The sequence below is a fragment of the Cupriavidus sp. CuC1 genome, assembly GCF_044627735.1.
Taxonomy (GTDB): domain Bacteria; phylum Pseudomonadota; class Gammaproteobacteria; order Burkholderiales; family Burkholderiaceae; genus Cupriavidus; species Cupriavidus ulmosensis.
In genome coordinates, this window is the sequence record NZ_JBIUHC010000069.1 from 1 (window position 1) to 52,825 (window position 52,825).

Annotated in this window: 47 protein-coding genes and 1 pseudogene; 20 read left to right on the top strand and 28 right to left on the bottom strand. The window is 67.3% G+C overall.

All coding sequences use genetic code 11. The features are described from left to right. Window positions 1-147: 147 nt before the first annotated feature. The 8 genes from hpaI to ACGLHR_RS26860 form a co-directional block, all read right to left on the bottom strand. Window positions 148-951, bottom strand: coding sequence for a 4-hydroxy-2-oxoheptanedioate aldolase (gene hpaI / locus ACGLHR_RS26825; RefSeq protein ID WP_400097173.1), 804 nt, complete (start codon window positions 949-951; stop codon window positions 148-150). 24 nt (window positions 952-975) lie between these two features. Next, window positions 976-1,779 (bottom strand): 2-oxo-hept-4-ene-1,7-dioate hydratase, encoded by an 804-nt coding sequence (hpaH, locus tag ACGLHR_RS26830; protein WP_318236721.1) that lies wholly within the window; start codon window positions 1,777-1,779, stop codon window positions 976-978. A gap of 67 nt (window positions 1,780-1,846) precedes the next feature. Beyond that, window positions 1,847-2,236: a 5-carboxymethyl-2-hydroxymuconate Delta-isomerase gene (locus ACGLHR_RS26835; RefSeq protein ID WP_400097175.1), complete on the bottom strand. Its 390-nt coding sequence runs from the start codon at window positions 2,234-2,236 to the stop codon at window positions 1,847-1,849. Window positions 2,237-2,272: 36 nt separating this feature from the next. Beyond that, entirely contained in the window at window positions 2,273-3,121 is an 849-nt protein-coding gene (gene hpaD, locus ACGLHR_RS26840; RefSeq protein WP_400097177.1) for a 3,4-dihydroxyphenylacetate 2,3-dioxygenase, read from the bottom strand. Window positions 3,122-3,200: 79 nt separating this feature from the next. Then, window positions 3,201-4,661 (bottom strand): 5-carboxymethyl-2-hydroxymuconate semialdehyde dehydrogenase, encoded by a 1,461-nt coding sequence (gene hpaE / locus ACGLHR_RS26845; RefSeq protein WP_318236724.1) that lies wholly within the window; start codon window positions 4,659-4,661, stop codon window positions 3,201-3,203. Between the two features lie 35 nt (window positions 4,662-4,696). Further along, window positions 4,697-5,461, bottom strand: coding sequence for a fumarylacetoacetate hydrolase family protein (locus ACGLHR_RS26850; protein ID WP_318236725.1), 765 nt, complete (start codon window positions 5,459-5,461; stop codon window positions 4,697-4,699). Next, window positions 5,458-6,123 (bottom strand): fumarylacetoacetate hydrolase family protein, encoded by a 666-nt coding sequence (locus ACGLHR_RS26855; protein WP_400097239.1) that lies wholly within the window; start codon window positions 6,121-6,123, stop codon window positions 5,458-5,460. The genes ACGLHR_RS26850 and ACGLHR_RS26855 overlap by 4 nt, the downstream gene beginning before the upstream one ends. A 243-nt stretch (window positions 6,124-6,366) precedes the next feature. Continuing rightward, window positions 6,367-6,600 (bottom strand): hypothetical protein, encoded by a 234-nt coding sequence (locus ACGLHR_RS26860; protein ID WP_400097179.1) that lies wholly within the window; start codon window positions 6,598-6,600, stop codon window positions 6,367-6,369. Between the two features lie 41 nt (window positions 6,601-6,641). On the opposite strand from ACGLHR_RS26860, the gene ACGLHR_RS26865 reads away from it, so the two are divergent. The 10 genes from ACGLHR_RS26865 to ACGLHR_RS26910 all read left to right on the top strand — a co-directional run bounded on the left by ACGLHR_RS26865 (window position 6,642) and on the right by ACGLHR_RS26910 (window position 18,052). Further along, window positions 6,642-7,742 carry a substrate-binding domain-containing protein gene (locus tag ACGLHR_RS26865; protein WP_400097181.1) on the top strand — a complete coding sequence of 367 codons (1,101 nt, stop codon included), beginning with the start codon at window positions 6,642-6,644 and terminating at the stop codon, window positions 7,740-7,742. A gap of 70 nt (window positions 7,743-7,812) precedes the next feature. Then, on the top strand, window positions 7,813-8,844 hold the full coding sequence (locus tag ACGLHR_RS26870; protein WP_400097183.1) for an ABC transporter substrate-binding protein: 1,032 nt from the start codon (window positions 7,813-7,815) through the stop codon (window positions 8,842-8,844). 152 nt (window positions 8,845-8,996) lie between these two features. After that, complete coding sequence (locus ACGLHR_RS26875; RefSeq protein WP_400097185.1) at window positions 8,997-9,815, top strand: ABC transporter permease; 819 nt, start codon at window positions 8,997-8,999, stop codon at window positions 9,813-9,815. Window positions 9,816-9,826: 11 nt separating this feature from the next. Beyond that, complete coding sequence (locus ACGLHR_RS26880; protein ID WP_400097241.1) at window positions 9,827-10,708, top strand: ABC transporter permease; 882 nt, start codon at window positions 9,827-9,829, stop codon at window positions 10,706-10,708. Further along, entirely contained in the window at window positions 10,701-11,774 is a 1,074-nt protein-coding gene (locus ACGLHR_RS26885; RefSeq protein ID WP_400097187.1) for an ABC transporter ATP-binding protein, read from the top strand. The genes ACGLHR_RS26880 and ACGLHR_RS26885 overlap by 8 nt, the downstream gene beginning before the upstream one ends. Continuing rightward, window positions 11,771-12,634 carry a phosphodiesterase gene (locus ACGLHR_RS26890; RefSeq protein WP_400097189.1) on the top strand — a complete coding sequence of 288 codons (864 nt, stop codon included), beginning with the start codon at window positions 11,771-11,773 and terminating at the stop codon, window positions 12,632-12,634. The genes ACGLHR_RS26885 and ACGLHR_RS26890 overlap by 4 nt, the downstream gene beginning before the upstream one ends. Before the next feature lie 515 nt (window positions 12,635-13,149). After that, a complete protein-coding gene (locus tag ACGLHR_RS26895; protein WP_400097191.1) occupies window positions 13,150-13,812 on the top strand; it encodes a response regulator in 663 nt (220 codons plus the stop codon). Window positions 13,813-13,815: 3 nt separating this feature from the next. Further along, window positions 13,816-15,627 carry a hybrid sensor histidine kinase/response regulator gene (locus ACGLHR_RS26900; RefSeq protein ID WP_400097193.1) on the top strand — a complete coding sequence of 604 codons (1,812 nt, stop codon included), beginning with the start codon at window positions 13,816-13,818 and terminating at the stop codon, window positions 15,625-15,627. Between the two features lie 197 nt (window positions 15,628-15,824). After that, window positions 15,825-17,276 (top strand): aldehyde dehydrogenase family protein, encoded by a 1,452-nt coding sequence (locus ACGLHR_RS26905; RefSeq protein ID WP_400097195.1) that lies wholly within the window; start codon window positions 15,825-15,827, stop codon window positions 17,274-17,276. A 146-nt stretch (window positions 17,277-17,422) separates the two neighbouring features. Next, window positions 17,423-18,052 carry a phospholipase domain-containing protein gene (locus ACGLHR_RS26910; RefSeq protein WP_400097243.1) on the top strand — a complete coding sequence of 210 codons (630 nt, stop codon included), beginning with the start codon at window positions 17,423-17,425 and terminating at the stop codon, window positions 18,050-18,052. A 35-nt stretch (window positions 18,053-18,087) separates the two neighbouring features. Here the strand turns inward: ACGLHR_RS26910 and ACGLHR_RS26915 are convergent, their stop codons facing one another. The 3 genes from ACGLHR_RS26915 to ACGLHR_RS26925 all read right to left on the bottom strand — a co-directional run bounded on the left by ACGLHR_RS26915 (window position 18,088) and on the right by ACGLHR_RS26925 (window position 20,874). After that, a complete protein-coding gene (locus tag ACGLHR_RS26915) occupies window positions 18,088-18,720 on the bottom strand; it encodes a CDP-alcohol phosphatidyltransferase family protein (protein ID WP_400097197.1) in 633 nt (210 codons plus the stop codon). Between the two features lie 118 nt (window positions 18,721-18,838). After that, window positions 18,839-20,143, bottom strand: a complete 1,305-nt coding sequence (locus tag ACGLHR_RS26920; RefSeq protein ID WP_400097199.1) for an RNA-guided endonuclease InsQ/TnpB family protein — start codon at window positions 20,141-20,143, stop codon at window positions 18,839-18,841. 107 nt (window positions 20,144-20,250) lie between these two features. Next, window positions 20,251-20,874, bottom strand: coding sequence for an HAD family hydrolase (locus tag ACGLHR_RS26925; RefSeq protein ID WP_400097201.1), 624 nt, complete (start codon window positions 20,872-20,874; stop codon window positions 20,251-20,253). A gap of 163 nt (window positions 20,875-21,037) precedes the next feature. On the opposite strand from ACGLHR_RS26925, the gene ACGLHR_RS26930 reads away from it, so the two are divergent. From ACGLHR_RS26930 to rrtA, 3 genes are all read left to right on the top strand, one after another. Then, window positions 21,038-23,098 (top strand): ExeM/NucH family extracellular endonuclease, encoded by a 2,061-nt coding sequence (locus ACGLHR_RS26930; protein WP_400097203.1) that lies wholly within the window; start codon window positions 21,038-21,040, stop codon window positions 23,096-23,098. Window positions 23,099-23,221: 123 nt separating this feature from the next. Further along, complete coding sequence (locus tag ACGLHR_RS26935) at window positions 23,222-25,705, top strand: ExeM/NucH family extracellular endonuclease (protein WP_400097205.1); 2,484 nt, start codon at window positions 23,222-23,224, stop codon at window positions 25,703-25,705. Between the two features lies 1 nt (window position 25,706). Beyond that, window positions 25,707-26,294, top strand: a complete 588-nt coding sequence (rrtA, locus tag ACGLHR_RS26940; RefSeq protein ID WP_400097207.1) for a rhombosortase — start codon at window positions 25,707-25,709, stop codon at window positions 26,292-26,294. Here rrtA and ACGLHR_RS26945 read toward each other — a convergent pair. Further along, on the bottom strand, window positions 26,269-26,733 hold the full coding sequence (locus ACGLHR_RS26945) for a DUF2127 domain-containing protein (protein WP_318236741.1): 465 nt from the start codon (window positions 26,731-26,733) through the stop codon (window positions 26,269-26,271). The genes rrtA and ACGLHR_RS26945 overlap by 26 nt on opposite strands. A 127-nt stretch (window positions 26,734-26,860) precedes the next feature. On the opposite strand from ACGLHR_RS26945, the gene ACGLHR_RS26950 reads away from it, so the two are divergent. Continuing rightward, window positions 26,861-27,088 carry a DUF3820 family protein gene (locus tag ACGLHR_RS26950; RefSeq protein WP_174428098.1) on the top strand — a complete coding sequence of 76 codons (228 nt, stop codon included), beginning with the start codon at window positions 26,861-26,863 and terminating at the stop codon, window positions 27,086-27,088. Between the two features lie 21 nt (window positions 27,089-27,109). Here the strand turns inward: ACGLHR_RS26950 and ACGLHR_RS26955 are convergent, their stop codons facing one another. From ACGLHR_RS26955 to ACGLHR_RS26970, 4 genes and pseudogenes are all read right to left on the bottom strand, one after another. Further along, window positions 27,110-28,603: a fumarate hydratase gene (locus ACGLHR_RS26955; protein ID WP_400097209.1), complete on the bottom strand. Its 1,494-nt coding sequence runs from the start codon at window positions 28,601-28,603 to the stop codon at window positions 27,110-27,112. 130 nt (window positions 28,604-28,733) lie between these two features. Further along, the gene (locus ACGLHR_RS26960; RefSeq protein ID WP_400097211.1) at window positions 28,734-29,462 is read right to left on the bottom strand and encodes a GntR family transcriptional regulator; all 729 of its coding nucleotides are present in this window, start codon (window positions 29,460-29,462) and stop codon (window positions 28,734-28,736) included. A 145-nt stretch (window positions 29,463-29,607) separates the two neighbouring features. Continuing rightward, complete coding sequence (locus ACGLHR_RS26965) at window positions 29,608-30,366, bottom strand: filamentous hemagglutinin N-terminal domain-containing protein (protein ID WP_400097213.1); 759 nt, start codon at window positions 30,364-30,366, stop codon at window positions 29,608-29,610. Window positions 30,367-30,420: 54 nt separating this feature from the next. Then, a pseudogene (locus ACGLHR_RS26970) lies at window positions 30,421-31,074 on the bottom strand (ShlB/FhaC/HecB family hemolysin secretion/activation protein); the annotation flags it as partial. A 574-nt stretch (window positions 31,075-31,648) separates the two neighbouring features. Between ACGLHR_RS26970 and ACGLHR_RS26975 the strand changes: the two are divergent. Further along, on the top strand, window positions 31,649-32,359 hold the full coding sequence (locus ACGLHR_RS26975) for a GntR family transcriptional regulator (protein ID WP_400097244.1): 711 nt from the start codon (window positions 31,649-31,651) through the stop codon (window positions 32,357-32,359). A gap of 4 nt (window positions 32,360-32,363) precedes the next feature. Here the strand turns inward: ACGLHR_RS26975 and ACGLHR_RS26980 are convergent, their stop codons facing one another. The 3 genes from ACGLHR_RS26980 to ACGLHR_RS26990 form a co-directional block, all read right to left on the bottom strand. After that, window positions 32,364-33,704 (bottom strand): MFS transporter, encoded by a 1,341-nt coding sequence (locus tag ACGLHR_RS26980; protein ID WP_400097215.1) that lies wholly within the window; start codon window positions 33,702-33,704, stop codon window positions 32,364-32,366. Beyond that, complete coding sequence (locus tag ACGLHR_RS26985; protein WP_400097217.1) at window positions 33,704-34,402, bottom strand: hypothetical protein; 699 nt, start codon at window positions 34,400-34,402, stop codon at window positions 33,704-33,706. Before ACGLHR_RS26985 ends, ACGLHR_RS26980 begins: the two co-directional genes overlap by 1 nt. 152 nt (window positions 34,403-34,554) lie before the next feature. Further along, window positions 34,555-35,466 (bottom strand): LysR family transcriptional regulator, encoded by a 912-nt coding sequence (locus tag ACGLHR_RS26990; RefSeq protein WP_400097246.1) that lies wholly within the window; start codon window positions 35,464-35,466, stop codon window positions 34,555-34,557. Window positions 35,467-35,919: 453 nt separating this feature from the next. Here ACGLHR_RS26990 and ACGLHR_RS26995 point away from each other — a divergent pair, with 453 nt between their 5' ends. Further along, entirely contained in the window at window positions 35,920-37,419 is a 1,500-nt protein-coding gene (locus tag ACGLHR_RS26995; protein ID WP_400097219.1) for a hypothetical protein, read from the top strand. 6 nt (window positions 37,420-37,425) lie between these two features. Here ACGLHR_RS26995 and ACGLHR_RS27000 read toward each other — a convergent pair whose 3' ends face one another. The 3 genes from ACGLHR_RS27000 to ACGLHR_RS27010 all read right to left on the bottom strand — a co-directional run bounded on the left by ACGLHR_RS27000 (window position 37,426) and on the right by ACGLHR_RS27010 (window position 39,506). Then, window positions 37,426-38,265, bottom strand: coding sequence for an NAD-dependent protein deacetylase (locus ACGLHR_RS27000; protein ID WP_400097248.1), 840 nt, complete (start codon window positions 38,263-38,265; stop codon window positions 37,426-37,428). 82 nt (window positions 38,266-38,347) lie between these two features. Further along, on the bottom strand, window positions 38,348-38,617 hold the full coding sequence (locus tag ACGLHR_RS27005) for an oxidoreductase-like domain-containing protein (protein WP_400097221.1): 270 nt from the start codon (window positions 38,615-38,617) through the stop codon (window positions 38,348-38,350). 22 nt (window positions 38,618-38,639) lie between these two features. Beyond that, window positions 38,640-39,506, bottom strand: coding sequence for a helix-turn-helix transcriptional regulator (locus ACGLHR_RS27010; RefSeq protein ID WP_400097222.1), 867 nt, complete (start codon window positions 39,504-39,506; stop codon window positions 38,640-38,642). Between the two features lie 100 nt (window positions 39,507-39,606). On the opposite strand from ACGLHR_RS27010, the gene ACGLHR_RS27015 reads away from it, so the two are divergent. Beyond that, a complete protein-coding gene (locus ACGLHR_RS27015; protein ID WP_400097224.1) occupies window positions 39,607-41,043 on the top strand; it encodes an MFS transporter in 1,437 nt (478 codons plus the stop codon). On the opposite strand, the gene ACGLHR_RS27020 is transcribed toward ACGLHR_RS27015, so the two are convergent. From ACGLHR_RS27020 to ACGLHR_RS27040, 5 genes are all read right to left on the bottom strand, one after another. Then, window positions 41,044-41,571 carry an SRPBCC family protein gene (locus tag ACGLHR_RS27020; RefSeq protein WP_400097250.1) on the bottom strand — a complete coding sequence of 176 codons (528 nt, stop codon included), beginning with the start codon at window positions 41,569-41,571 and terminating at the stop codon, window positions 41,044-41,046. A gap of 245 nt (window positions 41,572-41,816) precedes the next feature. Beyond that, window positions 41,817-43,364, bottom strand: a complete 1,548-nt coding sequence (locus tag ACGLHR_RS27025) for an efflux transporter outer membrane subunit (RefSeq protein ID WP_400097226.1) — start codon at window positions 43,362-43,364, stop codon at window positions 41,817-41,819. Between the two features lie 11 nt (window positions 43,365-43,375). After that, complete coding sequence (locus ACGLHR_RS27030) at window positions 43,376-46,567, bottom strand: efflux RND transporter permease subunit (protein ID WP_400097228.1); 3,192 nt, start codon at window positions 46,565-46,567, stop codon at window positions 43,376-43,378. 205 nt (window positions 46,568-46,772) lie between these two features. Then, window positions 46,773-48,044: an efflux RND transporter periplasmic adaptor subunit gene (locus tag ACGLHR_RS27035; RefSeq protein WP_400097229.1), complete on the bottom strand. Its 1,272-nt coding sequence runs from the start codon at window positions 48,042-48,044 to the stop codon at window positions 46,773-46,775. Window positions 48,045-48,190: 146 nt separating this feature from the next. Next, entirely contained in the window at window positions 48,191-49,114 is a 924-nt protein-coding gene (locus ACGLHR_RS27040) for an alpha/beta hydrolase (RefSeq protein ID WP_318238152.1), read from the bottom strand. Between the two features lie 295 nt (window positions 49,115-49,409). On the opposite strand from ACGLHR_RS27040, the gene ACGLHR_RS27045 reads away from it, so the two are divergent. Then, window positions 49,410-50,366 (top strand): LysR family transcriptional regulator, encoded by a 957-nt coding sequence (locus ACGLHR_RS27045; protein ID WP_400097231.1) that lies wholly within the window; start codon window positions 49,410-49,412, stop codon window positions 50,364-50,366. 33 nt (window positions 50,367-50,399) lie between these two features. On the opposite strand, the gene ACGLHR_RS27050 is transcribed toward ACGLHR_RS27045, so the two are convergent. Beyond that, window positions 50,400-50,855, bottom strand: coding sequence for a RidA family protein (locus tag ACGLHR_RS27050; RefSeq protein WP_400097233.1), 456 nt, complete (start codon window positions 50,853-50,855; stop codon window positions 50,400-50,402). A 128-nt stretch (window positions 50,856-50,983) separates the two neighbouring features. On the opposite strand from ACGLHR_RS27050, the gene ACGLHR_RS27055 reads away from it, so the two are divergent. Both ACGLHR_RS27055 and ACGLHR_RS27060 read left to right on the top strand, forming a co-directional pair. Continuing rightward, a complete protein-coding gene (locus ACGLHR_RS27055) occupies window positions 50,984-51,643 on the top strand; it encodes a helix-turn-helix transcriptional regulator (protein WP_400097235.1) in 660 nt (219 codons plus the stop codon). Between the two features lie 121 nt (window positions 51,644-51,764). Then, window positions 51,765-52,583, top strand: a complete 819-nt coding sequence (locus ACGLHR_RS27060) for an alpha/beta hydrolase (RefSeq protein WP_400097237.1) — start codon at window positions 51,765-51,767, stop codon at window positions 52,581-52,583. The last annotated feature ends 242 nt before the right edge of the window (window positions 52,584-52,825 follow it).

Genomic DNA, 52,825 nt, shown 5'->3' on the forward strand with positions numbered 1-52,825 from the left:
GCCCTCTTTGCCCCAGGGGAGTCATATTGACTAAGCCACCCCTCTCCCCGGCCCTCTCCCCCTGAGGGGAGAGGGAGCGACAGCCGTCGTCGTAGCGCATGGCCTTGGCTCGTTCGGCGGCTTCGTCCAGCGCTCCTGGTGCTGCGGCTAGTATGTCTTGTCCCCGCCGCCCACCGCGCCGCCCTGCCCCTTGAACTGCGCGGCGAGGCTCTCTGCCGCGCGAGCCAGCATCGTGGCATCCACGCCAACCGCGGTGAACGTGGTGCCCAGCGCCATGTACTGCCGCGACTGCGCCACATCGGCGCTGAGAATGCCCGCGCCCTTGCCGGCCTGGCGAATGCGCGCGATGGCGTCGGCGATGGCGCTTTGCACGTCCGGGTGGCCCGGGTTGCCGAGATGGCCCATGTCGGCGGCAAGATCCGCCGGGCCGATAAACACCCCATCCACGCCTTGGGTGGCGGCGATCGCGTCGAGGTGCGCGAGCCCCGCGCGCGTTTCCACCTGCACCAGCACGCACATCTCGCGGTTGGCTTGGGCCAGGTAGCCGTCGACACGGTTCCAGCGCGAGGCTCGGGCCATCGCGCTGCCCACGCCACGCACGCCTTGCGGCGGGTAACGCGTGGCGGCGACCGCGGCGGCGGCCTCGGCGGCGCTTTGCACCATCGGCACCAACAGGGTCTGCACGCCCAGGTCGAGCAGCTGCTTGATCTGCACGGTGTCGTTCCACGAGGCACGCACCACCGGCCGCACCGGATAGGCGGCCAGCGCCTGCAACTGCGCCAGGATCGACGGCACGGTGTTGGGTGCGTGCTCGCCGTCGATCAGCAGCCAGTCGAAGCCGGCGTCGGCCAGCACTTCGGCGGTGTAGGGACTGGCCAGGCCGAGCCACAGGCCAATCTGCTGCTCGTTCGCGGCGAGCGCGCGCTTGAAGGTATTGAGGGGGATTTCCATGATGGCGGTATCGGGACGTTGGCGTCAGGCGAAGTGGCATGCCACGGCGCCCAGCGCGCCGTAGTCTACATGGAATGTATCACCCGGGCTGGCCGCAACCGGCCGGGTGAAGGAGCCGCCGAGGATCACCTCGCCGGCTTCCAGGCCCACGCCAAACGGATGCAGCTTGTTGGCCAGCCATGCCACGCCGTTGGCGGGATGGTTGAGCACGCCGGCGGCCACGCCGGTCTCCTCGATCACGCCGTTGCGCGACATGATGGCCGAGACCCAGCGCAGGTCCACATCGAACGGCCGCACCGGGCGCCCGCCCATCACCACGCCGGCATTGGCGGCGTTGTCGGCGATGGTGTCGAACACCTTGCGCGGGCGCTTGCTGTCAGGATCGATCCCATGGCTGCGCGCATCGATGATCTCCAGCGCGGGAATCACGTAGGCCGTGGCGTCATACACGTCGAACAGCGTGCAGTTCGGCCCCTTGAGCGGCTTGTCCAGCACGAAGGCCAGCTCCACTTCCACGCGCGGCACGATAAAGCGGCCCGGGGGGATCGTCGCGCCGTCCTGGAAGAACATGTCGTCGAGCAAGGTGCCGTAGTCCGGCTCGTCGATCTGCGAGGACAACTGCATGGCGCGCGAGGTCAGGCCGATCTTGTGGCCCTTGATGGTGCGGCCTTCAGCCAGCTTGTGGGCCAGCCATTCGCGCTGGATGGCGTAGGCATCTTCAATCGTGATGTCAGGATGGTCCAGCGAGATTTGCCGGATCTGCTTGCGCGATTGCTCGGCGTCGTGCAGGCGATGGGCGATCTGGCGGATCAGCTCTGGGCTGAGCATGGGGTCTCCGTGGGATGCGTTGAACGTTGAACGTTGAGCGTTGGGGGCCGGCCGACGGTGGAACCGGTCAGGCCTTCTTGAAGCGGGCGTGCACGTTGTTGTGCTTGTAGCTGCCGCCCTCGTTGAACTCGACCAGCTCCATCGACAGCGCCAGGTAGCGCCGCGCATACAGCTCGGCGAAGTGCGCCTTGACAGCCTCGAACAGCGCATCGCAGGCCGTCTTCTTGGCCGCCTCGGGGCGCCCGGCGCCGATCTTCAGCGTGATGTGGACGAAGGCGTAGTCTTCCTCGCCGTCGGCCATGCGGTAGTCGGTCAGCGCCAGCGCGCGCGAGCGGATGCCGCCGATGGGAAACACGCCGTCCTGGGCGATCAGCACGTCGTTGATGGTCTTGAGCAGGGCCGGCACGCGCGCGTCGGCGCGGATATTGTCGGTGTACTCGACGATGATGTGGGGCATTGGCGGCCTCTCCAATAAGGCGTGAATCGTGATCCGTCAGCGCACCGGGAAGATCGCATTGATCTGGCCGGTGCCAGAGCTGGTGAAGTAGTCGGTGACGATCTCCACCGGCCGGTCGTACTTGTCCCAGCCCAGCAAGCCGAGCAGCATGGCGGTGTCGTGCATGCCGCCCTCGCCGATGCAGTGCTCGTTGTACTCCGGCAGCATGCGGCAGAAGGTGGCCCAGTCGCCTTGCTTCCAGAGTTCCACAACGCGCAAGTCCACCTGCTTGAAGAACTCGCGGCTGATCTGGTGGATGCTCTCCTCGGGGCTGTTGTTGTCGTTGAAGCGGTGCGACAGCGAGCCGCTGGCGAGAAACGCCACATTGGCATCGCTGGCCTCGATGGACGCGCGCAGCGCCTCGCCAAAGCGGCGGCTTTCGTCAAGCTGGTGCCAGGCGCACCAGGCCGCGATCGATACCACCTTGAAATGGCGGTCGGCGTTCATGTAGCGCATCGGCACCAGGGTGCCGTATTCCAGCTCCAGGCTGGCGATCTCGTGGGCGCGGGTCATCACGCCTTGCTCGGTGGCGGTGCTGGCGATCAGGCGGCCCAGTTCGGGGTTGCCGTCATAGGCGTAGGCCATGTCCTTGATGAAGTGCGGCAGCTCGTTGCTGGTGTAGATGCCCTCGAAATGCCCATTGCAGTTGACGTGATAGCCGGCATTGACCAGCCAGTGCACATCGGCCACCACGATGGTGTCCACCCCAAGCTCGCGGCAGCGCCGGCCGATCTCGCGGTGGCCGGCGATTGCCGCCTCGCGGCAGCCGTAGTGCTTGCCGGGCAATTCCGATAGGTACATCGACGGCACGTGCGTGATCTTTGCCGCGAGTGATAGTCTGCCCATTGCGGTGTCTCCTGTCTTGTCATGGCGCCAGTGCCGGGTCGAAGCCACTCACTTCGGGCGCTGGCAAAGGCGATCGTTCTCAAACGCCCCAGCGCGGAATATGATGCCCGCCCATCGAGATGCACACGTTCTTCACCTCCGCAAACACCTCGAAGCTGAACTCCCCGCCCTCGCGCCCGGTGCCGGATGCCTTGGTGCCGCCAAACGGCTGGCGCAGGTCGCGCACGTTCTGGCTGTTGACGAACACCATGCCGGCCTCGATGCCGCGCGCCAGCCGGTGCACCTTGCCAACGTCCTGCGTCCAGATGTACGAGGCCAGGCCGTAGGCGGTGTCGTTGGCCATGGCCAGGCCATCGTCCTCGCCCTTGAAGGGGATCAGGCAGGCCACCGGGCCAAAGATTTCTTCCTGCGCCACGCGCATGTGGTTCTCCACATTGGCGAGCACCGTGGGCTGCACGAAGTTGCCGTTGCGCAGGTGCGCAGGCAGGTCGGCCGGGCGCTCGGCGCCGCCGGCCAGGATGGTGGCGCCTTCCTGCTCGCCCAGGCGGATATAGCCAGTCACCTTCTCCCAGTGCTGCTGCGTGATCATGGCGCCCACGTGGGTCTGCTCGCTGGTCGGGTCGCCCACGCGCAGCTTCCTGGCGCGTTCGGCAAACTTGCCGACGAAATCGTCGTAGACCGTGTCCTGCACGAAAATCCGCGAGCCGGCGGTGCAGCGCTCGCCGTTGATCGAGAAGATGGTGAACAGCGCGGCGTCCAGCGCGCGCTCCAGGTCGGCGTCGTCAAACACCAGCACCGGGGACTTGCCGCCCAGTTCCATCGAGAACTTCTTCAGGCCGGCGCGTTCGATGATGCGCTTGCCGGTGGCGGTGCCACCGGTGAACGAAACCGCGCGCACGTCCGGGTGGCGCACCAGCGCATCGCCCGCGCTGGCGCCGTAGCCCTGCACCACGTTGAGCACGCCGGCCGGCACCCCGGCTTCCAGCGCCAGCATGCCGAGCTGGTCGGCGGTGAGCGGCGACAGCTCTGACATCTTCAGCACCGCGGTGTTGCCCAGCGCCAGGCACGGCGCGACCTTCCAGGTGGCGGTCATGAAGGGCACGTTCCACGGCGAGATCAGCGCGCACACGCCCACCGGCTGGTAGAGCGTGTAGTTGAGCATCTGGTCATCGACCGGGTAAGTGCGGCCGTTCATCTGCACGCACACCTCGGCGAAGAAATTGAAGTTCTCGGCGGCGCGCGGGATCAGCTGCTTGCCGGTCTGCGCGATCGGCAGGCCGGTGTCCTGCGTTTCCAGCGCGGCAAGATGCGGCACGTGCTCGGTGATCAGGTCGGCCAGGCGGCGCATGATGCGGGCGCGCTCCTTGGCCGGCGTATTGGCCCATTTGGGAAAGGCGGCCTTGGCGGCTGCCACGGCGGCGTTGACTTCCGCCTCGCCGCCCGCTGCCACCGTGGCGATCTCCTCGCCGGTGGCCGGGTTCCAGGTGGTGAATGTGTCCTTGCTGTCAACCTGCTTGCCGTCGATCCAATGCTTGATCATGTCTTCCTCCTTGTTGGCGCGTGGCGCGTGGCGCTTCAGCGCACGCTGCCATATTCGGTAGCCGAGGCAATGGTGTTGACCAGCCGCCCCACCCCTTCGATCTCAGTGACGATCTCATCGCCCGGCTGTGTATCGGCCAGCCCTTCCGGCGTGCCGGTGAGGATCACATCGCCCGCTTCCAGCGTCATGAAGCTGCTGAGGTATTCGATCAGCCACGGGATGCCGAAGATCATGTCGCGGGTGCTGCCCTGCTGGGTCAGCTTGCCGTTGACGGTGGTGGTCAGCGCGAGGTTCATCGGATCCGGCACGTCGTCGCGGTCCACCAGCCACGGCCCCAGCGGCGTGCAGGTATCGCGGTTCTTCACCCGCAGGTTGGGGCGATAGTAGTTTTCCAGGTAGTCGCGGATGGCGTAATCGTTGGCGACCGTGTAGCCGCGCACGTGGTCGTAGGCCTGCGCGGCCTTGACGCCGCGCGCCGTGCTGCCGATCACCACCGCCAGCTCGCACTCGTAGTGCATGTACTTCACGCCCTCGGGCCGGATGGTGTGGGCCCGGTGGCCGATGAACGCGCCCGGCCCCTTGAGGAAGACCAGCGGTTCTTCCGGCGCCTTGAAGGCCAGTTCGCGCGCATGATCGGCATAGTTCAGGCCGAGCGCAAAGGTGGTGCGCGGCGCCACGGGCGGCAGCCACGTCACGGCGTCTTCGCTGACCACGCGGCCATCGTCCAGGCGCAATGCGCCTTCGCCAGCGGGCTGCGCGGTGTGGACCAGGCCATCGAAGGCTACACGTGCGGTTCTCATGCTGCCTCCCCGGGCGCTGCCTTGATGCCGTGCCGCAAGCGTCCTACGTGTTCGATCTCGATCTCCACCGTGTCGCCGGCACGCGCCAGCGGCGCGCCTTCGGGCACGCCCGCCAGCAGCACGTCGCCGGCTTCGAGCGACATGAAGGCGGTGACATCGGCCAACAACCGCGCCACCGGGCGCAGCAGGTTGCCCGTGTGGTTGCGCTGGCGCTCTTCGCCGTTGATGCGCACCACCATGGCGAGCGCGTCGGCGTTGGCTACCTGCTCGCGGGCCATCACCCACGGGCCGATCGGGCAATAGCCGTCGCGGCACTTGTGGCGCACCGCCGGGCGGTAATAGCTGGCATGCGGCACGCTCACATCCGACACCACCGTGTACCCGGCGATATAGTCCACGGCCTGCGCCGGGTCGATGCGGGTTGCGCGCCGGCCGATCACGATGCCCAGCGCGGCGCCGATTTCCAGGGTCTCCTGGCCCGGTGGCAGCTCGACAAGGCTGCCATGGGCGGCCAGCGTATTGGCCGGCTTGATGTAGAGGATAGGGCCCGCCGGCGGCGCCTGGTAAGGGGCCGCATTGACGCTGTCGCCAAGGGCCGCAAGCGCGCCCTTGAAGTTCAGCAGCGTGCCGTACACCGTGCCGGTGATGGCGGGCTGCCACATGAATTCGCCCTCGCGCAGGGCGCGCCCGCCGTCCAGCGGCAGCAAGGTGGCACCGTCCACCGGCACTGCCCGCACTGGCCGGCCGCCGGCGGCGATTCTGGCTTGTCGCATCGTGCTCCTCTCTGGTTGCGTCCGCGCTTGCCAGGCGCTTGCGCTGCCCGGCTGGCGGATCGTCGAGGACGGATCGCCCGTTGGCGCCGCCTGTACTTAACATGTTAATTAGATTGCGCCGGAGTTTCAACCCTATTGTGAGCCGCGCCACCGTGATCTTGCCGCCTGGCCCTTCGCGCCCTCGTCGGCGCCTGTCATCGTGCTGTCATGCAGCATCCCCAGAATTCGCCCTGTACCGGGTTTCGCCTTGCCGCAGCGCGATTGTGATAACGCACCGCAGCAGTAAAAAGGCTTGCTACCCGATTTTTTTGCGGCTTGAATGAAAACGTTTTCATTTTGACCGCCATTGCGTGCCTGGTTCGCCATGCGCGCAATGTGATCCCGAAACCAAGACCGGAAGCTCTTACGTGAAGCGCACCCAGGACCGCTCCAGCAGCACCGCCCCAGACGCCGTCGGCACTGCCACGCTGGTGGACGTGGCGCAGGCAGCGGGCGTATCGCTAGCCACCGCGTCGCGCGCGTTCAACAGCCCGGCGCTGGTGCGCGAAGGCACCGCGCAGCGTGTGCTGGACGCCGCACGGCAACTGAGCTTCCGCCCCAACCTGCTCGGCAGCAAGCTGCGCGCGCAGCAAAGCCGGATGATCGGCGTGATGCTGCCCACCCTGGAAAACGCCGTGTTCGCCGAATGCTGGCGCGGCATCGAGGACGCCGCGCTGGCCGCCGGCTACTCGCTGATGCTGGTGACCAGCGCCTACGACCCCGCGCGCGAACGCGAGCGCATCGAATACCTGCTGCGCCACCGGGTCGACGGCATGGTGCTCACGGTGGCCGACGCCGCGCGCAGCGCCGTGCTCGACCAGCTCGATGCCGAAGGCGTGCCCTATGTGCTGGCCTACAACCAGGCCGCCGCGCGCGGCCAGCGCCACTCGGTCTCGGTGGACAACCGCGGCAGCGCCCGCGAAGGCGTGCAAGCGCTGATCGCGGCCGGGCATCGCCGCATCCGCGTGGTCTCCGGCGCCTTCATCGCCTCCGACCGCGCGCGCCAGCGCTTCGAGGGCTACCGCGACGCCATGCACGCGCACGGCCTGCAAGCCGCGCCGCCGCTTTGCCTGCCCTCCCACACCGCCAGCAACGCCGACCAGATCCGCGCGCTGGCCGCCGGGCCGGATGCGCCCACCGCATTTTTCTGCACCAACGACCTGCTGGCGATCGGCGTGATCTCCGACCTGAAGCGGCTCGGCCTGCGCGTGCCGCGCGACATCTCCGTGCTGGGATACGACGGCATCGCGCTGGGCGCGCTGGTGGAGCCGGCACTGGCAACAGTGATGCAGCCCAATACCGAAATTGGCGAGCGCGCCGTCGCGCAGTTGCTCAAGCGTTTCGGCCATGCCGCCGACGCAACCGACGCAACCGACGCGATCGACGCGACGCGCGGCGCCAAACCCGGACGCGTTACCTTGCTGCCCCACGGCCTGCGCCTGGGCGGCACGGTAGCCGCACCGGCATGACCCCGGCATGACCCTTCGCCAACCGCTTTCCCCCTGCCCCAGCCCACGTATGCAACCCAAGGAGTCCACCATGCAAGCAACCCGTTCCTGGCACAAGCCGCTGCGCCGGATCGCCAGCGCGCTCGGCGCCGCCGCCGTCTGCGCATTCAGCCAGGGCGCGGCAGCGCAAACCGCGATCTGCTACAACTGCCCGCCCGAATGGGCCGACTGGGCCTCGCAGATCCGCGCCATCAAGGAAAAGACCGGTGTCACGGTGCCGCATGACAACAAGAACTCCGGCCAGTCGCTCGCGCAGCTGGTCGCCGAAAAGGGCAGCCCGGTAGCGGACGTGGTGTACTACGGCGTGACCTTCGGCATCCAGGCCAAGAAGGACGGCGTCACCGCCCCCTACAAGCCGGCCCACTGGAGCGACATCCCAGACGGCCTCAAGGACCCGCAAGGCAACTGGTTCGCCATCCACTCCGGCACGCTTGGCTTCATGGTCAACGTCGACGCCCTGCGCGGCAAGCCCGTGCCGCAATCGTGGGCCGACCTGCTCAAGCCCGAATACAAGGGCCTCATCGGCTACCTGGACCCGGCCAGCGCCTTCGTCGGCTATGTCGGCGCGGTTGCCGTCAACCAGGCAATGGGCGGCTCGATGGACAACTTCGGCCCGGCCTTCAAGTACTTCCGCGACCTGCAGAAGAACCAGCCCATCGTCCCCAAGCAAACCGCCTATGCCCGCGTGCTCTCGGGCGAGATCCCGATCCTGCTGGACTACGACTTCAACGCCTACCGCGCCCGCTACAAGGACAAGTCCAACGTCGCCTTCGTGATTCCCAAGGAAGGCACGGTGGTGGTGCCGTACGTGATGAGCCTGGTGAACAAGGCGCCGCACGATGCGGATGGCAAGAAGGTGCTGGATTTCGTGCTGTCCGATGCGGGCCAAGCCCTGTGGGCCAATGCGTACCTGCGCCCCGTGCGCAGCGCCGCCGTGCCCAAGGAAGTGCAAGCCCGGTTCCTGCCGGCAGCGGATTACGCGCGGGCCAAGCCGGTGGATTTTGGACAGATGGCGGATGCGCAGAAGGGGTTCAGCGAACAGTATTTGAAGGAAGTCCGTTGAATGGCTAGCGCTAGCAGGTGAGTGCGGCCCGTCGCTCTTGACGAGCGCCCGCCCTCTCCCCCAACCCCTCTTCCGCCATGCGGGAGAGGGGGAACCGGCGACACGCCAGCGCGAATGAACCAGCCTGCACGAACACTGGGAGCACCCCCATCATGCATAAACGAAGCCCCCCACTCCTTCTCTTCGCCCTTCCGGCGCTGATCATTTTCTTCGCCTTCTTCTGCCTCCCCATGGCAAAACTCCTGGCAATCAGCGTCACCGGAGAGAAAGGCGCGAGCGTCTACTGGACCGTCATCTCAAGCGAGCGCTATCTGCACAGCCTGATGGTCACCGTGCTGCTATCGGCAACGGTAACGCTGGCCACCCTGATCATCGCCGGCATCACCGGCACCTTCCTGGAGCGCAACGCCGTGCCCGCAAAGGCCCTGCTGGTCGCCATGCTGACGTTCCCGCTCGCCTTCCCCGGCGTTGTCATCGGCTTCATGGTGATCATGCTGGGCGGCCGCAACGGCCTCGTCGCCATGGTGAGCGATTGGCTGGTGGGAGACCGCTGGACCTTTGCCTACGGTCTTGCCGGCCTGTTCGTCGGCTACCTGTACTTCTCCATCCCGCGCGTCATCCTGACCGTGATGGCAGCCGTTGCCAAGCTCGATGCCTCGCTGGAAGAAGCCGCCCGCTCGCTCGGCGCGGGCCGCTGGCGCGTGGTGCGCGACGTGATGCTGCCCGCGCTGATGCCGGCCATGATTTCCAGCGGCGCGATCTGCTTTGCCACCAGCATGGGCGCCTTCGGCACCGCCTTCACGCTGGCGACGCAGCTCGATGTGCTGCCGCTCACCATCTACAACGAGTTCACCAACTACGCCAACTTCGGCATGGCCGCCGCGCTGTCCTTGCTGCTCGGCACGGTCACCTGGGCCTTGCTGGCGGTGGCGCGCTGGTTCTCGGGCGACGCTGTCGCCGCTACTGCCTGAGGCTACCCATGATGACGTCTTCCCGCCGCGGCAATGCCTACTGGCTGCAACTCGCGCTCACGCTCCTGTTGTGCCTGTTCATGGTGGTGCCGGTGGTGCTGTCCGTGCTCGCCGGCCTGACCAACAACATCTTTGTGGGCGTGTCCAGCGGCCTCACCACGCGCTGGCTGGTGGAGGTGTGGGCGCTCTACCGCAACACCATCTTCCTGTCGCTGGGCATCGCCCTGGCGTGCCTGGCTTGCACGCTGGTGCTGGGCGTGCCCGCGGCCTACTACATGGCGCTGCGGCGCGGGCGCGTGACGCGCCTGATCGAGGAGCTGCTGATGCTGCCGGTGGCCGTGCCGGGGCTGGCCACCGCGCTTGGCCTGATCCTGCTCTATGGCGGCTGGCAGGCGTTCCGCACGAGCTGGGTGTTTATCCTGGTCGGCCACGTGCTGTTCACGCTGCCGTTCATGGTGCGCTCGGTGCTGGCCATCATGTCGGCCATCGATATCCGCACGCTGGAAGACGCTGCCGCCAGCCTGGGCGCAAGCCGGCTGCAGCGCTTCTTTACCGTGGTGCTGCCGAACTGCCGCCAGGGCATCCTGGCCGGCGCGCTGATGGTGGTGACGCTCTCGGTGGGGGAATTCAACCTGACCTGGATGCTGCATACGCCCACCACGCAGACGCTGCCGGTGGGGCTGGCCGACAGCTACGCCTCGATGCGGCTGGAGATCGGCTCGGCCTACACCATCGTGTTCTTCTTCATGATCATTCCGCTGCTGGTACTGATGCAGGGCTTGTCCGCGCTGGGCGCGCGTGCCCGCAAGCACCAGCCGCTGGCAGACAGCGCCGACACCAGAGTGATCTCCGGCGCCGATCCGCTTTCCACTTCCGAGGCCCGCCATGCATGAACCAACCACCATCACGCTGCGCCACTGCGGCAAGACCTTCGCCGACGGCACGCTGGCGCTGCAACCGCTGGATCTCGACATCGGCGCGGGCGAGACCGTGGTGCTGCTCGGCCCCTCGGGCTGCGGCAAGACCACCACGCTGCGCATCATCGCCGGGCTGGAATTCCCCGACGCCGGCGGCGTGGTGATGTTTGGCGACAACGACGTGACGCCGCTGCCGATCGAGCAGCGCGGCGTGGGCATGGTGTTCCAGAGCTACGCGCTGTTTCCCAACATGACCGTGGCGGAGAACATCGCCTACGGCCTGCGCGTGCGCCGGATCGATGCCGCCGCGCGCCGCCGCCGGGTGGACGAGATGCTGGCCATGATGCATCTGGGGCCTTTCGCCGAGCGGCGCATCGACCAACTGTCAGGCGGGCAGCGCCAGCGCGTGGCGCTGGCCCGCGCCATCGCCGTGCAGCCGCGCGTGCTGCTGCTCGATGAGCCGCTGACCGCGCTGGACGCCAAGCTGCGCGACGCGTTGCGCGCCGACATCAACCAGCTGCTGCGCAGCCTGCATATCACCGCCGTCTACGTCACCCACGACCAGGCCGAGGCGATGGCGCTGGGCGACCGCATCATCGTGATGGACCGTGGCCGCATCGCGCAGACCGGCACGCCGCAGCAGATCTACCGCGCGCCGGCCAATGCCTTCGTGGCGGATTTCATCGGCACCATGAACCGCCTGCCGGCCGTGCTGGAGGCCGATGCCTGGCGCGTGCCGGGTGGCCTGGTGCCGCGCCATGGCGCCGCCACAAGCCTGGCCGCCGCTCCCTCGGCCCGTGCTGAACTGCTGTTCCGCCCCGAAGACGTAGCGTTGGCACAGGCCGAGGATGCCCACCTGGGCGGCTCGGTGGTCACCGCGCTGTTCCTGGGCAACTACACACGCTTGCTGATCGACGTGGGCGCGCCGGCGCCGCTTGTCGTCGACACCACCCGGCGCGATGGCTGGCTCGCGGGCGACCGCGTGGGCCTGCGCCTCGATACCGGCCACCTGATCACGCTCCCCGAAGCGCTCGCCGCATGAACACCGCCAACGACAACCCGGCCGGCACCTACCTGCTCGCCCACATCACCGACCTGCACATCAAGGCCGGCGGCAAATTGTCCTACCGCATGGTAGATACCGCCGGCGCGCTGCGGCGCTGCATCGCATCGCTGCTGGCCGCGCCGCAGCGGCCCGACTCCGTCGTCATCACCGGCGACCTGGTGGACTTCGGCACCGAAGAGGAATACCGCTTCCTGCGCGGCATCCTGGAGGATCTGCCCATGCCGGTGAGGCTATTGCCCGGCAACCATGACCACCGCGCCACGCTGCGCCGCGTCTTTGCCGATCACGACTACCTGTTTGCCAACGGTGACGGCGACGCGCCGATCCACTACAGCGTGGCGGCCGGCCCGCTGCGCCTGGTGGCCTTCGACTGCACGGTGCCCGGAAAGCCTGGCGGCCAGGTCGATCCCGCCGCGCTGCCGTGGCTCGAGGCCACGCTGGCGGCCGAGCCGGGCAGGCCCACGCTGCTGATGCTCCATCACCCGCCCTTTCATACCGGCATCGGCCACATGGACCAGCAGGGCCTGGCGGGCGCGGCGCTGCTGGAGGCGGTGGTGCGCAGGCACCCGACGGTTGAGCGCGTGTTGTGCGGCCACCTGCACCGGCACATCACGCACCGGTTTGGCGGCACGATCGCCATGACGGCGCCGAGCCCGGCCCATCAGGTCACGCTCGATCTCGATCCGCAGGCGGCCTCGCGGTTTCGCATGGAGCCACCCGGCTACCTGCTGCATCAGTGGCAACCCGCGCACGGGCTGGTAAGCCACGCGGCGGTCATCGGCGACTTTGGCGCAGACCATCCCTTCTTCGATGCCGCGGGCAAGTTGATCGACTGACTGGCCGGTCGGTCAAGAACGCATCGGCGCAGTGCACCACAGTGGCACATCGGCACATTAGCCTGCAACCGGTTGCCCCCCTGCGGCCGGCCCATCCAGTGGCACGAAACCGTGGCCCCAAAAAAAAACCCACTGCCGGGTGGTAGTGGGTAACAAAAGTGGTATGGGCGAGTCGCGGAAATCACCCATGCATGCATGGTGGCACCGGAGGTCCCCTAACGAAATAATCCTTCCGGACTAGTGCTCATCCCAATGGCAAGCCGTCGGCGCCGGCATGCCGCAGCGCCATTTCCCGCGAGCCCTAGTGTGCAAGCCATTTGCGGGGCGGCACGCCGCCAGAGCCAGCTGCGCCCTACCCTGCGTTTCCCCTCTTTAGTGGGGAAATGGACAAGACCCCCATAATCTAGTCCAATTCGCCCTGGCGCTCGCTTCGATCGGGGCGCAGCGCATCACATTTTGCTCCACTTGTTCCACCGGCCGCAGCCTGCGCGCCGTCCGCCGCACAACCCCAACCCATGCCCAACGCCCACCTGCTGCTGATAGACGACCACACCCTGTTCCGCACCGGCCTGCGCCTGGTGCTGGCGGACAGCCAGAGCGTGGCGAGCATCATCGAGGCGGGCTCCGTCATGGGCGCGGTGGAGGCACACCGCGCCGCCAGCGTGGACATCATCCTGCTGGATATCCAGATGCCGGGCCTCAACGGGATCGAGGGCGTCAAGGTGTTGCGCCGCCACTTCCCCGCAGCGCGCATCCTGATCGTGTCCGGCACCTCCGCCCTGGAAACCATTCCCGCCGCCGCGCGCAAGGAGATTGCCGGCTTCCTGCCAAAATCCGCGAGCAGCATCGAGATCGAAGACGCCATCGCCTCTTGCCTGCGGGGCGACACGTACTTCAACCCCGACCCCGCTGGCGCCGACTGCGCCGACCCGGCTGGCCATGCCAACGGCAACGCGTACCAGGGCTACCAGGCCAGCTCGCTCACGCCGCGCCAGCTCGAGGTGCTGGACCAGCTCAGCCAGGGCCGCTCCAACAAGATCATTGCCCACCATCTGGGGCTCTCGGAGAACACCGTGCGCGTCCACGTGGCAGCCATTCTCGATCACCTGGGCGTGGTCAGCCGGGTCGAGGCGGTGCTGGAGGCCCAGCGCCGCGGCCTGGTGCAGACGGGCAGGTAAGCCATGGCGTTTCTCCTCCCCCGTTTTGACGAACCGCGGCTGCTGGCCGCGCAGATGGAACTGATCGACCAGAGCTTCGGCATCGCCATGCTGGGCTGCGCGCTGGCGGCGGGCATCCTGGCCTTCGGGCTGGCCCTCGGCGGCGGGCATCCGGGTGCGTTGCCCTGGGCGCTGACGATGGGGCTGGCGTGCGCCGCCGGGCATTTCGGGCGGCGCCTGATGCCCGAGCGCACGGGCGAAGCCCATGCCGGGCGCTACGCGCGCAGCATGACGCTGCTGCTGACGCTGATCGGCGTGCTCTGGGGGCTGGCGGCGTGGCTCTACATGGATATGAGGACGCCCGCCACGGTGATCTGCATCCTGTCGCTGATCGCGGGCATGAGCGCGGCCGCGCTGGCGGTGTTCTCCGCCTGCCTGCCGGTTGCCGTGGGCTTCTTCATCCCGGCCATCGTGCCGGTCTGGGCGGTCTTCATCGCCACCGGCGACGTCGCCTACCTGCCCATGTTCCTCGGCGCGCCGCTTTATCTCGTCGTGCTGATGATCTTTGCGCGCAACTATGCGCGCGTGGCACGGCACGGCATTGCGCTGCGCTTCGCCAACGTGGAGCTGATCTCGCAGTTGCGCGAGCAGACGGCCCGCGCGGAATATGCCCAACGCGAGGCCGAGGAAGCCAACCGCGCCAAATCGGTGTTCCTCGCCTCGGCCAGCCACGACCTGCGCCAGCCCCTGCATGCGCTCGGCTTGTTCGTGGTCACGCTGGGCCGCTCCGACCTCACCGACAAGCAACGCCAGTTGCTCACGCACATCGAGGCCGCCTCCGGTGCCGCGCGCGAAATGCTCAACACGCTGCTGGACTTCTCCAAGGTGGACGCGGGCGTCGTCACCGCCCGGCCGCGCGCCTTCCGCCTGCAGCCCTTGCTCTACAAGCTGGAGAACGAGTTTGCGCCGCAGGCCGACGACCGCGGCTTGTTCTACCGGACCCGGGATACCACCGCCACGGTGTTCGCCGACCCGACGCTGGTCGAGCTGATCCTGCGCAACCTGATCGCCAATGCCATCCGCTACACCACCCAGGGCGGCGTGCTGGTGGCCTGCCGCCGCCGAGGCGAGAGCGCGATGATCGAGGTCTGGGATACCGGCGTTGGCATCCCCATGACCCAGCATCGTGCGATCTTCAAGGAGTTCCACCAGCTGGGCAATCCGGAGCGGGACCAGCGCAAGGGCCTTGGCCTGGGCCTGGCCATCGTGGCAGGGTTGGCGCGCACCATTTCCACCCGGATCCTGCTGAACTCACGGCCCGGCCGCGGTTCGGTTTTCCGCTTCGCCCTGCCCATGACCGAGGATCGCGCCGAAACCCAGCCCGCGGGCTTGCATCACAAGCCCAGCCTGAAGGGGTTGCGCGTGCTGGTGATCGACGACGACCAGGAAATCCGCATCGCCATGGCAGCGCTGCTGGAGAGCTGGCAATCGGTGTGCCTGGCCGTGGAGTCCGAGGAGAACGCGCTGGCCGCGCTTGGCGCCTTCCGGCCTGACCTGCTGCTGGCCGACTACCGTCTGCGCGGCGAGCGCACTGGCCAGGAAGCCATGATGGCCATCCGCGAGCGGCTGGGTCGGGCCATTCCCACCGTCATCATCACCGGCGATACCGCCCCGGACCGCCTGCGCAGCGTCCATGCCGGGGGCGCCGCGCTGTTGCACAAGCCAGTTGTGGCGCATCAGTTGCATACAGCCATGACCGCGCTGCTGCGCGACGCCGGCTGGCGACAGGACATCCCCCGGGGCTCCGCGGACCGGACGCCACGCGCCGAAGGCTGACGGGCGCATCTGCCCCCGCGTTCATCCCCTCTTTGATTCATGCTTTTTTTGCATTAATCAATCCGTCCTATTAATTGGACTTGGAGCCAACGCCCACCCACACTGCATCGTGACAGCAGGCACGGGCGTCACCGGCTAGCCGTATCGCTTCCGCCAACGTGCCGCGAGGTTTACCGACCCCAAGCGAGGAGCAACCCATGAGCACGCAGCCCGGACTGCCAAGACACGACCTGCTGATCGACGGCAAGCGCCTGCCGCCCGGCACCGGGGAGTACTCCACCGACATCAATCCGGCCACGGAGCTCCCGATCGCCTTGGTCGCGCAAGGCAGCGCGGCCGATGTCGATCTGGCCGTGACTGCCGCCCGCGCCGCGCTCAAGGTCTGGGGCGGCCTGCGCGCGGCCGAGCGTGGCCGCATCCTGTACCGCTTTGCCGACCTGCTGGAAGCGAACCAGGAGGAACTGATCGCACTGGAAAGCCTGGATGCCGGCAAGCCGCTCGCTGCCGTGCGGCGCCAGGACATGCCGGCCGTGATAGACACCGTGCGCTACTACGCTGGCTGGGCCGACAAGATCAACGGCCAGGTGGTGCCGACCCGCCCCGGCGCGCTGACCTACACCGTGCGCGAGCCGGTGGGCGTGGTCGCCGCCATCGTGCCGTGGAATTTCCCCCTGATGATCGGCATGTGGAAGATCGCGCCCGCGCTGGCCTGCGGCTGCACCCTCATCGTCAAACCCGCCGAGATCACGCCGCTGACCGCGCTGCGCGTGGGTGAGCTGGCGCTGGAGGCCGGCCTGCCGCCCGGCGTGCTCAATATCGTCACCGGCAAGGGCAGCGTGGTGGGCAATGCGCTGGTTGCGCATCCCGGCATCGACAAGGTGACCTTCACCGGCTCGCCTGGCGTTGGGCGCGGCATCATGCAGGGCGCCGCCGCCAACTTCAAGCGCGTCACGCTGGAGCTCGGCGGCAAGTCCGCCAACCTGATCTTTGCCGACGCCAACGTGGATGCCGCGGTGCGCGCCGCCGCCTCCGGCATCTTCTTCAATGCAGGACAAGTCTGCTCGGCCGGCTCGCGCATCCTGGCGCAGCGCGCGGTCTACGACGAGGTGGTGGAAAAGCTGGCGGCGCGCGCCGCCTCGATCCGCGTGGGAGACCCCGCCGCGCCCGACACCACCATGGGGCCGCTGGTGTCGTCCGCGCAGATGAAGACCGTGCTGGACTACGTGGAGATCGGCAAGCGCGAAGGCGCCATCGCCGTGACCGGTGGCGAGCGCGTGGGCGGCAAGGGCTACTACGTGCAGCCCACCGTGTTCGCCAACGTGGAGCACGAGATGCGGGTCTCGCAGGAGGAAATCTTCGGCCCGGTCGCCAGCGTGATCCGCTTCGACGACGAAGCCGATGCCCTGCGCATCGCCAACGGCACCGCGTTCAGCCTGGCGGCGGGGGTGTGGAGCGCCGACATCGGCCGCGTGCACCAGGTGGCCGCCGAGCTCAAGGCCGGCACCGTATGGATCAACACCTATGGCCATACCGACGTGCGCCTGCCCTGGGGCGGCGCCGGCGACTCGGGGCTGGGCCGGGAGCATGGGGAAGCCGCCATCGACAACTTCACCGAGCCCAAGGCAATCTGGCTGTCGCTGCGGCAATAGCGGGGAACCTGCGGCGGCGGGTGTGGAGCTGGCGTCGCCAGGACAGGGTTAAGATTGCGGGCAAGCGATAACAACCCGTCCCTCAACGCGCCGATCCGCGCCGATCCGCGCCATGCCCGCTCAGCGGCACGCGTCCTTCGCGCGCGCTGCCCTACGCGCTACAGGCACAAGCCCTGGTCGATGCCGGCCATGGGGCAGTGCGCCTGAGCTTTACCAACAGCGGCCACGCAGGGGCAGTGTTCCACGTCTACGACCGGCTGCACCTGGACCGTGTGCCGCGCCGCTATACCGTCGAAGCCGGCAAGCGCCTCGCCGGCAGTTGGGACACGCGTGCCGATGCGGGGCGCTATGACCTGTGGGTGCTCGGGCCCAACGGCTGGCACCGGCATTTCATCGGGTCGGCAGGCGGCGCTCGCACGGGCCTGGCCCCCGAGATCGAGATCGGCTACGACATCCCCGCGCGAAGCCTGCGCATTGGCTTGCGCAATGACGCGGACCAGCCCTGCACGTTTGTGCTTGCCGCCAATGCTTACGTGGATGGCGCGGCCGGCAAAGTCACCGTGCCGGCCCGCACCAGGCACGCGCTGGCGTGGCCGGTGGATTTATCAGGCGGCTGGTACGACTTCACCGTCACGGTAGCGGCCCTGCCTGGCTACGCGCGGCGCTGCGCCGGTCGCATGGAAACGGGCGTGCCATCGGTCAGCGATCCCGCCATGGGCGGCCGCGCCATCGGGGATCAATGGCGGCCAGCGGGATCCTCCAGCCGGCCTGCGTGAAGGACTTGCCCCGCGTTGCCATACTTGCGCGGGGACTACACCTTCGGGATGCGCAGGGTCTTGCTGATCATCAGCGATCCGGAGAGCACGAACAGCAGCGCGAGTGGGTGCAGGTCCGCCGGCCCGATCGACCACACGCCACCGTAGAGCGCCCCGCCCACGCGGCCTTGCCAGGCGCAGAATGCCAGCACGCCGGTCAGCAGCACGCTGGTTGGAATCGGCGTGCCCTCGAAATATGCCACCTTGTCGCTGCCCTCTGACAAGGTCTCGGCGGTGACGTTGAAGCGTGCCAGCCGGCTCACGCCGCAGCAGACGAAGTAGATCAGCGCCGCCATGTCCCAGCCACCGCGCATGCCCGCGGCGAACGCCAGCGTGGCCGGGCCAACCCCGAAGGAAATGATGTCAGCGAGCGAATCCAGCTCGCGGCCCAGCGCCGAATGCTGGTGGCGCCAGCGGGCGATGCGCCCGTCGAGCACATCGAAGACAAAGGCCGCCGGCGCCAGCGCTGCCGCCGCCATGAAATGCGCTGGCGAGCCCGAGGCGATGTAGAGCATGGCGAAGAACACCGATGCCATGCCGCAGGCTGCGTTGCCCAACGTGAACAGATCGGCAAGGTGCAACTCGCGGATCATCGAGAAATGCTTGGGACGTTCTGGTGTGGATGCCATGGCGGCGGGCTCCTGAATCCTTTGGTGCGTAAGACTGTCGGTAAGACTGTCGAAATGACTGTCGGAACACAAGGTTCGCCCGCAAGAAGCGAACCAGGCATTGACATCCTCCCCTCCCTCAGCCTTCGGCTGCCGCGCTTTGCGCGGAAAGGGAGGGGATTCCTGCGGCGCTCAGGGGCAGCATGGAGCTGCTCACCAAGTCGCTTCGGCGGGTTCCTGCTGCTGGCGGCATTGCTGCACCGCTCACTTGACCCAAAGGGGAATCCCCTTGTGGGACACAGGCGAACGGGGCGTGTCCCGCCCTTAAAACGTTGATCGCGCCGACCAGGTCGGCATGTTCCTCGAAGCCGCATTCCACACACGCGAAGCGCGCTTGTGTCCGACGGTTGTTCGCCGAAACGTACCCGCAGCACGGACACGTTCGGCTTGTGTTCTGCGGCGGCACTGCGACGAGATACCCACCATTCCACGCCAGCTTGTAATCCAGCTGGCGACGGAACTCGTACCACCCCTGATCGAGGATGGCTTTGTTTAGGCCGGACTTGGCCCGAACACACTTGCCCGGCTCCTCACTAGTACCCGCCGCTGACTTCGACATATTGCTAACCCGCAGGTCCTCGATGCATACCATCGCGTGGTTATTGCTGATCGTGGTCGTGGCCTTGTGCAGGTAGTCGCGGCGGGTGTTGCCGATGCGGGCGTGAATGCGCTGGACTCGGGCTTTGGCTTTCCTCCAGTTTCTGCTGAACTTTGTCTTGCGGCTCATTGCCCGCTGCGCCTTACGCAAGGCTGCTTCGTGCCGACGGAAGCTGTTGAGTGGCGCGTAGAACGTGCCATTGCTCAGCGTGGCAAAGCGGGCGATACCCATATCGACACCGACTGCGGTTGTGCCGGCTGGAACCGGCGCATCGACCTCACGCGCTGTCTGAATCGAGACGAACCACTTGCCGCTGGACTCGCTGACCGTTGCATTTCTCACAGAGCCCCGCACGTCTCGGCTGGCGCGGTAGCGCAGCCAGCCAAGCTTAGGCAAGAAAATCCTCCCATTGGCCTCATCGAGCTTGATCTGTTTCGGGTCGGGGTAGCGGAAACTGTCGCGCAGCCCCTTCTTCTTGAAGCGGGGATAGTCCGCACGCTTGGCAAAGAAGTTCTGGTATGCGCGCTCAAGGTCCTTCAGTGCATGCTGTAATGGATGTACCGGTGCATCCTTGAGCCAAGGTGTGTCCGCCCCATTGCGCCATGCTGTGAGCTCCTTAGCCATTGCCACGTAGCCGATGAACTTGCCACCGGCCTCGTGGTTCTGCTTCTGCAACGCCAGCGCCTTGTTGAAGACGAACCGGCACGAGCCGGCGAAACGGCGCATCTTGCGCTGTTGCTCGCCGTTTGGCATCAGTTCGAATTTAAAGGCTTGGAGACGTTGCATAAAATCATGTTATCAGCAACTTTCACGTGTGCAAGGACGGCTACGCCGTCTGCGCTATCCTTCCTCCCCCTGAAGGGAGAGGTTTGCCGCGCACCGGATCAATCTGGCTAGAAGCGCAATCCCGCTGCGCGTAGCGCGCCTGCGGTCTGCGCGGCGCTGACGTGATGCACAGCCTGCCAGCCCAGCGCCGTTGCCGCAGCCACATTGGCCGTGTTGTCATCGATGAACAGCAACTCTCCTGGCGCGATGCCCGGCAGGCTGGCCTCGATGCGCGCCTGCATGAGCCGGTAGATGGCCGGTTCGGGCTTGGCGACGCCAACCTCGCCGGACACCAGGATATCGCGGAACCATGACAGGAAATGGCCGATACGCACGGCATGCGGATAGGTCTCGCTGGACCAGTTGGTCAGGCCGAACAGCGGCACCTGCGCGGCATGCAGGCGCTGCAACAGCGCCACGCCCTCGGCCAGCGGGCCACGCAGCATCTGGGGCCAGCGGCCATAGAACGCGCGGATCAGGCCGGCTTGCGCGGGATGCTCGGCCACCAGCGACTCGGTGGCCTCGCGCAGCGGCCTGCCGGCATCCTGGCGGATATTCCACGCCGGCGAGCACACTTCCGACAAGAACCGGGCGCGCTCCTGTGGATCCGGAATCAATTCGCGATACAGGTATTCCGGGTTCCAGTCGAACAGCACGCCACCAAAATCGAACACTACGGCACGGACAGTCACGGTATTTCGTCAGCTGCGTTGGGGACAAGGCTGCATTCTCGCAGAGTCTGCGCCGGGGCCAGTATGAGAATGGTCTCAGTCCACAGGCCGGCCCTGGGTTCTACGCTTGGCATCACCAGTCCACCCGGACCCATCACTGCGCCGCGACCTTGGAGACCCATCCATGCGCCTGTTTTCGCCAAAGCCGTTCCTGCACGGCTTCTTGCCACGCTGCCTGCCACCCTGCCTGGCCTTGCTCTGCCTTGCCTTGCCCGCCCATGCCGACGTGGGCTATCGCGACCAGGCACGTTCCCTGCTGGCCCCGCCCACCGCGCAGTGCGGCGCGCCGGCCACGCTGATCGCCAATCTGCGCGACGAAAGCGAGGGCACGCCGTCCATCGGGCGAAGGGTCGCGCTGGAGGCGGTGGTCACGGCCGACTACTCGGGCAGCGGCGGCTTCAGCGGCTTCTTCGTGCAGCAGGCCGACGCCCAGCGCCAGCGCCGTCCCGGTGTGTCGGAGGGCATGTTTGTCCATGCGCCGCGCGCGGGTGCGCGGGCGGGCGATCTGGTGCGCGTGCTCGGCACGGTGGAGGAACGCGCGGGCCAGATGCGGCTAAGGCTGTCCGGCCGGGCCACGGTGTGCGCGGTGGGCCAGGCGGTCACCCCGGAAACCGTCACGCTGCCCGCGCCGCACACGGGCTCGCTGGCGGCCTATGAGGGCATGCTGGTGCGGCTGCCGCAGACCCTCACCGTCAGCGAGACCTTCGAGCTCGGCCGCTATGGCAGCGTGGAGCTCAGCCTCGGCCGCCTGCCCCTGCCCACCAACGTGGCCTTGCCTGGGGAAGCCGCCGCCGCGCAGGCTGCCGCCAATGCGCTCAATCGCCTGGTGCTTGACGACGGCTCCAGCCTGCAAAATCCGCCGCGCGTCATCCATCCCGCACCGGGCCTGAGCGCGTCGAACACACTGCGCAGTGGGGACTCCGTCGCCAATGTGCAGGGCGTGCTGGAATGGCGCTCAAACGGCTGGCGCATCCAGCCGCTCCCCGATGCGCCGCTACCAGCGTTCCAGCCCACCAATCCGCGCGCCGGCGCCCCGGCACGTGCCGCCCGCACCGATCTGCGCGTGGCGGCGTTCAACGTCGAGAACTACTTCAACGGCGACGGCCGCGGCGCGGGCTTCGATGACCCCGGCAACCGCGGCGCAAAGACGCCTGCCGAGTTTGCCCGCCAGGAGGCCAAGATCGTGAGCGCGTTGCAGGGCCTCGACGCCGACGTGGTCGGCCTGATGGAGATCGAGAACAATGGCCATGGCGAGCTGAGCGCCATCCAGCGGCTGGTGGGCAAGCTCGGTCCGGACTGGCGCTTCATTCATCCTGGCCGCGAGAAGTTGGGCAGCGATGTCATCAAGGTCGCCCTGATCTACAACGCCCGCACGGTGGAGTCCGTCGGCATGGCGGCCACCCTGGCGCTGGGCGCGAGAACCCGCCAGCCGCTGGCCGCCACCTTCCGCCTGCCCGGCCATCCCGCCAGGCTGACGGTGGTGGTGAACCACTTCAAGTCCAAGCGTTGCCACGACGCTCGCGGCGTCAATGCGGACCAGCACGATGGCCAGAGCTGCTGGAATCCCACGCGCGTGGCGGCGGCCAGCCGCCTGGCCGACTGGCTGGCCACCTCCCCCACCGGCGTGCCGGACGATGGCAAGCTGGTGATCGGCGACCTCAACAGCTACGCACGGGAAGACCCGATCCGCCTGCTGGCCGAGCGCGGCTATGCGGACATGATCGCGCGCTTCACCGAGGCCGGCGGCCACGCCTACAGCTATGTCTTCAGGGGCGAGGCCGGCTACATCGACCACGCGCTCGCCGATGCGGGGGCGGCGAGCCGCATCCTCGCGGCGCGCCATTGGCATATCAACGCCGACGAGCCAATCTCCCTGGCCTATGCGCTGGCCCACAAGAGCGAGGCGCAGCAGCAGTCCTTCTATGCGCCGGATGCCTATCGCTCTTCCGACCACGACCCACTGGTGGTCGATCTTGCCATGCGCGGCGATGCCGTGGCTGCGGGCGACACAACCGTGACAGAGGGTAGCGTGGGAAACATCAGCGCGGACACTGGCACCAGCGAAAAAACGGAAACCGGGGCCGGCGCCACGGATCCCTGGCTGCTGTGGACCGTGACAGGCGCCGCGGCGTTGGCCGCGTGGCACTGGTTTGCGCGCCGCGTCCTGCCACGCTGGCGGGCGTGATCCCCTCATTTCTCCAGGGGTGACGACGAAGCGGGCAAATGTATGCCAGCCATTCATGCCTGTGTCACCTGCGCTCAATAGTATCCCGGACTTCGCAAAACCCAATCTATCGAGCCGCCCCACATGCGCCTGTCCGTCCTTGGTACCGCCCTGCTCGCTATCGCCCTGCCCGCCCATGCCGACCTGATCATCAGCGAGGTCGTGGAAGGGACCTCCAACAACAAGGCGGTCGAATTGCATAACCCGGATGCTACGGCGATCGACCTGTCGCAATACAAGCTCCAGCAATACAACAACGGCGCCACGGCGCCAACCAGCACCTTCACGCTCAGCGGCACGCTGGCCCCCGGCGCGGTCTACGTGCTGGCGCATACCAGCATGGCGGCCACGCTCGGCAGCCGCCTGAACCAGGTCACCGCGTTTACCTTCAACGGCGACGACGCGCTGGTATTGACGCGCGCGGGCACCGTGATCGACCGCTTCGGCCAGGTCGGCGTGCAGCCTGCCGGCGGCGACTGGGGCACCGGCACTTCCGTCACCAAGGACAACACCTTGCGCCGCAAGGCCGGCCTGGTCACCGGCGACACCGACAGCACCGGGGCCTTCGATCCGGCGCTGCAGTGGGACGGCTTCGGCACCGACGCCTTCGCCGACCTCGGCTACTACAACAACGCGCCGGCGCCTTTGCCGCCGGTCACCGCGCAGTGCGGTGCCGCGGCCACGCTGATCGCCGATATCCAGGGTGCCGGCGCCACCTCGCCGCTGGCCGGGCAGACCGTCGATGTGGAGGCGGTGGTGACGGCCGACTATCCCGGCACGGATGGCTTCGGCGGCTTCTTTGTCCAGCAGGCGGATACCCAGCGCCAGAACCGCCCAGGCGTGTCCGAGGGACTGTTCGTGTACGCCCCCTTGACCAGCGCCCGTGCCGGCGACCTGGTCCACCTGGTTGGCAAGGTCGAGGAGAAATTCGGCCAGACGCAGCTGGCGCTCGCCAGCGACGTGGCCGTCTGCGGCAACGGCCGGACCGTCACGCCGGCGGTGGTCACGCTGCCCGCGAAGACCGCGCAATCGCTGGCTGCCTTCGAGGGCATGCTGGTGCGCCTGCCGCAGACCCTCACCGTCAGCGAGACCTATGAACTGGGCCGCTACGGCAGCGTGCTGCTGAGCAACGGCCGCCTGCCGCTGCCCACTAATGTGGCGCTGCCCAAGGCCGGCGCGGCGGCGCAGGCTGCTGCCAACGCACTGAATCGCCTGGTGCTGGACGACGGCTCCAACAAGCAGAACCCGGCGGTCGTGCCCTTCCCGGCGCCGGGCCTGAGCGCGGCCAACACGCTGCGCGGCGGGTACACCGTGAGCAATGTGCAGGGCGTGCTGGAGATGCGCTTTGGCAGCTGGCGCCTGCAGACGGTGCCTGGCGCGCAAGCCCCGGCCTTCCAGGTCACGTCAAACCCACGCACCGGCGCGCCCGCACGCGCGGCCCAGTCCGATATCCGGGTGGCTTCGTTCAACGTGCTGAACTACTTCAACGGCGACGGCCGTGGCGCGGGCTTCGACGACCCGAACAATCGCGGCGCCAAGACGCTGGCGGAGTTCGAACGCCAGGAAGCCAAGATCGTGGCCGCGCTGAAAGCGCTCAATGCCGATGTCGTTGGCCTGATGGAAATCGAGAACGACGGCTACGGTGAATTCAGCGCCATCCAGCGGCTGGTTGGCAAGCTCGGTGCGGACTGGCGCTTTGTCGACCCGGGCGTGGACAAGCTCGGCGGCGATGCCATCAAGGTCGCCCTGATCTACAACAGCCGCACCGTGGAGCCCGTGGGCGTGCCTGCCACGCTGGCCATCGACGACAAGAACCGCCAGCCGCTGGCCCGCACCTTCCGCCTGCCCGGCCAGGCCCGCAAGCTCACGGTGGTGGTCAACCACCTCAAGTCCAAGGGCTGCACCGGGTCCACGGGCGCCGACGCCGACCAGGGCGATGGCCAGAGCTGCTGGAACCCCACCCGCCTCGCCGCCGCCGGCAAGATCGCCGACTGGCTTGCCACCTCGCCGACCGGCGTGGCGGATGACGGCAAGCTGCTGATCGGGGACCTCAACAGCTACGCCAAGGAAGACCCGATCCGCCTCTTTGCCGACAAGGGCTACGCCGACATGGTGGCGCGCTTCGTCGGGGCCGGCGCCTATAGCTATGTCTTTGGCGGCGAGGCTGGCTACATCGACCACGCACTCGCCAATGATGCAGCGGCGAGCCGCATCCGCGCGGTCAGCGAGTGGCATATCAATGCGGACGAACCCGTCGCCCTGGAATACTCGGTGGCCTTCAAGAGCGCGGATCAGCAACAGTCGTTCTACGCACCGGATGCCTACCGCTCCTCGGACCACGACCCGGTGCTGGTGGATGTGGCACTGCGCGACGACAGCCTTGCACCGGAGGGTGACCAAGTGAGTTCGGGCACCGGCAATGCCGGTGGCACCACCGCCAGCCAGGGCGGCGATACGGGAGGCGGCGCAGCGGATGCGTGGATGCTGCTGGTGCTGGCCGGCGCCATGGCGGCAGCGGCATGGCGCCGCTTTGCACACGGCTTTGCGCGCCGTTTTGCACGCCACTGAAATGCACCCTGACAGGCGGCGCAGCGCTGGCGGGTGGCTGCTGCTTGCGCTGGCGCAGGCCGCGCTCCAGGCTGCGGGGCCTGCACTGATGCAGGCCATGCGCTTTGACCGCGAGGCCATGCTTGCGGGTGAAGCATGGCGCCTGCTGAGCTGCCATTTCGTGCATCTCGGCTGGGCGCATTGCCTGCTCAACGTGGCTGGGCTGCTGATGCTGGCGGCGATCCTGCCGGCGCGCATGCGTGCCTGGCAGGTGGTGCCGCCATTGGCTGCCATGACAGGATTGCTGCTGCTGGCCGGCGAGCCGGAACTGCAACGCTATGTGGGATTCTCCGGCATCAACTACGGACTTGCCATGATCGCCTTGCTGCCACGGGCCCGGCACGATGGCCTCGCGGCGATGCTGCTGCTGGCGCTGGCCGGCCGCGCGAGCTGGCAGCTCCTGGCGGTGCCCGCCGTGGACGCGGGCGCGTGGCTGGGCGGCCCCGTCGTGGCCAGCGCCCACCTTTACGGCCTGGCCGGCGGGACACTGCTGGCCTGGCCAGGCCGGGGGGCGGCAGCGCTGGCTAGGCGGCGGCCGGATTGCGCCTGATGCTGTTGGCCAGGTAGGCCACGATCAGTGCATTGGCGATGGCCAGCCCGATGTGGATCGCGCTTGGATGCACCACTGCCTCGTACACTTCCACCGGAATGTAGACCGCGCCCGACCATACGCCGAGCCATTTCGCCCACACGCGCTGGCGCCACAGGCCGTAGGCCTCCGTGAGGCGCATGGCCGCGTACATCGTGGCCGATCCGCCGATGGCCCACAGCCGCGCGTCGCTCGGATGGGACATCAGCGACAGGAAGATGGTCGGGTAGCGGCTCCCCGGGTTCAGGTGCAGGCGGCCGACTATGGCTTCGGCCAACGCCTGCGCGTCCCGGTGCAGCAGCGCAACCAGGCCCAACCCGGCCAGGATCACCAGCAAACCCTTGGCGGCCTCGAACAGGGCGATGCTTTTCAGGCCAGCGCCTGAGCCTTGCTTTGCCATCTTGCTTGTCCTCGTCAGCGATAAGGTGAGGATCGTACCCCGGCGCGGCGGGGGCCGGCAAACCGGGCGCGCCACGCTGGTAACATCCCCCTGCCGGCGCCATCCGAGGCCCGCCCGAGGTTGTCACATGAATCCCGAACACCTGCCACTCCTGCTCACCCGCACCATGCCCTATGGCAAGTACAAGGGCCGCGTCATCGCCAGCCTGCCGGGCACCTACCTGAACTGGTTCGCGCGCGAAGGCTTTCCGCCCGGCGAGATCGGCCAGTTGCTGGCGCTGATGCACGAGCTGGACCACAACGGCCTGACCAGCCTGCTGGATCCGCTGCGCGGGCGCTATCGGCCCGGGGCTTAGCGCGTCATGGCGGCAAGGGCCTCAGCCAGCAAAAATCCGGTGAATCGACCGCCCTTTGGCATCCACCGCCACCGTGGCAGGCATGTCCTCCACCTCGAACTCATAGATGGCCTCCATCCCCAGCTCCGCAAAGGCCAGCACGCGCGCCTTGCGGATCGCCCGGGAAATCAGGTAGGCTGCGCCGCCCACCGCGATCAGGTACGCCGCGCCGTGGCGGCGGATGGCCTCGATGGCCTCGGGGCCGCGCTCGGCCTTGCCGATCATCACCAGCAAGCCCGTCTGATCCAGCAACTGCGGCACGAACTTGTCCATGCGCGTGGCCGTGGTCGGCCCTGCCGGCCCTACCGCCTCGTCGCCCACCGCATCGACCGGCCCCACGTAGTAGATCGCGCGATTGCGCAGCGGCACCGGCAGCGGCTCGCCCGCATCCAGCATGGCAACCAGCCGCTTGTGCGCGGCATCGCGCGCCGTCAGCAGGCGGCCGCGCAGCCGCAGCGTCTCGCCAACCTGCCATTGCGCCACCTCGGCGGCGTCGAGGCAATCCAGGTCGACCACGCGGCCAGGCTTGGCGGTCAACGCGGCGGGAATGCCGTCCCAGGTATCGGCCGGCGGCGGCTCCAGCCGCGCGGGGCCTGAGCCATCCAGTTCCACCGTGACAAAGCGCGTGGCCGCGCAATTGGGAATCAGCGCCACCGGCAGCGTCGCCGCGTGGCACGGCAGCGCGGCTACCTTGACGTCCAGCACGGTGGCCAGGCCGCCCAGCCCCTGCGCGCCGATGCCAAGCGCGTTGATGCGCTCGAACAATTCCAGCCGCAGGCGTTCGGTGTCGTTCGCGGGCCCCCTGTCGCGCAGCGCATGGATATCGATCGGGCTGAACAAGGCGCGCTTGGCCGCCAGCATGGCCTGCTCCGGCGTGCCGCCCACCCCAACGCCCAGCACGCCGGGCGGGCACCAGCCGGCGCCCATCTGCGGGATGGCGGCGAGGATCCAGTCAACCAGCGAATCGCTCGGGTTGAGCGTGGCGAACTTCGCCTTGACGTCGCCGCCGCCGCCCTTGGCCACTACGGTCATCTTGATGGTGTTGCCTGGCACCAGTTCCAGCTGCAGGAAGCCCGGCGTGTTGTCGCCGGTGTTGCGCCGCTCGCCCAGGGCCGAGCCAACCATGGTGGCGCGCAGCGGATTGGCGCTGTGCGTGTAGCCCCGGCGCACGGCGGCATCCACCATCTGCTGCACGGACAGCAAGGCAGCGCCATCGCGCGCGGCAAAGCGCACGTCCATGCCCACGGTCATGAAGACCTGCGCCACGCCGGTGTCCTGGCAGATCGGCCGATGCGCCTCGGCGCTCATGCGGCTGTTGACCAGCAACTGCTCGATGGCGTCGCGCGCCGCGCCCGCCGGCTCGGCGGCAAAGGCGCGCTTGAGCGCCTGCACGAAATCGACGGGATGGTAGTAGCTGACGTACTGCAGCGCGTCGGCAATGGTGTCGACGACGTCTTCCTGGAAGATCACGGTCATGGCGAGGTGGGCGCAGCAAGGTGCAGCGGCTGGGCCAATTAAATATGTTTATACATAATGATACACCCCGCCACCCGAAAGCAAACCCGTTGGCTAACCGCCCTCAGCCCATCTTCAGGCTGGCGAAGGCTCAGCCCTGACGCTGCAACACGGTCGAATACGTGAACCGATCCGCCGGATGCAAGCTCACCACCACTTCGAACAAGCGGTCGGACTGGTCAAAATACCGCCGCACGAATTCCAGCGCATGGGCGTCGGGCGCAGTGCCCAGCACTTCAGCGAGCGCGGCGGGCACGCCCACCGCTCGCACAGTCTGCCGCACTTCCTTGACCAGGCGCCCGGTGGTCTTGCCAACCATGTCGCTGATCAGGCCGGGATCCGTCTTGAGCAGCTTGCGGATCTTGTTGCCGTCGGCGGCCATCACGTAGATATCGGACCACGACAACGGATGGGCTGGCGCCCCGGGATTGGTGCGGGAGGTTTCGATGTGCAGCCAGCGCGAGCCCGGCGGGCAGCCCAGCCGGGTGGCCAGCTCGATGTCCAGCACGATCTCGCGCGCGCCGTGGATCACGCGCTGCGTGGCGGCGCCGTATTGGACCAGTTCTTCGATGGTGGAGAGCTTGGGGGTGTATTCGCTGCTGCGCGGCGCGGCGGCTTCCACGCGGGTGCCGGCGCGCTTTTTACGCGAGACCAGGCCAAGCTCCTGGATGCGCATCAGCGCCACCCGCACGGTGCCGCGGCTGACGCCATGCTTCTCGGCCAGTTCCAGTTCGCCCGGCAGGCTTGACCCGACCGGATAGACCCCGCTCGTGATGTCGTGAATAAGCGCCTTGGTCAACTCGGCGTGGCGTGGCTCCATGGGTTCCCTGAATGATCGATCGATGTGCCTGAGGCGTAGCAGATGCTAGCGCCTGGCGGCCCGCAAGCCAAGCGCAAAGGGTAAACGAGATGCGGAACCCGCTTGACGGTGGACGGCCACATTTCTAGAATATGTTTAAACATATTTATAAAATGTACATATTCACAGTACCGATCATCTCAAAACAACCGATACCACCGTGATCACCACGGCGGACATCAAGCTCGAATAAGAGCGGCTGAGATGCCCGGCCGCACGGTGGATCAACCCCGGCGCGGCTTGGCCACCGGCTCGATCGCGAGCCCGACTTGCAGTTGACCACCGGGCTGGCGTTGATGAAGCCGCAGCCGTCGCAGGAAATCCCAGCCGGGTTGGCGATGACCAGTTGCGCGCGGCTACCGGCGATCTCGACATAGCCGTTGAGTCGGCTGGGGTTGCTGGAATTGACTTCGTTGAGAATGACCTTGGCCGCTCCCTTGCCCAGCCATGGGTTGCCCTGCACCCAGCCGCCCAGTTGCGTTGGCGTGTTCTGGCGGGCATTGTTGAGAATCGCCCCTTGCTGGTCCACGTCGAATTGCTGGTAGGTATTGCGCGAAACACCTGCTGCGCTCGGCGTCTGGATGTTGACCAGTGGTACGCCGTTTGGTGCCTGCAGCACGGTCGGGCGCTGGTTGCCCGGCGCACCGGGATCGGCCACCACCTGCGCAAGCGCCGTGCCGCCCAGGGCGACTTGCCCCATGATGACCCACACGGCGAAATGCAATGGGCGCACCGTGACGACACAGCGTCTGCTGGCCGCTGTGCCTCGGACACCCCCGCCGCCATGGCGTCGAGCGATCTCGGCAACCACCTGAAGCATGCCAAGGGCACGGTTGAAGACGATGCGGTAGAGGTTCTTGTTCATGCGGCCATTCCCTTTTACGCAGATACGAATGCGGACGCGCGCGCCCTGACGAGATCAGTAAGACCAGCCCACGTTCAAGCCGGCGGTGACGGCGTCGGTCTTGAACCCTCGGGGCTTGTGGAGCGGCGTTCCGAGGAACATGTCCCAGTAGCCGCCATACAGGCCGCCGCGCAGGCCAATCGCTGTACCGGCCAGAGCGTGGCCGGGTTGCCAGCGGGTGGAGGGGCCGTCAACGCGCCCGACATCCGCGGCGACGTAAACCTCCTGCCCGGCCCCCAGCGCCAGGCCCAGGTCATTGCGCCATAGCCATCCCCGCTCGCCCATGAGCGTGAGTTCGCCGTCGAAGCCGCGCACGGTATAACGTCCGCCAAGGGCGAAACGGTCCTGCGGCACGAGTGGTGTGCGATTCCACTGCGCCCGCCAGTTGGCGGTGTAGCGCAGGGATTGGTTGGCGAGCTGGAACGGCATGGCAAGCTGGGCGTCGGCGGTGATGAGCTTCATGCGCGAGGTGCCTTCGCCGAAGTCTTCTTCCGGCGCCGCCATCGACCTGAAGGCGCCGGTACCACGCCGGTAGGCGACAGCGGCATCCAGCGTGGAGGCGCCGAGATATTCGCGATGCGTCAGCCCCAACTCCCAGCCGCCGGTGCGGCGGCGCTGCACTTCGATCTCGGTGTCGTCGATGTAGTTATTGGAATGACGCAGCCAACCGATCGGGCGCCGGCATGGCCGGCATCGGTATTCGCACATCCGGCGTGGATTCCTGCTGCTCGCGCAAGATGCGTTCGCGCTCCTGCTGGCGCAGCAATTCCTGCGCCGCGCTTCCGGGTGTCTGCCCCTGCGAGGCAAGTGGAAACGCCAGCAGGCCGCAGGCCAAGCCGCATGAGCGCGTTAACGCTGACCAGAACTTCCGTTGCTCCATGTTTGTTCTTCCCTGTACTGGCCCGGGTCACTTGCTGACGACATCCAGTACCGCCTATGGCAGGCCAGAGAAGTTGCACTTGTCCGCTCACGCAACTGAGAGTGACTTGCAACCAAACCTAGAGTGTTCACGCTGCGAACTGCGGCGTGTGTAGGAAACTTCTTGAAGTTGGGGAGACTTTTCCCAACCTGATGTGATCTTTAGCCTCGCGCCTGCGCATCCGGGGTGCCTGGCAGTGGGGGGCTAGGACGGCTACTCCGCCAGGCGCAGTGAGCGCAAGGCCGGGCGTTCGCGCCGGGTTTTGGTAGTACGATATCGCCCTTGCACGCATTGCCGTGTTGTCGGGAGAGAGTTTTGCCATCAGTGGATCGCCGTAGCGCCGGCACATCGCGCGCCCGGGCCAGGGCCGAAGAACCATCGCAGAATGAGCTGGCCTACACCGGCCTGCGGGAGCGGCTGACCACGCTGGTCTACCGCCCCGGCGAGCATCTCAACATCTCCACCCTGGTCGACGATCTCGACCTTGGCCGCACGCCCATCAACCAGGCGCTGCACCGGCTGGCCAACGAAGGGCTGGTCCAGATCCTGCCGCGCAAGGGCGTGGTGGTCTCGCCGCTGTCCATCGATGATGCGCTGCACCTGATCGATGTCCGACTGGCCAACGAAACGCTGTGCGCCAGGCTGGCTGCCGAGCGCATCACCGCCGCCGGCCTGCAGACGCTCGAGAGCCTGCTGAGCCAGGTGGAAGACGCCGTGGCGCAGCGCAACCTGCCAGAGGTGACGAACCTGGACCGCCTGTTCCACGAGGAAATCGCGCAGCTGTCGGGCAACCCGATCCTGATTGAAATCCTCAAGGTGCTGCACGCGCGCTCGCAGCGCTTCTGGGCCATTTCGCTGTCGTCCGAAGGGCACCTGGCCGAGGTCGGCGCCGAGCACCGTGCCATCCTGAAGGCGCTGCGCGACGGCGACGCCGCGGCAGCGGCCAGCGCGGTCACGGCCCATGTGCTTTCCTTTCGCCAGGCGCTGCTGCAGGGCCGCCGCGAAACGGTCTTCGCAACGGCGATCGAGGGCTAGCCGGTCAGCTTTCGAGCGGCTTCTTGGCGGTTTCCCGTGCCACCAGCAAGGCCACCAGCGTCAGCGCCACGGCGGCGCTGACATACAGCGAGATCGCCAGCGTCGAGCCGTAGGACTTGTACAGGCTGGCGATGATCAGCGGCGCAAATCCGCCTCCCACGATGCCCGCCAGCGTATAGGCCAGCGATGACCCGGCGTAGCGCACCCGCGTGGGGAACTGCTCGGTCACGAAAGCCGCCTGCGGGCCGTACATCATGGCGTGGATGATCAGCCCGACCACCACCGCCGCGCAGATCTGCAGCGGCTGCGCGCTGTCCATCAGGCGGAAGAACACAAAGGCCCACACCACCGCCAGCAAGGCCCCTGCGATGTACACGGGACGGCGGCCGAGCTTGTCCGACAGGCTGCCGAACAGGGGCACCGCGATGGCGTTGCATGCCGCGCCGATCATGGTCGCGGTCAGCGCCAGCGGGCGGGACAGGTGCAGCACGTTGGTCACGTAGGTCAGCGTGAACACCACCACCAGCGCATAGAGCACGTCCGAGCCGATGCGCACGCCGCCGGCCACCAGCAGGCGCCGCCAGTGATCCACGAACACTTCCTTGATCGGCGTCTTGGCCGTGCTCTTGCGCGCCTCCATCTCCTTGAACAGCGGGGTTTCCTCAACGCCCTTGCGCAGCCACAGGCCGAACAGCACCAGCAACACGCTCGACAGGAACGGAATGCGCCAGCCCCACGCCTGGAAATCTTCCGGGCTCAGCCACAGCGATACCACGGCGATAAAGCCGGTGCCCAGCAGCGTGCCGCACGATGGCCCGACCTGCGTGAACGACGCATTGCGCCCGCGCTGGTGCTGCTCGCCATGTTCCATCGACAGCAATACCGCGCCTGCCCATTCGCCGCCAATCGCCGCGCCTTGCAGGAAGCGCAGCGCCACCAGCAGGATCGGGCTCCAGATGCCCCACGACATGTAGGTGGGCAGCAAGCCCATCAGCCCCGTGGCCACACCCATCAGGATCAGCGTGGCGACCAGCACGAAGCGCCTGCCGAGCTTGTCGCCCAGATGCCCGAACAGCACGCCGCCGAGCGGGCGCGACACATAGCCCACCGCATAAGTGGAGAACGCCAGGATGGTGCCGGTGAGCGGATCGAACGAGGGGAAGAAGACCGCGTTGAACACCAGCGCGGCCATCAGGTTGTAGACGGTGAAGTCGTACCACTCCAGCGTGGTGCCGATGGTGCTGGCCGCCGCCAGGCGGCCCATCCTGGGCTTGGCGGCGTGGGTGGCTGCATCGAGCGTGCCTGCAGGGCTATGCGGGGCGGAAATCGTGTTTGCGCTGGTCATCACGCCACCTCCCCGGAGAAGAGCTTCCATTTCAATGCGTAGCGTGCGGCCTGCTGCGTCGAGGCCCCCAGGCGCGCTGCCGCTTCCTGCAGTGCCTGCTCGCTCGCGGCTTCGGCGCTGCTCTCGATCACCAGGATGGGCAGCAGCTGCCGGTCCGTCAGGCTCTCCTTGGGCAACGGCTGGCTTAGCTCGGCGTCCGGCATCAGCAGGTAGGACTGGACAAAGCCGGGCAGCGCGGACAGTTGGCCGCCCACCTCGCCCGCCAGGTCCACCAGCGCCAGCGCATCCTCCGGCTGCGCCAGGGGCAACACGGCAATCCAGCTGCCGCTGCCCTGCCCGACCGTGGCGGTGACTTCGCTCACGCGGCGCATCGGCTGGCGCATGCGGTCCAGGTTGGCCACTGACCACGGCGTCTGCCGGCGAAAGGCTGCCTTGTAGGCTGCGGACGTAAACGCGCCGAGAGACTCGGTGCGATACAGGCCGAGATACTTCGGGCCGCCCTGCACGGCTTCATAGCGCGCCGCGGAGATAAAGCCTTCGATACGGGCGCGCTCCTCCACGTGCTCGCGGTCGTACCATTGATTGAAATCGGCCTCATCGGCCGCGTCCACATTCGACGCGACAAACAGCATGCCCTGCGGGGACATTCCCGTCGGGCCATCGATCGCCAAACTCTCGCTCGCAAACATCTCGCTCATCAAACTCTCCGGTTGCCACGCCAATACAAAGCGGTGAGTTGATGATCGGCGCGATCGCCGCGCGCGACAAACGGGTTTTTCTTCGCGTTTCCGATCAGTTTTTCTGTTCGATCCCGCTGCGTTCGCGCACCAGCTTGGCGCGCGGCCGTGCCTCACTGCGGCGCAAACGGTGCAGGCAGCGAGCGCACAAAGCGATCCGATTCGCGGCAGGCCAGATCCGCCACGAGGCGAATCGCCTCCGACGCCGCATGGTCGAGATGGCTCACCACCAGCCGTTGATGCGGCAGCGGCACATCGCAACAGATCACGCGTAGCTCCCCGCGCTCCACTTCTTCGCGCACCGGCGCCAGCGGCATCAGCGCATTGCCAAAGCCCGCTTTCACCAGCCGCACGATGGCCGCGATGGAGCTCACGCAGTGCACCTTGCCAACGGGCAGCCCGGCCTTGCGGTACAGCTCCTTGAGCGCCAGGTGCGGCTGCGATCCGGGACTCATGGTGATGGTCGGGTGCTGCAGCAGCGTGGCCAGCTTCCCTTCGTCAGGCGGCGCCGCGCCGGGGGGCCCCACCCACCCGATCGTCATGGGCAGGCACGGCGTGCTGGTGATGCCCTCGCCCACGGCAGGGTCCGTCTGCAAGGCGATATCGATGCCACCGGCGCGCAAGGTCTTGTGCAGGCCCTCGGTGGTCTCGGAGGTGATTTGCACTTCGATGCCCGGATAGGACGATTGCAGGTGCCGCAGGAAATCGACCAGCCAGGTATGCACCACGCTCTCGATGGCGCCGATGCGCACCAGCCCCAGCAACTCGTGGCCGGAGCGCCCCAGCACCATGATCTCCCGCTGCAACTCCAGCAGGCGCTCGCCATAGCCAAGCAGGCGCAGGCCCACCGGCGTCAGCCGCAGGTCCCGCGCCTCGCGCTCGAACACGCGCGCACCGATCTCCTGCTCCAGCGAGGCAATGCGATTGGACATGGCGGCCTGGGTGATGTGCAGCTTCTCGGCCGCCGCGCGAAAGCTGCCTAGCCTCGCCACCCACATGAAGGCTTCGACAAAGCGCGTGTTCATGGCGTCGGCCCTGCGCATGCACCACACCCACAGTCATCACGGCACCAGCGCCGCGCCCCGCCGCAGTGCACCCGGCTCGTCAAATCGGTTCCTGGCCGGGGCTGGCCAGCCTCGCTTCATGCATTTTGTGCGCCTTGTGAAATTTCACCGTATTAACAGCGAGATTTTATGCAATATCCGCGCCAGTGCTGTAGTGGGATTCCCTAGCTTGCTTTCATCCCGTTCGGCTACAAGAAGCCCCCCCTCTGACGGAGGGTGGCGCTTGCTGAAGCGGAGCACGCATAAGCCAGTGCCAGGCAATGGCCGCATTCTCTCGCCAGCGCGGGCTTTATCCGTCACCCTCAAGCGACACAATGGATACAATATTGCGTCCGCGTGGCCCGCAACAGCAATGGCCGCGCAACAAGCAAGCGCTGGAAACGTACAGAACAAACAACAATAAAAGGTCGAGTCTTGTCTTCGGAACACTTTCCCAGGATCAAGGCGTTGTGGCGCAATCGGGAAACCCTCTCGCAGGGCGAGTGGGAAGAGTGCTATCAACGCGTGATGGCTGTGCTGGCAAATTACCGCCCGCGCGAGGCCGCGTCGCTGGGCGACGCCTTGCACGATCTGCATCATCAGTTCTTTGTAGAACGCGTGATGCCCGGCGAGGGCCGCGGCGGCCACGGTGCCCCCGCCGCCCCCGAGCATGGGGACGAGCTGCGCCTGACCTTCCGCCGCTTCCTCCTCGACCTGCAGCGCCACAGCCGCGAGGGCGTCATGGCGCCCGCTGCAATCGGCACCAGCACCCTCCTGCCTCCCCTGAACATCGTCGCGGCACGGCTCGACGCCGGCAACACCGCCAAGATCGCGGACGAAGGCCCGTTGCCCGCGCTCCAGGCAAACGGCGCGAGCGCCGCCGGCGGCGTCGACTGGACAACGCGGCCAATCCCTGACGCGCTCGCGGCGGCCTTCGCGCGCGCCAGCCAGGCCAGCCCCCAGCGCGCACTCGCACTGGCGCCCGGGCAATACCACGCACTGCGCCACGCGCCCGGCTTTGGCGCCGTGCTGCTAGACCGGTGGAGCCCCGCCGGCCAGTGCTGGCAGGGCTGGCTTGTCACGCCCGACTCCGCCTATGCCGGCTCTACCGACATGGTGCTGGAGGACCGCGACGGCCCGCTCGATCCGCGCATCGGCATGGTGTGCTGTGCTATCCGGGTACAGGCGCGCGCCGACCAGCTCGGCACCTGCCTCGGCGTGCTTGCGGGCGAACGCCTGGGCGCCGTGCGCTGGCTTGGCAAGCAAGATCGCGGCGCCGGCAACCTGGCACGCCCCGGCGCCGTCGCCCGCACCGACGTGCCGGGCGGCTATGCGCTGACCGGCTCGCCACTGGCCGGGCCGTCCGATCCACGCCATGCCTACCGCGATCTGCTGGCACGCGGCATTGCCAGCTTTGGCCTGGAGCCGGCGCCATCCGTGCTGCGCAGCGGGGAGCAGAACAGCACGCAGCGTGTGGTGGCAAGCAAGCCGGGCAGCGGTAGCAAGAGCAGCAGCAATAGCAGCAGCACGGACAAGGTAAAGCAAAAGGAAAGGCCCATCCCGCAGCCACCTTCCCCTGCCGGAACAAGCAACGGCGGTCGCTGGGTCAAGCCCTTTGCCATCGTTGCCGGCATGCTGGCGCTACTGCAATTTGGCCTGCTGGCAGGACGCTACGACCGCGACAATGCCGCAATGGCGGCGCCGAGCCGCAGCGCGCCACCCCAAGGCGGCAGCAGCAGCAGCAGCAGCGATCTGCATGCGCGGTTTCGCCCGGAAGCCACCGAGGCGGAGATCCGGACCTCGCTACTGCGCGAAGGGCTGCAAATCGTCGGCGGCCCGGACGCTACAGGCGGCTTCACCCTGCATGGCGGCGATGCGCAGCATACGCTCCCGGCGCCCGGCCCCGGCAACCCGCTGGCTCGGGTCGGCCCCTGAGCGCGTTTAATTGGCGACGGCGCTTGCGGGCAAGTCCAGCCGCCCGGCCAGATCGGTCAGCGCCGCTGCGCAAGAGACATCCACCTTCAGCGCCAGCAGCGCATCGGCACGGGTCCTGCCGAGGTTGATGGCCGCCACCGGCTTGCCCAGCTTCTGCGCCGCCAGGCAGAAACGGTAGCCTGAGAACACCGTCAGCGATGAGCCGATCACCAGCAAGGCATCGGACTCGTCCAGCGCCCGCAGGGACGCATCCACGCGCTCGCGCGGCACCGACTCGCCGAAGAACACCACATCGGGTTTCAGCACCCCGCCGCAGTGCCCGCACGCGGGGATGTGCACGGCCTCGAAGCTGGCCAGCTCCAGGTGCGCATCGCCATCGGAGGCGGGCAGCGCGCGCAGTTCGGCAAGCTCCGGGTTGTCCGCTTCGAGCTGGGCTTGCAGCGAGGCGCGCGGGCGGCGCGTGCCGCATTGCAGGCAGATCACGCTGCCGACATGGCCATGCAGCTCTATGACGCCGGTGCTGCCGGCGCGCTGGTGCAGCCCGTCCACGTTCTGGGTGACAAGCTGGCGCACATAGCCCCCCGCTTGCAGCTGCGCCAGCGCGAAGTGCGCGGCGTTAGGCTGCGCATTGGCAAGCACCGGCCAGCCCAGCATGCTGCGCGCCCAATAGCGCTGGCGCACCGCATGCGAACGAAAGAAATCCTGTGCCTGCACGGGCGGCGTGCGCTGCCAGTTGCCCTGCGCGTCACGATAGCCGGGAATGCCGGAATCGGTGCTGATACCGGCCCCGGTCAACACCAGCAAGCGCGGATGGTCCCGCACGAACGCGTGTAGATCGGCCAGCATGATCCGGTCGGTGACGGTCAAGGGGGGGCTCCTTGTCTTGTGCGTGAGGTGCGCGTGGTGCGTGTGGTGCGTGCCAGCCGGATCAGAAGCTGGGACCGCCCGCGCCTGCGCCGAGATCGGCCGTCTGGCCGGCGAGCGCCAGCCATGCCTTGAGCTCGGCGCGATACCGCTCCATCGCCTCGGCATGCAGGTCGAAGATGCAGGGCTCGCAGCCATTGCCGCAGCAATCGTTGATATCCGGCGTGGGCGGCGCTACAGGCCTGGGTGGCAATGCCTGCGCTGCCGGCTCCGGCGTAGCCGCCGATCCTGGGGCGCGTCCTGTGGTGGACGCCGGGTTTTCTACTGACACCATCGACTCCGATTGAAATGCAACTTCAGTATACGGCCGGCGCACGCGCATCGCTGCCGCGGGCCAGCCATGCCTCGAACGCCTCGCTGCCCGGCTCGCCCGCCACCGCCGCATAGACCACAAGCCGCAGGTGGCGCTCCTCGTCGACCGTGAGCGTGGCGTGCTCGCAGCGCACCGTGCCCACGGCGTCCAGCCACATGGCGCGGATGCCGGTGCAGACTCCCTGCACATCGTGCTGGCGCCACCATTGCCTGAAATCCGGTGCCGCGCGCTCCAGCTCGTCCACCAGTTCCAGCAAGGTCGGATCGTCCGGCGCGCGCGCCAGGTCGCGGCGAAAGCTCGCCAGCATCTGTGGCGCCTGCGCCTCCCAGCCGGCAAAGCGCTCGCGCATGGCCGGGTCCAGGAAAATCATGCGCAGCATATTGCGATGGCCCTGCGCACAAGCGCCAAAGCCGAACACGCGCTCGGCCGCCGCGTTCCACGCCAGCACATCCCAGCGCAGGTTGAGCACGTAGGCAGGCCGCAGCGGCAGGTCGTCCATCAACCTGCGCACCAGCGGTGGCACCGTGCACCAGGTGCGCCCGCTTTCGGCGGGCGGGCGCTGGTGCGCCAGCAGGAACAGGTGGCGCCGCTCGGCGGCGTCCAGCCGCAGCACGCGCGCCAGGTTCTCCAGGAACCCCGCCGAGACGCCGATCTCGCGCCCCTGCTCCAGCCAGGTGTACCAGGTCAGCCCCACGCCGGCCAGCGCCGCCACCTCCTCGCGCCGCAGGCCCGGGGTACGGCGCCGGCCCGCGCTGGGCAGGCCCGCCTCCGCGGGCGAGATGCGCTCGCGCCGCTGGCGCAGGAAGTCCGCCAGCGCGGCGCGGCTGCGGTCGAGGGTGCGTGGCGGCATGGAGTTAGCCTGTTGCCTGTTGTAATAGCATAAGTACTTAAATTGTAATACTTTAATGGGCGGCTGAGAATGCGGGCCTGAGCGTTCAACAGGACCCACCATGCCCTCTCCAACCGGCTTGCCCGTGCTTTTTGTGCTGTTGCTAGGCGGCTTTGTCACCGTCTTCGATCTGTTCGTGGTCAATGTGGCGATTCCCGCCATCCAGGCCGACCTGGGCGCCAGCTTCAGCGAGGTCGGCGCCGTGGTGGCGGCCTACGAACTGGCCTACGGCGTGCTGCTGATCATCGGCAGCCGCCTGGGCGACCTCCATGGCCGGCGGCGGCTGTTCGTGCTCGGCATGGCCGGCTTTACGCTGACCTCGGCGCTGTGCGGCGTGGCCCCCACCCCCGCGCTGCTGATCGCGGCGCGCGTGCTGCAGGGCGCCGCCGCCGCGCTGCTGTTCCCCCAGATCTACGCCGTGATCCGCGTCAGCTTTGACGATGCCGCGCGCCGCCGCGCCTTCGGCCTGCTCGGCATGACGCTCGGCCTGGCCGCCATCGCCGGCCAGGTGCTCGGCGGCCTGCTGGTGCAGAGCGACCTGTTCGGGCTCGGGTGGCGCCTGATCTTCCTGATCAACGTGCCGGTAGGCGCAGCCGCCATGCTGGCCGCGCGGCGCATCCCCGAATCGCGGGCCGTGGCGGCGCCCGGCTTGCCCGCAAGCGGGCTGGACTGGCCCGGCGTGCTGCTGGCCAGCGCCGGACTGACGCTGTTGCTGGTACCGTTGCTGGAAGGCCCGGCGCGCGGCTGGCCGGGCTGGGCCTTCGCCTCGCTGGCGCTGGCCGCTGCCGTGCTGGCCGGCTTTGTGCGCGTGGAACGGCACCGGCCCGCGCCGCTGGTGGACCTGGCGCTGTTTGCCCAGCGCCGGTTTGCGCTGGGCACGCTGGTGGTACTGCTGGTGTACTCCACGGCCAGCGCGTTCTTCCTGTGCTTTGCCCTGCTGCTGCAGGCCGGGCTCGGTGTCGGCCCGCTGCTGGCCGGCAGCGTGTTTGCGCCGGCCAGCGTGGGATTCGTTGCCGCGTCGATGTGGGCGCCCCGGCTGGTGGCGCGCTTCGGGAACGCCGTCCTCGCCGTCGCGGCCTTGCTTTACGCCGCGGCACACGCCGCGCTGACGCTGCAGGTGGTGACGGCAGGCGCCACGCTGGTACCGTGGCACCTGGTGCCCGCGCTGATCCTGTTCGGCCTGGCCCAGGGCATGCTGATGACGCCGCTGCTCAATCTCGTGCTCGGCCTTGCACGTGAGGCGCAGGCCGGCATGGCGTCCGGGCTGGTGTCGACCATGCAGCAAGTGGGGGGCGCGTTCGGCATCGCCATCGCGGGCATGTTCTTCCAGCGGGCGCTGCAAGCCGAAGGCGGCATCGCCAGCGCGCAACGCTATGCCCACGCGTTTGCCGGCGCGATGGGCTACAACCTGGCGGCGGCGTTGCTCTGCGCGCTGCTATTGCTCGCTCTGGCCCGGCCGGTGGCGAGCCCGGCCGGCGCGGTCCAGGCGGCGCACTGATCAGCCGCCCGTGCCCGGCGGCGAGGGCTTGCGGGCCTCCAGCACCGCCCGCAGCCGCGTCACGGCCTCGGTCGACTCGGCCTCAATCCGCTTGCGCAGCACCAACCAATTGGTCAGCGCAAACAACAGGTTCGGCGCGGCGTAGGTGAATTCGCGCCGGAAGTGCGTGCCCTGCGGCGTCTGGGCGAGCGTGTAGCGGACCGCGCCCGCCGCGCGCCCATCGATGCTGCCCTGGATCATCCAGGCCGATGACGGGGTGCGCTCCACCGCGGTCCACACCACCTGGCCGCGCCGCCCGGCTACCGAGAAGGTCTCGGTCACCTGCTCGCCGGGCAGAAGCGAATGACCGGCCGCTGCGCCGGTTACAGCGAGCGAGGATGGATGCCAGTTGGGCCAGTTGGCGGGCGTGGAAACGTAGTCGAACACCACGGCATCGGGTTGCGCGATCGTCACCTCGTTGACGATATGCGTGACTGCGCGCCACGACCGCGGCAACGGGAGCAACAGCACGGCCGCCGCGCCCGCCAAAACCAGGAGCGCGACGAACAGGGTCCGCCGTTTGTCGGTCCGCCTTCTGTGGATTCGCCGCCTGCTCATGATGGGGGCCTGGACGATCAATGCGCCGGTGGCCTGCGGTGAGGCCGGCGGCCCTTTCCGGCTGGGGTGGCCGCGATGCTTTTAGTTTAGTCAGCTTTGTTCGCCGCGACGGCGCGGTAAACGACAAGACGCGGCAACCGCGCGAGGGCGGCTACCGCGTCTTGAAAGCCTCAGGTTCAGTGGTTAGCGGCCAGCGGGCCAGTGCCCGCCTGCGCCACGCTGGGTGCGGCATCCGGCAACGGCCCCCAGCCACCGCCCAGCCGGCGCACCAGCGCCACCGTGGCGGAGGCACGCAGCCCGGCCACCTGGTTGGCCTCGCGCTGCGACTGCAGCACCGTGCGATCCGCGTCGATCACCGTCAGGTAATCCACCGCGCCCGCCTCGTAACGGCTGCGCGAGATCTTGGCCGCGCGGCGGGCGCCGCCCAGTGCGCCGTCCAATGCCCCAGCCTGCTGGCTCAGCCAGCGCACGTCGGCCAGGCTGTCTTCCACTTCGCGCATGGCCGTCAGCACGCTCTGGCGGTAGCTCGCCACCGCTTCCTCGTGCTGCGCGCGCGCCGCCGCCAGGTTGGCCTTGTTGCGGCCCCCGTCGATGATCGGCGCGGCGATCGTGCTGCCGATCAGCGGCCCCAGCATCCACGCGCGGGAGGACCACTTGAACAGGTTCGACAGGTCGTTCGACTCAAAGCCGAACAAGCCGGTCAGCGTGATGCGCGGATAGAACGCGGCCTTCGCCACGCCGATGCGCGCATTGGCAGCCGCCATCTGGCGCTCGGCCTGGGCGATGTCGGGACGGCGCTCCAGCAAGTCGGAGGGCAGCCCTGCGGGCACGGCGATCAGCGCGGCGTCCAGCGGGCGCGCGGCCAGCGTGAAGGCGGCCGGCGGCGCGCCCGTCAGCACCGCCAGCGCGTGCTCCTGGTTGGCGCGGCGGCGTTCGATGTCGGCCAGGTCCGCGCGGGCCGTGCCGAGTTCGGCTTCGCCGCGGGCCGGATCGAGGTCCGTGGTTTCGCCTTCGTCGAACCGGCGCTTGAGCAGCTTGAGCGCGTCCTCACGCAAGGTAATGGTGGCGTTGAGCAGGTCGCGCTCGCTGTCCAGCGTGCGCAGCGCGAAGTAGGCTTGCGCCACGTCCGCCTGCAGCGCCAGCAGCACCGAGCGATACAAGTCTTCCGCCGCGTCGCCTTCGGCGCGCGCCGCCTTGACGTTGTCCGCCACGCGGCCGAACAGGTCCAGCTCGTAGCTAGCAAAGGCGCGTGCCTTGAGCACCGTCTGCGGCGCCACCTTGGTGCCGTCGGGCAGCCCCTGCGAGGCGGCCGACGATTGCGTGCGGGTCGGGTCCAGGCCCACGCTGAGCTGTGGGTACTGGTCGGCCTCGGCCACCCCGGTGAAGGCGCGGGCCTGCTTGAGGCGGGCCGCGGCGATCGCCAGGTCCTGGTTGGACTCGGTGGCGGTCGCGATCAGGCGGTCGAGGTCGGCGTCGCCGAAGATCTTCCACCATTCGCCGCGCTGCGCGCCTTCGGCCGGCGTGGCCACCTTCCATTGCGTGCCTTCGGCTTGCGCGGCCATCGCTTCCTTGTAAGCCGGCGTGGCGGCGGTGGCGCTTTCCGGCACCTTGTAGGTCGGCGCCAGCGAGCAGCCCGCCAGGATCAGGGCCACGGCCAGCGTGGCCAGGCGCGGCAGCGCCGCAGGCAATAGCGATGTCATCTTGGATGTCAATGTTGCGTTCATGTCGGTCACCCTTACTCAGCGGAAGCGATGGCCTTGTGGATCGCCGACGGCGCGTCCGACACCTTGCGGCGCTCGCCACGGGTTGCCAGCATGCGCAGCGCCACGTAGAACACCGGCGTCAGGAACAGCCCGAAGAAGGTCACGCCCAGCATGCCGGCGAACACCGCCACGCCCATCGCATGGCGCATCTCGGCACCGGCGCCGGTGGACACCACCAGCGGCACCACACCCATGATGAACGCGAACGACGTCATCAGGATCGGGCGCAGGCGCAGGCGGCTGGCCTCGATCGCGGCGGCCACGATGGAGCGGCCTTCATGCTCCAGCTCCCGCGCAAACTCCACGATCAGGATCGCGTTCTTCGCCGACAGCCCCACCAGCACGATGAAACCGATCTGCGTGAAGATGTTGTTGTCCCCCTTGGTCAGCCACACGCCGGTCATGGCGGCCAGCAAGCTCAGGGGCACGATCAGGATCACGGCCAGCGGCAAGGTCAGGCTTTCGTACTGCGCGGCCAGCACCAGGAACACCAGCAGCACGCACAGCGGGAAGATCCACACCCCTGCGTTGCCGGCCAGGATGTCCTGGTAGGTCAGGTCGGTCCATTCGAACTTGATGCCCTTGGGCAGCGTCTCGGCCGCAATGCGCTCGGCCGCGGCTTGCGCCTGGCCCGAGGAGAAGCCCGGCGCCGGGCCGCCATTCATGTCGGCCGCGGTGAAGCCGTTGTAGCGGATCACGCTGTCCGGGCCAAAGCCCTGGTTGACGGTGAGCAGCGACGACAGCGGCACCATGTCGCCGGCGCTGTTGCGCGTCTTCAGTTGCAGGATGTCCTCGGCGTGGGCGCGGAACTGCGCATCCGCCTGGACCTTGACCTGGTAGGTCCGGCCAAACTTGTTGAAGTCATTGACATAGGCCGAGCCGAGGTAGGTCTGCAGCGTGTCGAACACGTCCGTCACCGGCACGCCCAGCTGCTTGGCCTTCACACGGTCCAGCTTCACGTCCAGCTGCGGCACGTTGACCTGGTAGTTGGTAAAGATACCAGCCAGCTCGGGCGTGGCGCGCGCCTTGGTGGTGAAGGCGTTGGTGGCGTCGAACAATGCGTCGTAACCCAGCGCGGCGCGGTCCTCGATCATCATCTTGAAGCCGCCGATGGTGCCCAGGCCCTGGACCGGCGGCGGCGGGAACACGGCGATGAAGGCGTCCTGGATCGCCGCGTACTTGCCGTTGAGCTGCGCCGCGATGGCGTTGCCCGACAGCTCCTTGGTCTTGCGTTCTTCAAACGGCTTGAGCGAGACAAAGACGATGCCGGCGCTCGGGCTGTTGGTGAAGCCGTTGATCGACAGGCCCGGGAAGGCAATCGCCGATTCCACGCCCGGCTGCTTGAGCGCGATGTCGGACATCTGGCGGATCACGTCTTCGGTGCGGTCCAGCGTGGCGCCGTCAGGCAGCTTGGCAAAGCTCACCAGGTACTGCTTGTCCTGCGCCGGCACGAAGCCCTTGGGCACCAGCTGGAACACGCCCCAGGTCAGCGCCAGCATCACGGCGTAGACGCCGAACACCGCTGTCTTGCGCGAGATCACGCCCTTGACACCCTTGCCGTAACGCTCGGCGCTGGCGCCAAAGAAACGGTTGAAGCGCCCAAAGAAGCCACCCAGCACGCGATCCATGCCGCGCGAGAGCCAGTCCTTCGGCGCATCGTGGCCGCGCAGCAGCAGCGCGGACAAGGCCGGCGACAGCGTCAGCGAATTGAAGGCCGAGATGATGGTCGAGATGGCGATGGTCAGCGCGAACTGCTTGTAGAACTGACCGGTCAGGCCCGTCATGAACGCGAGCGGCACAAACACGGCGATCAGCGTCAGCGCGATGGCGATGATGGGGCCGCTGACTTCACGCATGGCCTTGTAGGTCGCCTCCTTTGGAGACAGTCCCTCGGCGATATTGCGCTCGACGTTCTCCACCACCACGATCGCATCGTCCACCACGATCCCGATGGCCAGCACCAGCCCGAAGAGTGACAACGCATTGATGGAAAAGCCAAAGGCATGCATCAGCCCGAAGGTACCCACGATCGACACCGGCACCGCCAGCAGCGGAATCACCGAGGCGCGCCACGTCTGCAGGAACAGGATCACCACCAGCACCACCAGCAAGATGGCTTCGAACAGCGTGTGGGTCACGGCCTCGATGCTATGGCGCACGAACTGCGTCGGGTCATAGACGATGCTGTAGTCCACGCCATCGGGGAAGTTCTGCTTGAGCTCCTCCATGGTCTTGCGCACGTCGTCCGAGATCTGGATGGCGTTGGAGCCCGGGGCCTGGAAGATCGGAATCGCCACCGCGGACTTGTTGTCCAGCAGCGAGCGCAGCGCATACTCCGACGCGCCCAGCTCGATGCGGGACACGTCCTTGAGGTAGGTCACGCCGCCATCGGGCGAGGTGGCCACGATGATGTCGCCGAAGGCTTCCACGGTTTCCAGGCGGCCCTGCGCGTTCACGGAGAGCTGCAGGTCAGCGCCCGGCAGCGCGGGCGAGGCGCCGATCACGCCGGCGGCCACCTGCACGTTCTGCTCGCGGATGGCCTTGACCACGTCGGCGGCCACCAGCTTGCGCTCGGCCATCTTCTCGGGGTTCAGCCACACGCGCATGGAATAGTCACCCGAGCCGAACAGCTGCACCTGGCCCACGCCCTGGATCCGCGCCAGGCGATCCTTGACGTTGATCACCGCATAGTTGCGCAGGTAGGTCATGTCATAGCGGTCGTTCGGCGAGACCAGGTGGACCACCATGGTCAGGTCCGGCGAGCTCTTGACGGTGGTGATGCCCAGGCGGCGCACGTCTTCCGGCAGGCGCGGCTCCGCCTGCGCCACGCGGTTCTGCACGAGCTGCTGGGCCTTGTCCGGATCGGTGCCAAGCTTGAAGGTCACGGTCAGCGTCAGCAGGCCGTCGCTATTGGCTTGCGACGACATGTAGAGCATGTCCTCCACACCGTTGATCTGCTCCTCCAGCGGAGACGCCACGGTAGCGGCAATCACCTTGGGGTTGGCGCCGGGATACTGCGCGCGCACCACCACCGACGGCGGCACCACCTCGGGATACTCCGAGATGGGTAGCTTGAACATCGAGATGGCGCCGATCAGGAAGATCAGCACCGATAGCACGCCGGCAAAGATAGGCCGGTCGATAAAGAATTTCGAGAGATTCATCTCAGTCTCGGCGAAAGGGCTCCCCCTGGCGGCCTGGATGGCAGGCGCCATGTGGAGCGGGGAAGCTAAAAAATGGCTCGGCTGGGGGGAGAGGTGTTTTAGCGCCGGGGCATTGTGGATGCGCCCGCCCTACCCCCGGCCCCTCTCCCGCCATGCGGGAGAGGGGAGCGAACCCTCAGCGGATTCAGCGCACGCGGGTCACAACTCAGGTCACCGGTTTGCCATCGGCCGCCTTGTCCGTGGTCTTCTCGGTGGCCGCTTGCTTGCGGTCAGCCGATTCGCCACGCTGGTCCAGTTCGCGCTTGAACGCCATATCGACCGGCTTGGGCGCGACCGTGATACCGGGGCGCACACGCTGCAGCCCGTTGACCACGATCTTCTCGTCGGCCTTCAAACCCTGGCGGATCACGCGCAGCCCATCAAACGACGGCCCGAGCGTGACTTCGCGATAGGCCAGCTTGTTGGCGCCATCCAGCACCAGCACGAACTTCTTGCCCTGGTCAGTGCCGATGGCGCGGTCGTTGATCAGCACCACCGGATGCGGCGAGCCGCCGCCGAGCTTGACGCGCGCATACAGCCCCGGCAGCAAGCGGCCGTCCGGGTTGTCGAACACGGCACGCACGCGGATGGTGCCGCTCTTGGTGTCGAGCCGGTTGTCCACCGACTGGATACGACCCTCGCGCGGATAGTCATCTTCGTTGGCCAGGCCCAGGAACACCGGAAGCTTGGACTGGCCACCTTCGCCACCGGACGCGCCGGCCGCTTTGTCCCCCGTATAGCGCAGGTAGGTCTGCTCATCGAGCTCAAAGCTGGCGTACACCGGCGAGACCGACACCACCGTGGTCAGCACCGGCGTGCCGGCGCCGGCCGCCACCAGGTTGCCAACCGTGATCTCGGCACGCGATACGCGCCCGCTGACCGGCGCGGTGATCCGCGTATAAGTCAGGTTAAGGCGAGCCGCTTCCAGCGAGGCTTGCGCGGCGCGCACATTGGCGATGGCTTCACGCGAGCCGTTGTCGCGCTCATCGAACTCGCGGCGCGATACCGCGTTGTCCTGCACCAGCCGCTGCGCGCGGGCCAGCTCGGTCTGCGCGTGGCCGGCACGCACTTGCGCGGCGGCCAGCGCGGCTTCGGCGCGCGCCACCTCGGCGGCATAAGGACGCGGGTCGATGGTAAACAGCGGATCGCCCTTCTTGACCAGCGCGCCTTCACGGAAGTGCACGGCGTCGATGGTGCCGCCAACGCGGGCGCGGATCTCAACCCGGTCTACCGCTTCCAGGCGGCCGGAGAACTCATCCCATTCGGTGATGGTCTTGCCCAGTGCGGCTGCCACGTCCACGGCGGTAGGTGCTGCCGGGCCAGGCACGGCCTGCGCCTCACCGGCGTGCCAGGGCTTGAAGATCGAGGTGGCCAGGCCAGCCCCGAGCACAGCGACGATGGCCAGGGCAATCATGGTGCGTCGAGTTTGCTGATTCATTTTCTTGACTCCGTATTCCGTCTGCGGGTTTTCTTCAACTGGAAAGCAAAAAAAAGACGAACGCCCCCGCCGGAGCGCGCAAAGGGAGCGCGCCCGGACCGCCTGCTTCTCGCAGGCCGGCTTGGGCTTTAGTGGTAACCCGAAGATCAGCCGGGCGGGCTGGCTCCTGTCTGGCGTTCGGTCCTGGGTGAGGCGTCGTCGTCGCCGGCAAAATAGCCTTGCAGGTAACGCGCGCCTTCGTTTATCCACACCTGACATCGGTCGTGGGACACTTCCACGCCGGCGCCACAGGCACCGGCCATGATCTGGGCCTGCGCCGGGACACCGGCCGTCTGCAGGCGGCTGACGAAGGCCTCGCCTTCGGCACGCAATGCATCTTCCTCTGCCACCTGGACAAATGTGGGCGGCAGGCCGGCCAGCCGCGAGGCCAGCGCCGGCGCCGCGTAGGGATGCACGCTGGCGGCCGGGGTCGGCAGGTAATCGCGGTAGTAGCCCGCCAGGCGCTGGAGCATTTCCAGCGGCACGCTGCGCCCGTCCTGCCCGACCGCGCCCGAGGCGTGCTGCAGGCACGGGTCCGTCACCGGGCGGATCAGCCACTGCGCGCGCGGCTCGGGCAAACCGCGGTCGCGCAGCATCTGCGACAGCGCGATCGCCAGGTTGCCGCCCGCCTCTTCGCCCACCAGGGCAAAGCGCAGCTTGTCCACCTTCAGGCGGCGCGCATGGCGCAGCACCCACTCAGCGGTATGGAACACGTCCTCCGGCGCCGCCGGGAACGGAAAATCGGGCGCCAGCGAATACGCCGGGGTGACCACCACAGCAGGCACCGTGACCGCCAGCGAGCGCGCCAGGCGCTGGGATTTCTCCAGGCTGCCGTCGACAAAACCTCCCGCATGCAGGTAGATCAGCCAGGGCAGCAGCGGTGCGGCCTTGCCCTCCGGGTAGCCCGGCGGGTAGCTCAGGCGCACCGTGATCGTGCGCCCACAGCTTTCCACCGCGTGCTCGGTCACGCGCCCCTCTGCCAGTTCGGCGGCGGAGGCTGCGGCGGCGGCTTTCGATTGCGTAGGCGACATGTCGGTCACTTGCGGCGCGTTAACGACGCATCCATTGCACATTGCGATGCAGCGAATTATGGTGGTTGATAAAGGTGGGATAAAGCGAGGCTTTACCAATGCACTGTTTCTCCGGTGAAATAATCGGCCATGTGGCGCACGGGAGACCCTTCGCAGTGCAAGGTCATCCATTTTGTGCTCCACTCCCGCACTTCCGCAGCCGCGCAGTCTGTCCTGGGCCACGCCGGGCTGCACCCTACCCGGGTGCATGCCCCGCCGGCCAGACCTGCCTGTTTCCTTATCCCGGGGAGTGAACATGGATCGTCTCGTCTCAATGCAGGCCTTCACCCGCGTGGTGGATGTGGGCAGTTTTGCGCGCGCGGCCGAGGCGATGGACCTGCCCAAGGCCACGCTCACCCGCCTGATCCAGAACCTGGAAACCCACCTCGGCGTGAAGCTGCTGCACCGGACCACCCGGCGCATCAGCGTCACCACCGACGGCGCCGCCTACTACGAGCGCTGCGTGCGGATCCTGGCGGACGTCGAGGAAGCCGAGCAATCCCTCACCCACCAGAACAACACGCCGCGCGGCACGCTGTGCGTGGACACCACCGCCGGGCTGGCGCAGATGGTGCTGATCCCCAAGCTGCACGAATTCTTTGCCGCCTACCCCGAGCTCAAGATGGAGCTCACCATCAACGGCAAGCCCATCGACCTGCTCAAGGAAGGCGTGGACGTGGTGCTGCGCGTGGGCGACCCGGTGGACGACACCATGGTGGCGCGCCGCATCGGCCAGCTGCGCCTGGCGTTCTACGCCTCGCCGGTCTACCTCAAGCGCAACGGCACGCCCACCCAGCCCAGCGACCTGATGCAGCACCGCGCCGTGAACTACCTGTCCAACCGCACCGGCCGCGAAATACCGTGGCCGCTCGGCCAAGGCGAGCAGCGTACGGAAATGCTGCTGCCCTCGGCCATTTCCACCAACGATGCCGACGTCTACCTGGGTTGCGCGCTGGAGGGCCACGGCATCGCCCGCATTTCGCGCGCCATGGCGCTGCCCTATGTGGAAAGCGGCCGCCTGGTCGAAGTGCTGCCCGACTGGCCCACGGACTCGCTGCCGATTGCGGCGATGTACCCGCAGAACCGCCACTTGTCGGCCAAGGTGCGCGTGTTCGTCAACTGGGCCGCCGAGCTGTTCGCGCGCCATCCGCAGTTCGGTGAGACCCAGGCGGGACAGCCTCAACCATCCCGGCAACCCAAGCTGGCGGCCTGAGCGCAACACCGGCCTACTGCGCGTAGGCATTGGCTACGCCGCGCCGGGGGTGGTTGAGCCATCCGCCACGGCCAGCGCCTCCACCTCGAACAACATCCCGTCAAGCGCCAGCCGCGGCACCGGAATCAGGGTGCACGCCGGCTTGGGCGCATCGCCCCAGGCCCGCTCCACCGCCGCCGCCAACACGCGCAGGCGCGCCTCGTCGTGATCCACCACCAGCACCGTCAGCTTGGCCACATGGCGCAGTTGCGAGCCCGCGGCGGCCAGCGCCACGCCCAGGTTGTCGAACGCCTGGCGCACCTGCGCCTCGAAGCTGTCGGGCAGGCTGCCATCCGCGTGCTCCCCACCCTGCCCGGCCACGCAGACCAGGCCCGCGCGAGGCGCGACCATGGCTACATGGGAGTAACCGTTGGCGCTGGGATCATAGAGACCAAGCGGGTTGAGCATGGTGAGCTGACGCGATGCTTGTTGTGTGCGCGTGACTTGCATAGGACGATTTCCTTGAGAGATAACAATGAGACAGCAATGATCGGCCTGGCCGGATGCAAAGGCGGACTCGACATTGCAGCCCGCCTGCCCTAATATCCAAGACAGTTTTTGGATATTAGGGCGCACCCATGAATTATGCAAACGATAACTTGGATAACCCTACAGGGTCTCCGGGTGATCGCATCCTGTTCCTGCTGAAGACCAAGGGCGCGGCATCGACCACGCAGATCGCCCAGGCGCTGGGCGGCACGGCCGAGGCCGCACGCCAGCAGGTGCAGAAGCTGCTTGCCGCCGGGCTGATAGAGGGCCGCCAGCAAAGTGCCAGCGGCGCAGGCCGGCCACGCCAGGACTGGACCCTCACCGCCAGCGGGCATGGCCGCTTCCCCGATACCCACGCGCAACTCACCATCCAGTTGATCGGATCGGTGCGGCAGTTGTTCGGCGAGGAAGGGATGGACAAGCTGATCGGCCAGCGCGAGGCCGAAACCCGCGCGCAATATCTCGCGGCAGTCGCCGGCCAGGGCGATCTGCCGCAGCGGCTAGCCACGCTCGCCGCGCTGCGCAAGGCCGAAGGCTATATGGCGCGCCTTGAGCAAGACGGCGCGGACTGGCTGCTGATCGAAGACCATTGCCCGATCTGCGCCGCCGCGCAGACCTGCCAGGGGTTCTGCCGGGCAGAGCTGCGGATCTTCCAGGAAGTCATCGGCACGCAAGCGACAGTCACGCGCGAAGAACATCTGCTGAGCAACGCGCGCCGCTGCGTGTACCGGGTCAGCGTAACGGCATAGGCGGCATGGACGACCTAGCTGGTGTTAGCGCGGATTGGTCACCCCGGCCGCCGATGCTATCTTGCTCCTCAGCCACGGTCGTCGTGCCCGCCAGCCAATTCGAACCCCGGAGAGACAACCCATGCCTTGCCGCCAACCAAACGCACCGCAGGGATGGCTGCGCCGGGCCACACTCTGCCTCACGCTGATGCTCTGCACGCTGGCAACGCGGGCACAGACGGCACCGCAGGTGGTCGACATCCCGACCCGCCCGGGCGTGACGCAGCGCTTCCTGTATCTGGCGCCCGCGCAGCCCACGGCTGCGGTGATCCTCTACGCCGGCGGGCACGGTGGCCTGCAGATCTTCCCCAACGGCAGCTTTGGCTGGGGCGCCGGCAACTTCGTCGTGCGCGCACGCCAGGCCTTCGTCGACAACGGGCTCGCGGTAGCCGTCATCGACGCCCCGAGCGACCGGCTCACGCCGCCCTACCTCAATGGCTTTCGCCAGACCCCCGAACATGCCGAAGACGCCAAGGCCGTGATCGCCTGGCTGCGCAACCGCACCAACCTGCCAGTCTGGCTGGTAGGCACCAGCCGCGGCACCCAGTCCGTTGCCGCCATCGCCATCCGGTTGGCAACTGGCGGCGGCCCCGACGGTATCGTGCTGACCTCCACCATCCTGCGCGAAGAGCGCGGCCGGGCGGTGCCCGCCATGGATCTCGATAAGATCAAGGTACCCGTGCTCGTCGTCCATCACGAACAGGACGGCTGCAAGCAGTGCCCGTACAGCGAGGTGCAAGGACTGATGGACAAGCTCGCCAAGGCCCCCAAAGCAGGCTTGATCCACTTTGACGGTGGGAACAATGTGGGAGACCCGTGCGAGGCCATGGCGTATCACGGATTCAATGGCATCGAGCCGCAAGTGGTGCAGGCCGTGGCACGGTGGATGGCGGAAAAGTAAGGCTCCAGCAAGCCATCGTGACAAGGCCGTGACAAGCTCATGACAACGGAATGACACACCGTTGCAACCACCATGCGCACCTGGAAAAACGCCTTGCTGGTTACACCGGAGCGAGTGCTAGGATAAGCAAGTGGCCTCCCCGGTGGACCGCGCCGTCGCTGTCTTATTCCATTTCTAATTCAATAATGTAATAATAGGCACGTTCCTCGTGTAGAAGGATGTGCGATGGTTCGTAAAGCGAG

What these genes read in the sequence shown, in the direction of transcription:
- ACGLHR_RS26935 (WP_400097205.1), top strand. Translation starts at nt 23,222, where the DNA reads ATGCGCCTGTCCGTCCTTGGTACCGCCCTGCTCGCTATCGCCCTGCCC.
- ACGLHR_RS26960 (WP_400097211.1), bottom strand. Translation starts at nt 29,462, where the DNA reads ATGGAGCCACGCCACGCCGAGTTGACCAAGGCGCTTATTCACGACATC.
- ACGLHR_RS26835 (WP_400097175.1), bottom strand. Translation starts at nt 2,236, where the DNA reads ATGCCCCACATCATCGTCGAGTACACCGACAATATCCGCGCCGACGCG.
- ACGLHR_RS26980 (WP_400097215.1), bottom strand. Translation starts at nt 33,704, where the DNA reads ATGACCAGCGCAAACACGATTTCCGCCCCGCATAGCCCTGCAGGCACG.
- ACGLHR_RS26855 (WP_400097239.1), bottom strand. Translation starts at nt 6,123, where the DNA reads ATGTGGCAGCCCGCCATCACCGGCACGGTGTACGGCACGCTGCTGAAC.
- ACGLHR_RS27010 (WP_400097222.1), bottom strand. Translation starts at nt 39,506, where the DNA reads ATGCCGCCACGCACCCTCGACCGCAGCCGCGCCGCGCTGGCGGACTTC.
- ACGLHR_RS27045 (WP_400097231.1), top strand. Translation starts at nt 49,410, where the DNA reads ATGGATCGTCTCGTCTCAATGCAGGCCTTCACCCGCGTGGTGGATGTG.
- hpaH (WP_318236721.1), bottom strand. Translation starts at nt 1,779, where the DNA reads ATGCTCAGCCCAGAGCTGATCCGCCAGATCGCCCATCGCCTGCACGAC.
- ACGLHR_RS27040 (WP_318238152.1), bottom strand. Translation starts at nt 49,114, where the DNA reads ATGTCGCCTACGCAATCGAAAGCCGCCGCCGCAGCCTCCGCCGCCGAA.
- ACGLHR_RS27030 (WP_400097228.1), bottom strand. Translation starts at nt 46,567, where the DNA reads ATGAATCTCTCGAAATTCTTTATCGACCGGCCTATCTTTGCCGGCGTG.
- ACGLHR_RS27035 (WP_400097229.1), bottom strand. Translation starts at nt 48,044, where the DNA reads ATGAATCAGCAAACTCGACGCACCATGATTGCCCTGGCCATCGTCGCT.
- ACGLHR_RS26885 (WP_400097187.1), top strand. Translation starts at nt 10,701, where the DNA reads ATGCATGAACCAACCACCATCACGCTGCGCCACTGCGGCAAGACCTTC.
- hpaI (WP_400097173.1), bottom strand. Translation starts at nt 951, where the DNA reads ATGGAAATCCCCCTCAATACCTTCAAGCGCGCGCTCGCCGCGAACGAG.
- ACGLHR_RS27005 (WP_400097221.1), bottom strand. Translation starts at nt 38,617, where the DNA reads ATGGTGTCAGTAGAAAACCCGGCGTCCACCACAGGACGCGCCCCAGGA.
- ACGLHR_RS27015 (WP_400097224.1), top strand. Translation starts at nt 39,607, where the DNA reads ATGCCCTCTCCAACCGGCTTGCCCGTGCTTTTTGTGCTGTTGCTAGGC.
- ACGLHR_RS26880 (WP_400097241.1), top strand. Translation starts at nt 9,827, where the DNA reads ATGACGTCTTCCCGCCGCGGCAATGCCTACTGGCTGCAACTCGCGCTC.
- ACGLHR_RS26990 (WP_400097246.1), bottom strand. Translation starts at nt 35,466, where the DNA reads ATGAACACGCGCTTTGTCGAAGCCTTCATGTGGGTGGCGAGGCTAGGC.
- ACGLHR_RS26900 (WP_400097193.1), top strand. Translation starts at nt 13,816, where the DNA reads ATGGCGTTTCTCCTCCCCCGTTTTGACGAACCGCGGCTGCTGGCCGCG.
- ACGLHR_RS26850 (WP_318236725.1), bottom strand. Translation starts at nt 5,461, where the DNA reads ATGAGAACCGCACGTGTAGCCTTCGATGGCCTGGTCCACACCGCGCAG.
- ACGLHR_RS27050 (WP_400097233.1), bottom strand. Translation starts at nt 50,855, where the DNA reads ATGCAAGTCACGCGCACACAACAAGCATCGCGTCAGCTCACCATGCTC.
- ACGLHR_RS27060 (WP_400097237.1), top strand. Translation starts at nt 51,765, where the DNA reads ATGCCTTGCCGCCAACCAAACGCACCGCAGGGATGGCTGCGCCGGGCC.
- ACGLHR_RS26965 (WP_400097213.1), bottom strand. Translation starts at nt 30,366, where the DNA reads ATGAACAAGAACCTCTACCGCATCGTCTTCAACCGTGCCCTTGGCATG.
- ACGLHR_RS27055 (WP_400097235.1), top strand. Translation starts at nt 50,984, where the DNA reads ATGAATTATGCAAACGATAACTTGGATAACCCTACAGGGTCTCCGGGT.
- ACGLHR_RS26875 (WP_400097185.1), top strand. Translation starts at nt 8,997, where the DNA reads ATGCATAAACGAAGCCCCCCACTCCTTCTCTTCGCCCTTCCGGCGCTG.
- ACGLHR_RS26905 (WP_400097195.1), top strand. Translation starts at nt 15,825, where the DNA reads ATGAGCACGCAGCCCGGACTGCCAAGACACGACCTGCTGATCGACGGC.
- ACGLHR_RS26915 (WP_400097197.1), bottom strand. Translation starts at nt 18,720, where the DNA reads ATGGCATCCACACCAGAACGTCCCAAGCATTTCTCGATGATCCGCGAG.
- hpaD (WP_400097177.1), bottom strand. Translation starts at nt 3,121, where the DNA reads ATGGGCAGACTATCACTCGCGGCAAAGATCACGCACGTGCCGTCGATG.
- ACGLHR_RS26950 (WP_174428098.1), top strand. Translation starts at nt 26,861, where the DNA reads ATGAATCCCGAACACCTGCCACTCCTGCTCACCCGCACCATGCCCTAT.
- ACGLHR_RS26955 (WP_400097209.1), bottom strand. Translation starts at nt 28,603, where the DNA reads ATGACCGTGATCTTCCAGGAAGACGTCGTCGACACCATTGCCGACGCG.
- ACGLHR_RS26860 (WP_400097179.1), bottom strand. Translation starts at nt 6,600, where the DNA reads ATGGCGAACCAGGCACGCAATGGCGGTCAAAATGAAAACGTTTTCATT.
- ACGLHR_RS27000 (WP_400097248.1), bottom strand. Translation starts at nt 38,265, where the DNA reads ATGCTGGCCGATCTACACGCGTTCGTGCGGGACCATCCGCGCTTGCTG.
- ACGLHR_RS26890 (WP_400097189.1), top strand. Translation starts at nt 11,771, where the DNA reads ATGAACACCGCCAACGACAACCCGGCCGGCACCTACCTGCTCGCCCAC.
- ACGLHR_RS26945 (WP_318236741.1), bottom strand. Translation starts at nt 26,733, where the DNA reads ATGGCAAAGCAAGGCTCAGGCGCTGGCCTGAAAAGCATCGCCCTGTTC.
- ACGLHR_RS26930 (WP_400097203.1), top strand. Translation starts at nt 21,038, where the DNA reads ATGCGCCTGTTTTCGCCAAAGCCGTTCCTGCACGGCTTCTTGCCACGC.
- ACGLHR_RS27025 (WP_400097226.1), bottom strand. Translation starts at nt 43,364, where the DNA reads ATGAACGCAACATTGACATCCAAGATGACATCGCTATTGCCTGCGGCG.
- ACGLHR_RS26920 (WP_400097199.1), bottom strand. Translation starts at nt 20,143, where the DNA reads ATGCAACGTCTCCAAGCCTTTAAATTCGAACTGATGCCAAACGGCGAG.
- hpaE (WP_318236724.1), bottom strand. Translation starts at nt 4,661, where the DNA reads ATGATCAAGCATTGGATCGACGGCAAGCAGGTTGACAGCAAGGACACA.
- ACGLHR_RS26985 (WP_400097217.1), bottom strand. Translation starts at nt 34,402, where the DNA reads ATGAGCGAGATGTTTGCGAGCGAGAGTTTGGCGATCGATGGCCCGACG.
- ACGLHR_RS26895 (WP_400097191.1), top strand. Translation starts at nt 13,150, where the DNA reads ATGCCCAACGCCCACCTGCTGCTGATAGACGACCACACCCTGTTCCGC.
- ACGLHR_RS26870 (WP_400097183.1), top strand. Translation starts at nt 7,813, where the DNA reads ATGCAAGCAACCCGTTCCTGGCACAAGCCGCTGCGCCGGATCGCCAGC.
- rrtA (WP_400097207.1), top strand. Translation starts at nt 25,707, where the DNA reads ATGCACCCTGACAGGCGGCGCAGCGCTGGCGGGTGGCTGCTGCTTGCG.